We start from the raw sequence: 57,671 nt of genomic DNA, 5'->3' as shown, positions 1-57,671 counted from the left end.
CTCGGTCGTTTATCATCCGTTCCGATATTGAACCGTCCCACTCTTTCAGCCCTTCCTGCCACTTTTTTACACGATCACTTTCATATATCGAAAATTTTGTAAGCTGCATGCATTCACGTTCCCCTCTTTTATACGTAAACCTATACTATCATAAAGAAAAAGAGAGTTCCTTTTTAAACTGGAACTCTCTTTTTATATTAGTTAAATTATGCTGCTGCCTCTTCCTCTGTGTGATGCTTCTCTTTTCTGGCATTGATATAAAACATTATCAATGAAAGAGTGATGAAGATTGCTGCAAAGATTCCAAGTACGCCAGCCTGATGCCATACATAGCCGAAATCATCACCAATGGAAATGATTTCACGGAAACCGCGAATTGCATAGGTCATAGGCAGGTACGGATTAATTGCCTGGAAGAATTCCGGTACAAGTGCTTTAGGGAATGTACCTGCACTGCCGCCAATTTGAAGCAGCAGAATAATAAAGGCTAAATACTGTCCTACTTTTCCTAACCCTGTTGTTAAGAACAAGATAAGTGTAAAGAACGTCACACCTGTAATCATGGTAAAGATATAGAAGTGCCAAATGCTTGTTACGTTTAAATGCAAGCCCCATAGAAGAGCTGTAACAGCAATCGCTGCCTGCAGCATACCTACAATAGTGATGACACTAAACTTACTTAAGAACCACGAAATGCCTGATGTCGGTCGAATTGATGGCTCTTTCATTGGATATACCGCTGAAAACATTAACGTTCCCGCAAACAAGCCAATACATAAGATGTATGGAGCTAATCCGACACCGTACTTCTCTACGTTGTTTTGTTTATCTGATTTTAAATCCGTTGGATTTGAAAACATGCTATATGTTTTATCATCTGCTTTAACATCTTTTGCATCTTTTGCACCATCTGCTAAAGATGAATGAAGCTCGCTTGTTCCATCTGATAATTTAGATGAACCATCATATAGTTTGGACGAACCATTTGTTAACTCTTTAGAACCATTTGCTAATTTGGTTGCCCCGTTTTCTAGCTGTGTTAAACCATTTGCTAGCGCTGCGCTTCCTTGTTCAGACTTTTTAAGTCCATTCACAAGTTGCTGCTGACCGTCAGCAAGCTTTCCTGCTCCTGTATGAGCATCAGCTATACCGCTGTTTAGCTCTGCAAATTTGCTGTTGAACTGCTTTTCTCCGTCTGCTAGTTTAACAGCACCATTATATACTTTCGTTTGTCCATCGTACAGCTGACTTTGTCCATCAGCAATTTTATTAATAGCGCTTTGAATATCTTCTCCACCTTTAGAAAGCTTTTGAAGCGCTGCTGATAATTCTTGCACTTTATCTACTTTTGCTTTTAGCTGCTCTGCTTTTTGCTGCTGTTCATCCATAAACTGCTGAGACGTCAGCTTTTTAATTCCTGCAATCAGCGTTTGTTTTTGCTCATCAGGAATGGACTCATTGCTGTTAATGCTGTCAATGAGAGCTTGCTGCTGCTGTTCAAGCTCTGCTTTTTTTGAATCGACCTGCTGTTTAATCTGGGTAATTTCCTGTTCCGCTTGATTAATTTGCTGCGTAACGCTGCTCACTTCAGCGTCCACTTGATTTAAGCCGCTTGTGAACTGCGGAAGCTTTCCTTGAAGTGTCTGCGTTCCATCATTAAGCTGTTTGGTTGCACTTTGTAACTTTGACAATCCATCTCGAACACCAACAGCTCCAGTTTCTAATTGACTAGAAGCGCTATATAATTGACTGCTTCCACTCTCTAGCTTCCCTAAACCGCTGTTTAGGTTGCCTAAGTTTTCATTAATTGTGTCCGCACCGTTTAGGAGCTTAGCAGCACCTGCATTTAAATCTGTTGCTCCTTTTCGTGCATCCGTTAATCCGTTTGCCAATTTAGCTGTACCGTCTTCGAATGTAACCGTGCTGTCTGCTAGTTTCTTCATGTTATCTCGCAGCGTTTTCGAGCCGTTTTCGAGCTCTCCTGCACCGTCACTTGCTTTTTGAAGGCCGTCCGCTACTTGCTTAAAGCTGTCAAATACCGTTTCAGCATACTGCTTTGTGACTGCTTCTTTAATTTGATCATTGATTTTAGCCACTGCATTTGAGCTAATTTGAGCGCCTGAATAGTTCTTTCCGGCATTTGTATGATAGATAAATTTCATTTTTTTAGGGTCTTTATCCATTAATGTTGTTGCATTTTTGGAGAAATTCTTTGGAATTTCTAACACTAAATAATAGTCCTCATTTTTTAAGCCTTCTAACGCTTTTTCCTTGTTCGTAAATTTCCAGTCAAATTTATCATTTTTCTTTAAATCATCAACAAAATCACGACCGACATTCAATTTCTTTCCATCTAACGTAGCACCTTTATCTTCATTTACCACTGCAACTGGAATTTGATCTGTTTTTCCATATGGATCCCAGTAAGCAGATAAAAAGATGACATTATAAAGTAATGGAACAAATAACAATCCGCAAATCACAACAATAGTCATTGGTTTGGAAAAGATTTTTTTCCATTCTCCTTTAATCATATTCATGTTTTTCAGCCTCCAATAATCCTTACTTCCGCCTGACTGTTTGACCAAAAAACATTTTCGGTCATTAAGTTCTGATTAATGTTACCATATTCACAAGAACAAGGTCAATCGTTATTCTGTAATTAAAAGCTGATTTTAGCAGAAAGTTTAAACTCAGCTTTTTTAAGATAACGTTCATGCTATAGGCTTAAATCATTAACTTCATCCGCATCGTTTTTAACAAATGTCCATTAAATTCATCGTCAAATTCATCTACCAGCTGAAAACCTTTGGAGTGATAAAATGCACGGCCTATTCCGTTTTCCCTTTCTACATTAATGTAAACGATTTTTAATTCCTTCGAGCGCTTCATTCCTTTTTCCAGCAATTTTGAACCGATTCCTTTTCCTTGATAGGCAGGCAGTATATAGATAGATCCTAGTTCTATTTCCCCTTTATTTTGCAGTAAGAAAAAGTTAGCGTATCCTACGATTTTCTCATCAATAGTTGCTACATAAATGAACGAATTACGCAGGCGCCACAGCAGCCTTTTATTGGAGTATGCTTCTGAAAGAAACTGATTCTGAACGCTTCTAGGAATAATTCCTTCATATGTATCATACCAGCTCATCTTTGCGACGTATTGAACAGACGTAATATCTTCTTTTCTCATTTTGCGAATGATTACCTCCACTCACATCCCTCCTGACAATTTGCTGCTAAAATCGTACATAATTTCACCTGAAAAATATAGTTATAAATATATATTTTTAACTGTAACGCTCTAGAAGCATTGATTGATTTTAGAACCTTATGTATAATCGAGATAGATGCAAATTGAAAATGATTATCATTAACAGGAGTGCTGAATGATGAATTTAACTACCGTGAGTATTGGCGACAAAGTAAAAGTTAAAAACATTGAATTTTTAGATAGATCATTAGAACGCCGCCTTCTTTCTTTTGGAGTAAAAAAAGGCTGCGAACTATGCATGAAGCAAAAAACCATCTTAGGAGGACCTTGTATTATTGAATGCCAAGGTCAAATGATTAGCATCCGAAAACGAGATGCGGCTAAAATTGAGGTTGAGACAGCATGAGTACAATTGCACTTTTAGGAAATCCAAACACAGGAAAAACTTCTTTATTCAATATATTAACAGATTCCTATGAATACGTAGGAAACTGGAGTGGTGTAACCGTTGAAAAGAAAGTTGGGTCTATTAAAAAGCAAAACAGCCAGCTGGTTGATTTGCCTGGCGTGTATGATTTTACTCCTCTTTCTTCAGATGAAGCAGTGGTAACTAACTTTTTGTTAACCGGAGAATTTAACAGTATGCTGAATATTGTAGACGCTTCTCAGTTTGAAAGAAGCATGCATCTCACTATTCAAGCATTGGAATATGGAAAACCATTAGTAATCGGCTTAAATATGATTGATGTAGCGGAAAAACGCGGATTGACTTTTCATTTGGAGAAGCTTAGCAAATCATTACATATTCCGGTTTCTGCAATTATTGCCCGCAATGGAAAAGGAATTAATGAGCTTCTCTCCACTTTGAAGCAAGATTTAAAAGCCCCTTCATTTCAATTAAATTACGGGGAAACCGCTGAACAAGCAATTCATATGATTCAAACAAAAGCGGATGTCAGCAGATGGATTGCCATTCAATTTTTAGCGGAAAATAGCGTAATCGAATCAACATTAAAAGAAAAAGCGAGTTACTTAGAGCTGCTTGAGCTTCGAAAAGCGGCTGCACAAAAATTAACCAAGCCGCTTAGCGAGCATTTCTTCGACGTGCGTACAGCATTTATTGAGCGCATTTCCAGCGAGTGTATCGTAAAGGGCAGCGAAACACCTCTAACCTTCACAGATCGAATCGATCGAATTGTGACGCACAAGTGGCTCGGTCTCCCTATTTTTCTTGGCTTAATGTATTTGATTTTTAATATTACGTTTACTTGGATTGGCGTTCCTCTTTCTGATAAACTGGACGTTTTTTTTGGCGGAACGCTCAGTAAAGGCGCTGATTCTCTTCTAAATGCAGCTGGTGCCGCTCCATTTATTCATGATTTAATTGTTGACGGCATCATCGCAGGTGTAGGCGGTGTACTAGTATTTGTACCACAAATTTTTGTCCTGTTCTTTTTCATTTCACTGCTTGAAGATTCAGGATACATGGCTCGAATTGCTGTAGTAATGGATCGTATCATGGAATTTTTCGGTTTGAACGGAAAAGCATTTATTCCGATGATTATTAGCTTTGGATGTAACGTACCGGGGATCATGGCCGCGCGTACAATTGAACAGCGAAAAGAGCGCCTTATGACCATTTTAGTAAATCCATTTATGAGCTGCTCAGCACGTCTTCCTGTATACGCTTTGTTTGTAGGTGCGTTTTTTGTGCAAAACGGAGCAGCTGTGGTGTTTTCTATGTACTTGCTTGGCATTATTTTAGCACTTGTTGTAACGAAAATTTTATCAGTAACGCTTCTTAAAGACGAACAATCAACTTTTATTGTTGAACTTCCTCCTTACCGCGTACCTCAAGCCAAGACTCTTTGGAGAAGCACGTGGGAAAAAGGCCGAAATTTCGTCCGAAAAGCTGGTACGGTTATTTTAGCTGGCTCTGTATTTATCTGGCTATCATCTTACGCTGGCCCTGGCGGTTTTGGAGTAGATATGGAAAATAGCTTTATGGCTATTATTGGAGGTGCTATCGCTCCTCTATTCATCCCTTTAGGTTTTGCGACATGGCAAGCTGTAGCATCACTGATTACAGGCTTCCTAGCGAAAGAAGTGGTTGTTTCGACTATGAGCATCATTTATAAAGTACAAGAAGGGCAGCTTGGCGACACAATGAAGACATTCTTTACACCGCTAACAGCCTATACGTTTATGGTGTTTGTTCTTCTTTATGTTCCGTGCCTAGCAACTGTCGCTGTTATTCGACGAGAAACCGGCTCATTAAAATGGACAGCATTTGCTGTAGCCTACCCTTTGGTTGTCGCTTATCTCGTAGCTTTGCTTGTACACACTATTGGAAAAGTACTTGGTTTTTCTTAAAAGGAGTGAATAATATTGATTATTAACATTTTAATTGGGGTTTTGATATTTGGATATGCCCTTTATCATATGACAAAATTCTTCCGCAAAAGTACTCAGGGAAAATGTGCAAGCTGCGCACAGCAATCTTCTTGTGCAACGGATGATTGCTGTATTGAGTGGGATAAAACGATTCAAGAGGCTCAAAATCAATCATCTTAATACATTAAAAAAGCATCCTGATAGATGGGATGCTTTTTTAATGTTACGCAACTAGTTTTAAAATGAGATGAGAAAGGACTTCCTTTTCCTCTTCACTGCTGACTTTCCATAACTCATGAAGGACTTTTTCTTCTCGGTTTCGAGGTTCCTCATTTTTGGCTAAATAGCTAGCCACTTTTTTTGTAGCGGCCGTTAATTGTTCCTCACTTAACCCGAGCTTTTTACCGACATGAACTTTTTGACTTAAATAATCAGTAAACGTATCAAAGTTCTGCAAAATTGCTTCTTTTTTCTCCGTCCCTAAATTATCTGCCGTTTCTTCAATTTTATTCATGTCTTTTGTAGTTCCTTCATTCATTTGACTCACAGTTAACATCTCCCTTTTAGTGAATAGACTGGTATGTTCTTTCACGCTCAGCTTCTGGTTTTTCGTCTGGCGTCATCTTTTCCTTACTTATTTCAGAAGTTGCATCTTTCACTTTTTCACCAATTTGCTGTAAATCACTTTTAGCATCTTCTACCGTGGATTTTGCATCATGCGTAACGCTTTTCACATCTTCTGCTTGCTTAAAGAAATCTTCATTTACACGCTCGTACAAATGTTTGGCATCATTGATTGCATCTTTTAAAAGATTCGATGCGTTTTTCATTTGCTGCACCATTTTTTCTTTTGTTTCTTGAGGGTTTTCTTTTACTTGATTAATCATGTTTGTAGAAGAGTCCTTTAACGTAACAGCTCTTCTTTTAACAGACGAACGAGTTTTGCTATCGAGTAATGTTATACATCCACCCACAACTGCTCCGACAACAACACCTTTTACCAGCTTGCTGCTGCGGCTTTTTCCGTTGCCAACAGCAGTAGGGCTATTAGCTGTCTGTGGATTGTTATTGATTCCTATATCGTTGTTAATGCCTGCGCTGTTGCTTACAGCAGGGTTTTGTAATTCAGATCGACTTCTTTCCATTTTTACTGCCTCCTTTAGCATTGTTATTGAGTGATTTCCCATCTTTTTTTATCTTTAAACAATTGAACACAAAAAACATGACTAAAGGCCACCTTTTAGCTCCTACTAGTCAAGAATAACTATGTAATAAAAAAGCTCCCCTTTTTTTACGGAAAAGCGCAAGCCGGATTTTTGTAAAAGGATTGTCAGCACCGGTATAATAAGAAGTACTTTAAAAGAAATCTTATACTATTGGTCATAGGGGTGAAGCAATTGAGCCAGCTTAATAAGGAATTTAACTGTGAAAAAGAATTGACGCTTGCTATTATCGGTGGAAAATGGAAGATGCTGATACTATGGCACTTAGGACGTGAAGGAACAAAACGGTTCGGGGAATTAAAATCGCTTATTCCTGATATTACGCCGCGCATGCTGGTTAATCAGCTGCGGGAACTGGAAGAAGATCTGATTGTTAATCGTAAAGTCTATCCTGTCGTACCACCTAAAGTCGAATACTCACTTACGAAAGAAGGAGAAAGTTTAATGCCTATTTTGACAGCTATGTACGATTGGGGTAAAAATTACCGTGATACAGTGCTCGCTAATCAAGAACAAAAGGCGGAAACGTTAATTAAATGATTGAAACTACTCCTTCTGTTCCATAGTTTTTATTTTTTATGCGGATGATGTTACTCAACATCATCCGCATTTTTAATGAAAATTAAGCGGTTACAAGACTGATATGTCCATTAGTATACTGCTGTATACTATCATTTTCCACACTATTTGCGGGAAAAGTGCGTACTTTTAAGAACCTCAAACTGCGGGTACAATAACTACACCAGCTGCTTTTTACGTAAAAAAGCACAAAAGGTATCTATAGATTTCTCTAAGGAGTGGAGTAGAATGGAATTACAATTAGCATTAGATCTTGTTAATATCGCTCAAGCAAAAGAGGTAGTAAAAGAAGTTGAAGAACATATTGATATCGTAGAAATCGGTACGCCCGTTGTAATCAATGAAGGGCTTCGCGCCGTTAAAGAAATTAAAGAAGCATTTCCTAACTTAAAAGTATTAGCTGACCTAAAAATTATGGATGCAGCTGGCTATGAAGTACAGCAAGCTTCTCAAGCTGGAGCAGACATCATTACCATCTTAGGTGTTGCTGAAGATATGTCAATTAAAGGTGCAGTTGAAGAAGCCAAAAAACAAGGTAAAAAAATTCTAGTCGATATGATTGGGGTAAAAGATATTAAAGGACGCGCAAAAGAGCTAGACGAATTTGGCGTTGACTATATCTGTGTACACACAGGATACGATCTTCAAGCAGTTGGTCAAAACTCTTTTGAAGATTTAGTAACAATCAAAAGCGTTGTAAAAAATGCAAAAACAGCCGTTGCTGGCGGCATTAAATTAGAATCTTTACCTGAAGTAGTAAAAGCACAGCCTGATCTTGTTATTGTTGGTGGAGGAATCACGAGCCAAGATGATAAAAAATCAGTTGCTTCTCAAATGAAAGAGCTTATTACAAATTAAGGAGCTTTCTATGCAGACGAGCGAACATTTAAAAACAGTTATGAATGAGCTTTTACAAACAACAGCTCTAATCGCTGATGATGAAGCTGAGCAGCTTGTAAATGGCATCATCTCATCTAAAAAAGTGTTTGTTACAGGAGCAGGCCGTTCAGGTCTTATGGGCAAGTCTTTTGCTATGCGTATGATGCATATGGGCATTGATTCTTATGTCATTGGAGAAACCGTGACTTCTACTTTCACAAAGGATGATTTATTAATCATCGGATCAGGTTCTGGCGAGACAAAGAGCTTGATTCCTATCGCTCAAAAAGCAAAAGAACTTGGAGGAAAAGTTGGAGTAGTCACAATTTCTCCCGATTCCACGCTTGGCAAGCTGGCTGACTTTATCGTGAAGCTGCCTGGTGCTCCGAAGGATCAAGAACAAAGTAGTTATCAAACAGTGCAGCCTATGGCGTCACTGTTTGAACAAACGCTTCTTCTCTTTTACGATGCGCTGATTCTTCGCTTCATGGAGAAGAAAGAACTTGATACCCATACAATGTACGGAAAGCACGCAAATTTAGAATAAAAAAAGGTCTTGCTCTAGGCAAGACCTTTTTTGTTTTGAAACTTTTTATTTCACCGAATATTTATTTATCGCATAACTAAATGTACTTTATCATTAACTTTTTTTAAAAGCCTTATTCGAATTTTGTTGCATCTCTATAAAAGGGCTGCTCTGCAACTTTAATCGAGTCTGTTGGGCATCCTTCCTACGCTTCCATCATCTCATCTTGCCGATCTTCAGGAACTTCTTTTGTTCCTTCATTGTTATCTAGCACTGCATAAGCAAGACCTTCTGAATCATAATCATAAAGACCTAGTGCGCTCTCTCCACATGCTCCGCAAGCAATACATGTTTCCTTATCTACTATTGTAAAAGCCATAAAAAAACCTCCTTTACCTTTTCACTTTCTCTTTCAGAAAGTTACGTTCAGTATAAGAAGGTTTTTTAAAATTCGTCTTAAATTATTTACTTGGATTCTCTGATATTCTCAAACATTTCATCTACATTTGGCTTTTTCTTAATTAATCCTGACTCTTTTAACCAGTCCACATTTGACTGCCATGATTCTTTCGTTTGACTGCCAAATCCATGTTCAGACTTCATTTTCGGAAGTAAAATATTTAAACTTTTTGTTTCCACGTCTTTTTCAAGAGGAAAGTTTGATTTATCTTGGTTATCTAATAGAATTTGAAGTGATTCTTTTGGATGCTTCTCTGTGTACTCATATCCTTTTGTCGCAGCACGCCAAAACGCTTTAATCGTATCAGAATCTTTTGCCCACGTTTGATCCCCAGTAACTGCCACTAGCTCATAGTAAGATGGTACGCCGTAATCCGAAGGATCAATGTCAACCGTTTTATATCCTTTTTTCTGAAGCAATGGTACTTCATGGTTAATATATGCACCTATTACGGCATCTACTTTTTTGCTAATCAGCGATGAATTTAACTCAAATCCTACGTCTACTAGTTTTACTTTATTCGGATCTCCTCCATCGCTTTTCACCATTTTCTTTAGAACAGATTCACTTAATGGTGTTCCGCTGTAGCCTACTACTTTTCCTTCTAAATCTTTAGGACGCTTAATACCGCTATCTTTCAGCGCCACAACTCGGTTCAACGGAGACCTTACGATTGCTCCTACCGACTTTACCGGCACATCTTCATTTGCTCGTGCCATTGCTACATCAGGCTGATAATAAAGGCCGAGCGTAACTTTCCCCGCAGCTGCTAAATTAAGCGAGTCTGTTGGATTAGCAGGAAACTGTACTTTTACATTCAGCCCTTCTTTTTTGAAATATCCTTTTTCTTGTGCAGCGTAAATGAAGCTGTGCACTGCATTTGGGTACCAATCAAGCATAATTGTAACGTCTTTTAATTTTTTACTGTCACCAGCTTTATTTTCCTTGTCCTGGCCGCAAGCAGCGAGCATCAAAACAAGCATCAGGCTTAAGCCAATTACAAACCATTTTTTCATTCTGTTTTCCTCCACTTTAATGAACGTTTTTCGAAACCTACTACAATAATAAAGAATAAAATACCAAGCGCGGATAAAATCACAATTGGTGCAAATACACCAGCTGCATCAAACTGCGTCATCATGCGACGACTGAAATATCCTAAGCCTGCTTGTGCACCTAACCATTCCCCAATAGCCGCACCTATTATACTAAAGGTAACCGCTACTTTGAGCCCTGAATAAAAATGAGGCAGTGCAGAAGGAATGTTCAGCTTAAAAAATATATCTTTTTTTGTTGCTCCCATCGTTAACATGAGTTCTTTTAACTCTTTGTTTGTGGAACGAAGCCCGTCAAACGTGCTAACGGTAATGGGAAAAAACGTAATTAATACGGTCACAATCACTTTGCTCCAAATGGAGTAGCCAAACCACAGCACAAATACAGGAGCAATGGCAATGGTCGGGATCATTTGTGACGCAATAATAAGCGGATAGAAAGCACGCTCAATAAGCGGGCTCCAATTCATCCACACGGCCAGCATAACTCCCAGCACCACGGATATAATCAGCCCAATTACGACAATAGATAGCGTAGCTGGTAAATGCTTAAACAATAAATCCATTCGCAGCTCCCAAAGCTTCGTTAAAATACCGGTGGGCGTTGGTAAAATAAATGGATAGTTTACAACGCGTGCTCCAATTTCCCAAGCAGCCAGCAAAATGACGACTAAAATAACTGAAGCCCCGTATTTTTTCATGTGTTCACCTTCGATCTAAGCTGTTCAATTAAATAATCTTTCACGTCAAGCACACGCTGTTGATTCAAATCTTTTTGCGTTCGAGGTCTGCTAAGCGGCACTTGAATCTCTTCAAGATGACTTACCGGCTTGTCTGAAAAGATAAAAATACGATCTGATAAAAAAAGCGCTTCGTTTACGTCATGAGTGATAAATAAGATGGTGTGCTTACGCTTTTGCCATTGTTCAAGCAGCCATTCCTGCATCGATAAACGCGTAATGGCATCAAGCGCACTAAAAGGCTCATCTAAAAGCAGCACGTTAGAACCGCTTAATACCGTTCGCAGAAAAGAAACACGCTGCTTCATCCCTCCAGATAAATCACTTGGAAAACGATCTTCATACCCTTTTAAACCAAACTCTTCGAGCAGCTGAGATACTTGCTTATGAGCACTTGCTTTTGACACATTGTGAAGCTCAAGCGGCAGCGCTGCATTGTCTAAAATCGTGCGCCACGGAAGAAGCAAATCTTGCTGCGGCATGTAGCCCACTTTTCCAAGCCGCTTTTCATAAGACTGTCCATTAATCACGATATCGCCTTCACTCTGCTGTTCAAGACCTGTAATGAGACGAAACAACGTACTTTTCCCAGAACCGCTCGCTCCAACGATACTGACAAACTCGCCTTCTTTCACGTCTAAGTTTAATGATGTTAAAATCGGTTGATCACCGTTTTTGTACGTAAAACTGACGTTTTGAAAAGATAACACAGACTTATTCATGAATTGGCCACATCGCTTCGTTATAAGCCATATCCCAGAACATATACTCAAAACGCGTTGTATTTAAGAAAATTTCTTCGAGCTTTTCTAACTCCGCTTCTGATTTGTCTTCAGTAAGTGAGTCGAATAAATTAATGCACCATGTTGCTAGTTCTCCAAATTCTTCTGAGCTGTACATTTCAATCCACTCTCGATAAAACTCATTTTCAGCTCCAGGCTTTTCACTGAGTTCTTTTCCTATTTCCCAATAGCTCCACATACAAGGCAAAAGAGCCGCCACTAATTCAGCTAATGTTCCGCTTTGACCAACGTGCAGCATATAGTGTGTGTATGCAAGCGTTGTAGGAGATGGCTGCGCTTTTTCTAATTCTTTTTCGCTGATTTCAAATTTCTTGGCATACTCACGGTGCAGGCTCATTTCTTCGTTTAATGTAGAATCCAAAAGTGCAGCAAATTTCCCCATCGTTTGAAGATCGGTAGCTTTCATGGCTCCAATCGCAAATAATTTGGCATAATCAATTAGGTAAAGGTAATCTTGAATCATGTAAAAGCGAAACTTCTCCTTTTCAAGCGTTCCGTCTCCCATTCCCTGTACAAAGGGATGATTATGATTTTGACGCCAAATAGGCTGCAGCTTTTCGTATAATCGTTCACTAAATTTCATGATGATCACTCCTTATGCGTATGCAGCCACGTATAAATGAACTGCACCATCACTTTTGTATATTGAACAAGCTGATTTATATCTAATTGTTCGTTCACAGCATGTGCATTTGCTAAATTTCCCGGACCGTAAATAGCGGCCGGAATCCCCGCATCAGCTAGCCATCCCCCATCTGTTACGCTAGTTGACACATCAATTGGAGGTTTTTTCCCTTCTATTTGTTCATGAGTATTTGCAAGCAGCTGTACTCCAGCATGATTTTCATCAATTTCTAATGAGGGGAAGATTTCTCCTCTGTCTTCAATCATTGACGTGCCTCCCCATTCAAAGGTTGGCAGATTATCTTTTAACCATGGATCTGCTTTTGCAATAGCTAAAATGTATTCTTCCACTTCTTTTGATACTTGATCGTATGATTCATTAGGATAATAGTGAACGGTGACCCACAGCCTGCATTCATCTGCAATAAAAGCAGCATGTCTTCCACCTTCGATCACTGCTGGATTAATCGTGTTTGTCCCTGGCAAAAACCCTGGATAGCTCTTTGTAACAGCCCAGTGGCGCTCCAATTCTTGCAGCCCTCCGATCACTTTTGCCATCTTCTCAATAGCACTCGCAGCTAACAGCCCTCCTCCAGCATGAATCATACTTCGGCGTGTACCGTCATGATAGGTTTTACTGCTTTTTATCGTAATCCAGCCCGTGATCACTCCGCCTTGACCTTGAATATGTAAATCACTCGTATCGGCAACAAGCGCAAAGTCAGCTGTATATCCTTTCTGACAGCATTGCAGCGTACCTGCCTCTCCCACTTCTTCTCCTACAACGGATTCAAAAATCAAGTCTCCCGGCAGTTCGATTTCTGCTTCTGTTAAAAGCTGAACTGCAAATAATGCTCCTGCCAAGCCGCCTTTCATATCAGCAACTCCGCGTCCGATTATCATGTTGTCTTTTACCACAGCTTCAAATGGATTTGTCTCCCACTTTTCATTTTCTTGTACCTCAGCTACATCCATATGCCCGTTAATAATTAAACTTTGATAGTCAGCTGATTTTTTTCCTTTTAACGTGCCCACTACAATAGGATCGTTGCAATATAAATCCCACATATCGATGGAAAAACCGCAGTTTTTAAGAAAATCCGCTACGTAGCGCTGCGCTTCATGAGAATTTCGTGCAGGAGGCGCTGGCGTTTTATATGAAACAAGCGTTTTTACTAACTGGATTAGCTCCCCTTTGCGATCCTCTACCTGTTTGACAAGCAAATCAATTGTTTCTTCCATGTATGACACCTTCCTTTACGCATAAAAAAACACTTCTTTCGCAGGAAAGAAGTGTTTTTGTTTATATACAAAAAATTATTATAACGAGTTCGTAAGGAAATACCATACAAAACATCCATTACAATACCTCTTTCCTACGCTAGTATTACCTAGTTCAGGTCATAAGGGTTAAGACTTCTCGTCTCTCTCAGCTTAGAAAGCACCCCTAGTGGCGTTGTATCTCTATAAAATTAAACGATTATCATATGTTTACCTGTAATAGTTTTATCATAGTAAAGCGTTTTATTCAATAGAAAGGTTCATGATTTAGCAATGAAAATAGTTTCCTTTTTAGTAAAATAAAAAGCACACACCTTTTTTCAGTAGTATGTGCTCTTTACTTTTATAAGCTTACTAGTTAGCTATCGGCTTCTTTAAAAATACACCGTTTTTCCATTCAGACAGGAATAAGCTCAAGTTTTTGCCTCGGTTTCACTAACGAAAGCAGCTCATGATCTTCTTCTATCACATACCCAATCACGTTCACATTCGCATTTGCAGGCAAATTCGTTTTAGCTATTTGAACCTCTCCTCTGTAACGTCCGTAGCCATCATTGTCCATTGTAATTGCTCCGATTCTGCGCTCGACTGTATGAAATGGCGGCACTGGTTTTACAGATCGAGTATCAACTAAACGCAGAGCGTCTCTTGATACATCTGGACGCACGCTGTACGTTCCCTCTATATGAGGTGAACGAATGCGCAGCGGAATAATGCTGCTTTCTTGATATTGAACTAAACGCTTTAATAAACTTGAACCGACGCATGAATCTCCAATATAAACCTCCGCTACTCCGCAGCCGTATAAATCCACTGCAGAGGTAAAAGGGCATCTATTACGGTCTTTTTCTCTAGTAGGAAGACCTTGATAAATAGGGCCTCTCTTTTCGCCTTCCCCAGGAATATAAGCGCAGACTGGGATACGAAGTTCATTAAATAAATCTGTCTGCTTTTGAAAAAATGTTTCTTCAAGCCCTGTTTCAGGTCGAGGATAAAAATTATGCCATGCAAGCAGCTGATGATGATGAAGACCTGCACATAAGAGTGCTTCAATTTCTTGTGTGGATAACGTACTTGCATTAACAGCAATATAAAATTCATTCGCAAGCGAAAGAGTTTCTGCTGTGCTAAACCCATCGTCTAGTCTAATACCAGATACGCCAAGTGAAGATAGCGACATAAGGCTTTCAATACCTAAATGAACCGGCGTATGCTTGGATACGTCTGCATACACGCTTATTCCACAATCTCTAGCCACATGAAGCAGTTCTTTTGCCCGTTCAGCCAAATCTCCTTTTTCCTCTGGAATGTGAAGCGAAGTGAATGCATGTGTGACGCCGCACTCACTTGCTTCTATTAATCTTTTTTTAGCATCACTATCATTTAAATAAAACGAAATGCCAATCATTCAAACTCTCTCGCCATTTCATCGTTGAATCCAAAGAAATACGTACAAACAAAGCCGGCTGCGTAAGCAACAACTAACCCGAGTAAATAAAGAAGAATTTGATGCGCATGAACTAAAAACGTAAGCGGCAAACCTGAGACTCCCACTGCTACAGTCGCAATATGAAAGTGCGCCTGAAACGCTCCGCCGATTCCAGCTCCAATACAAGCGGTTAAAAAGGGGCGTCCTAAAGGAAGTGTGACTCCAAAAATAAGCGGCTCTCCAATTCCAAGCAGCCCTGAAGGAAGAGCGCCTCCAATTGCTCGCTTTAAACGCTTTTTCTTTGTTTTGATATAGATAGCAAAAGCTGCACCGACCTGACCGGCTCCGCCCATTGCTAGTATAGGAAGAAGCGGATCATCTCCAATTGAATTGATAAGCTCTAAATGAACAGGAGTAAGACCTTGATGCAGTCCTGTAATGACGAGCGGTAAAAATGTTGCTCCTAAAATAAAGCCTGCTACAACTCCTCCAACCTCTAAAACTCCTAAAAGGCCTTTTGTGATTCCGTCTGAAATCAAGCCGCCGATTGGCATGAATACTACATACGTAATAATGCCTGTAATTAACACCGTAACGGTTGGTGTAATAATAATATCCAGTGACTGAGGGACAAATTTACGCACTCGTTTTTCCACTACGGCCATAAAGATTGCTGCAAGCAACACGCCAATTAAGCCACCCCGACCCGGCAAAAGTGCTTCACCAAAAAGTTTAATATCAGCTACGGCAGGATTAATGACTAAAATACCTGCTAAGCCCCCTAAAGCCGGCGAACCACCAAATTCTTTTGCCGCATTAATACCTACTAAAATACCAAGATAAGCAAATAAGCCGCTTCCGATAACGGTTAAAAGAATAGCAATCTGTGAATCTGCAGGAAGCCACTTCGCTTGAACTGCTGCTTTTGTCACTCCGGTGATAAGTCCAGATGCTACAAGAGCAGGTATTAACGGAATAAAAATACTTGCAATTCGGCGAAGCAAGAGCTTAAACGGAGTTGCATTTTTTTCTTTCAGCTCCGATTTCCGCTGAGCCGCACGATTTTCTAAATTAATACCGCCAGATTCATCAATTAACTTTCCAAACTCCTCTGTTACTTTGTTTACTTTTCCAGGACCAATAATGATTTGCAGCGTTTCTTCTTCCACTAATCCGAGTACGCCTTCAAGCTTTCGTATATCTGCCTTTTTTACAATTGAATCATCTTTTACAGTCACGCGCAGCCGCGTCATACAATGCGTATACGCTTCAATATTTGATGCTCCCCCAAGCATCTCCAAAATAACCTTTGCTAATTGATGATTATCTAAAGACATGTTAATCCCCCTTTGTATTTTCCTCTTAGATGGATACGGTACTGAGGAAACAGACCACAAAATCCCCTTTTTGTAATCGCTTTCTTTTTTTATTTCTTAGTTTTCAAAAACTGAATAGCATCCCTTGTTTTATCAATATACTCAATCGTTTGGTCATACTGCTGCGCTGCAATACTTAAAAATAGTATATCAATCACATAAAGCTGGGCTAAACGAGACGATGTAGCTGCGCTTCGAAACGGCGCTTCTTGAGAATAAGACGTATACAAACAGATATCTGCTAAAGACGAAACGGTAGACTGTCCGTATTTGGTTAAGCTAATCGTCTTTACTCCGCGATTTTTAGCTAAAGATAAGACGTTGCTTACTTCAGGAGTCTCTCCTGAAAAAGAGATGCCCACAACTACATCGTCTTTACTTGCATTTGCGATGAGTGTAGCTGCTAAATGGCTATCTGCAAAAGCCGTGGCATTTTTATTAATTCGAAGAAATTTTTGCTGCGCATCCATAGCAATAATATGTGAAGCACCGATTCCAAAAAAATGAATGTTTTTAGCTTCAATCAGCGCTAAAACAGCCCGCTCTGCTTCTTTATAATTCACAAGCTCGGCCGTATCACTTAGACTTTGAATGCTGTTGCTTGCCGTTTTTTTGACAATAGATTGAATCGTTTCATTTGTTTCAATATCCCGGTATCCTTGCTCCGTATCTCTAGCTAAATCACCGGCTACTCTTACCTTTAATTCTTGAAACCCGCTAACTCCGATAGATTTACACAAACGAATAACAGCAGCACTGCTCGCATTCGCTAGTCTACCTAATTCTCCAGCCGTACTGTTTACCACAGTATGCGGGTTGTTTAAAATATATTCAGCAATTTTCCTCTCCGAATCAGGAAGCTTAGCCACCGTGTTTTTAATCATTGTTAATCCGCCTGTTGACATCGTTTCTCTCCTTTATACGTAATGTTCAATCGCTTTTCTCACATAACCGCCCGCATTATTCAGCAACATCTTCGCGGTGTCATAATTTTCATTTGTTTTGATCATAACCACTGCTGTTTTTACCTCATTATTTGCTTCTTCAAGCGTTTGACTTGCTTGCTCATAAGAAACACCTGTAATTTTACAAATAATACCTATCGCCCGTTCTTTAAGCTTTTCATTACTCACACGAACATCTATCATTAAGTTTTCATACGCTTTTCCTACTTTGATCATAGCCGCGGTAGAAATCATGTTGAGAATCATTTTATGAGCGCTTGCTGCTTTTAACCTTGTAGAACCTGTTAGCACTTCCGGACCTACTACCACCTCGATACTATGGTCCGCTTCTTTTCCAATAAGAGAATGACCATTGCAAGACAGCGCCACCGTTTTAGCTTTTACAGATTTTGCATATCTTAATGCACCAATCACATAAGGAGTGCGTCCGCTTGCAGCAATTCCAATGACTGTGTCTCGTTCATTCAAATAAATTTTTTGTAAATCTGCTGCTCCCAATTCTTCTTTATCTTCAGCACCTTCAACTGCTTTAACAAATGCTTTTTCTCCTCCAGCCATCAATCCCTGTACCTGATCGGGATTGGTACTGAAAGTAGGCGGGCATTCAACAGCATCCAATACTCCCAGCCTTCCGCTTGTTCCCGCTCCGACATAAATAAGCCGGCCTTCCTTTTGAAACGATTCACTTACAAATTCAACTGCCACCGCTACGTCTGGAAGTACTTTTTGTACAGCCAGCGCCACTTTTTGATCTTCTTTATTCATTATGTTTAGAATTTCTTTTGTACTAGCTGTATCGATCTTTGTTGTCTGCTCATTTTGAGACTCCGTTGTTAATAACGTAAGCTGTTCATTCATCTTTTTTGGCTCCTTTTTCATCTTGTAGTGACTTTATGGTTATTATAGTTCGATTGAAATATAATTTCAATTATTTATTTTTATGTTTGAAATTATATTTTAAATGAGACATAAAAAAAGATTTCAGGCATATATCCGAAATCTTTTTTTGTCTATCTATGATTGCTGAGCAAATGTTAACAGATACTCATCTTGCATTAAAACTTCGTAATCTTTTTCACCATTTCTTACGACGTGTACAGGGACTGTTTTTGCTGGAAGTAATTCAACTGGCTCACGATAGCGTTTTGCTACTCCGTTAATAAGTTCGTTGACTAACTGCTCGTTACTCAGCTCACCCGCCTGGTATTTTTCCGCAAGTGGTGTCATGACTTCCGCTAATACACTTGCATCGTTAAATCCTTGAATTTCGACTTGTACGACGTACGCATCATCTTCATCACTATACGCTGCATCTTTAATTTTATATTTTGTAGATGAAAGAGCTTGTAGAAAAGCGCTGCTTACTTCGTTTAACTGCTCATCGGTTATGTTTGAGCTCAATGATGATAAAGCACCTTTAAAATTCGTTTCAAAAAACTCTACAAACGAACTCTTTTGGAACTCCCCTTTTTCTTCTACCTGTTTCTTATCTTGCTGATTCGGATGTTTAGCAACAAATTGATCTGTATTTTGATAAACAGTTGCTTGAATTAAAGCGTCCACGTATTGTCCCGCTTCCTTGGCATAGGCAGCTTGCTTTTCTTTACTTGGCGTTTCAGTGCCGCTATCTTTAGAAGCAGCAGCGGCTTTCGCTTCCACTTTTGGTTTTGTTACATTGTCTAATTGGTTATATGTATACGTATACGTTTGCTTAGACTTTGAGTTTTCTGTTTTTCCGTCTACTTTAACTGAATACGACTGATTTTTTACTACTTTCTTTATTTGCTTCGTTTCTTTATCAATTGTCACAACAAGCGAAAAATCTTTTCCTTTAATTTGGTCAAGGTCTACAGCAGTATCGCTGCCTTGATTTGTTATTTTATAATAAGCTTTAGCATCACCTGCTATAATTTTTTGCTTTTTGTCCTTGCCTCCGTTAAATGTTAATACATACTCTTTGTCTTTTTCGGTGACGTCAAATTCATTTGGAAGGTTTTTATCATATTTTTGATAGTAGCGTATTGGATTTTGTTGAAGCTCCATAGCGTTATTAATTAAAGCCGCAACGTACTTTTTTTCTTCTCCCTGTACTTTTGTGCTTTCTTCTCCAGCCACAGCTAACGTTTCATCACCATCATGATACATCTTCAATTCTTCGCCGTTCATTTTTGTGTTAATGTAACCTGCTTTACTTTTAAAATCAAACTCTTGTACTCCATTTACTTGGTAATCAGAGGCTCCTTCTTCTTTTCCAGTGACCTTCACTTGAACATTTTTCACCTTTTCTTGCGCTTCTTTCACGTCACCCGTTAATTCCTCTGAAGACGGCATCCCACATGCCGAAAGCAATAGAGCGAATGATAGTGCTAAGCTGGTATTCATTATTTTTTTCATATAAGAAACTCCTTTTTAAATATTTTTCCAAAAATAAGAATCTATGTACTTAGTAAATACACAATTTTACCATTTATAAAACCCAACTTTACTAAATTACCATATTTACATTTAAATGGTAACTAACAAAAGAAGGAAATTGCACAATAAAAAAGTCACGAATCCGTGACTTTTTTAACAACCTTCATAACTTATTTTTGTTAACGTTTTCATTTTAATCTCTAATAATTCCATTACTTGTCCCTATCAGTACTTCTTTACCTTGTTGATTTCGATATACTGATTTAATTTTCACTTTTTGAAAACCATCTGCTTTTTCTACTTCAGTTAATATGCATTCACAGGTAACTGTATCTCCTGCAAAAACTGGACGAAGAAATTCACTCACCATTTCTCTTGCAATGTAGTTTAAGTCTCCTCCTATTTTTGTTCCAATACTAGCAGTCATAAGTCCATGTACCATTAGCCGCCCTTTTTCGTCACGTTCTATATGATGTTTGCCCCGGTCTCCAGTCATCTCCGCAAACTGCATGATTTCTTCCTCTTGAAACGTTCTTTGCCACGTAAATGTATCTCCTGCTTTACATTCCATCTTATCCATCCCCTTAAGATTATGAATTTACTTTTTAACTATATCACAAAAATGAACATTCATTCATTTTATGTATCAAAAAAATAGCAGAATAAATATATCCTGCTATTTTTGACAAGTAGGACAGTAATAAAGCCTTCTAGAAGCAGCCTGCACTTTTAAGATAGGCGTGCCGTCAATTCGGCAAGTTTCTCCTTCACGGTTAAAAACCCAGTGGCGGTATGCAGAGCGCTTTTGCCCTTTCTTTTTTAACGTTTCAGCAAGCTTTACATTATTTGTAATGCCATCTGTTTCATAGGACTGTTTGACAAGAGAAATGGTTGCGTCAGCTGCCTTTTTAAGTTGTTCTTCCGTGCAGTCTACGGGACGAGCTGCAGGGTTAATTCCTGCTACAAATAGGATTTCACTGCGCAAGTAATTTCCAATCCCAGCTATAAAGCTTTGGTCTAACAGCAGCGACGCCCATTTTCTACGGTAAAATGGTTTAGAATAAAAACGATTTAAAAGCTCACCTGCCGTTACTTCTTCACTTAAGATATCAGGACCAACTCTTGATACAAAAGGATGAGCTGGAACTTCTTCATCACGCAATACTTCAATATCAGAAGCGCTATAAAGTAGGGCTGATTTTTTTTCATTATGAATCGCAAGGCGTAGCTGTCTGTTTGTAGATGGATAATTGTAAGATGAACGAACATACCATTTTCCATAAAGCTGATTATGTGAGTAGATGGTATAGCCGTTGTCAAAACGAATAAGCATAGCCTTTCCTTTTGTATCTACTCTTTTAATGCGAGCTCCTGTTAATACTTCTTCATAGTGCTGCAAAGATGGAAAAGCAAACCATATCTCGCTGACGGGAAGACCGATAATCGCTTTTTCCACTTCATCAGCTGCTCGTCTAATTTCTGGACCTTCTGGCATATAATGAAACTCCTTTCTTGCCTGACTTTCTTCATTTATTATTTCCGTTTTATTTCTGCTTTGCAAGAAAGAAGCGGTTGGGCTCTTCTTTTCCTAAAAGAACCTTTAAATTATGCATGACGGTTACTCTTATAGTAAAATGTTGATACCTTTTTTTACTTTCTATAGTGTTTATCTTACTTCCTTTGACTTATACTAGTTGATAACCTTTTAGAAACTTGTTAATTATCTATATATGAGGAGTTTATTATGAACAATCAATCATTTTCTCCACTATCAGCCGCCGAGATGGCTGTTATTTGGAAGCAATATATGAACGATAAAGCAATTTCTTGTATGCTCAAACATTTTCTGTGTCATGTAGACGATTTAGATATTCAAAAAGCGATTCAAGGTACACTGCATATCACAACAAAAAACAGTGATGCGCTCACTGCTATCTTTTTAAAAGAAAATATGCCAATTCCGCTTGGCTTTGGAGACGAAGACGTTGATGCTGAAGCACCAAAATTATTTTCGGATTCTTTTTATTTGCTTTATTTGAAGCATATTTCAAATGTCCTTCTGCTGTCAGCAACTACGGGTGTCGATGTTGCCGCAAGAAGTGATGTACGGTCTTTCTTTCGAAGCTTGCTGTTAAAAGCGGAAAAGCTTAACCAAACGATTACAGATTTGTTGTTAGAAAAACAAATCTTTATAGAGCTTCCTCCTATTCCTATTGCAGATGCGTCTGATATGAACGACAAAGAGCTTTTCTTAGGGAGCTATTTTGATGAAAAGCGGCCGTTAACCGTCATTGAAATTTCTCATATCGTGTCAAGCATACAGACAAACTTAATTGCAAAGGATTTAATTTTAGGGTTTGCTCAAATAGCTCCTTCTCAGGACATTCAAGCTTTTTTATTAAAGGGTAGAGAACTTGTGCAGCAGCATATTGAATCTCTGTCACAACCGCTAATGGTAGAAAACATACCTGTCACAATGAAGTGGGATTACGGAGTAGAAAAGTCTTCCGTTCCTCCATTTTCAGAAAAACTCATGATGTTTCACCTAGCTGCGATGATTACTGAAAATGTACGTGGATATGGGCTTGCGATGTCAACGAGCCCGCGTTTAGATCTCGCTTTAAACTATACAAACTTCACGACTGAAATTTTGGAATACGCCAAAGAAGTATCAAGAATAAGCATTGAACAAGGATGGCTAGAAGAGCCTCCGCATATTCCATTCCCAAAAATTCATTTGGAATAAAAATGAGATTGGGGCATAACGAAATGAACCCAATCTAAAGACGAGCAATGCGTTGGACTGCTTGTGACACCGCTGTTGATTTCCGTGCAAGGCTTGGCTTTCAGCGGGCGCCCGCTGAGCCTCCTCCTTGCTTCTCACCTGTTGCGCTTTTCCCGCAGGAGTCTTCGCCTTGCTCTACAAACAACAGCTAGAAGCACCTGCATATATGAAACCTACGTTCATTATGATTACAAAAAAACACGAACTATTCATCCATTTTTGATGGATAGTTCGTGTTTAACTTTAACTACACTACTTTTGTCACAGCCTCATTTTTTGGATTCTCTCCACAGTAAATAAAGAAAATACGGAGCGCCGATAATGCCAATGATTAATCCAGCCGGAATTTCAATCGGAGGAGCAATTCCTCTCCCGATTAAATCTGCTGCTAGTACAAACAAAGCGCCAAGCAAAGCGGCTGTAGGAATCAATTTTTTGTGTCTCGGTCCCACTAACCGTTTGGCCACATGAGGAATAATAAGTCCTACAAAGCCAATTGTGCCAACTACCGATACAACCGCAGCCGTCATTGCCACTGCGCTTGCCAGCAATACTAGACGAATTAACTCTACTCTAGCTCCTAGTCCTCGAGCCACTTCATCACCTAAATGAATTAAATCTAACCGGGCAGCTAACAGCCAAATCAGCGGTACTAATATAACGACCCAGGGAAGTAAACCAATTAATTGATCCCATGTTCTTCCCCATAAGCTGCCGCTCAGCCAAATCAGTGCCGCATTTACGTTTGGATTTGCTTTTGAAATTAACAAGTGAATACCGGATGAACAAAAAGCGCTCACTGCTACACCTATTAATGCAAATCGAATAGGTTCTACTCCTTTTTTATAAGCAAGCAAATAGACGATTACAAAGACAAGCGAGCCTCCTGCAAACGCAGCGACGGATAAAACAGATGGGCTTGCTAAAGGCAGTAAAATAGTGACTGCAACAGCTGCTAATCCTGATCCGCTTGATAGACCTAATGTATCTGGGCTAGCGAGTGGATTTCTCATAATGGACTGTACGACGACTCCGGACACAGCTAGGCCGACTCCCGTTAAAATAGCCAGCAAAATACGAGGCAGACGAAATTCTACTAAAATGGACGTCAAGTCAGGATCGCCAATACCAATAAAAGACGTAATAATGTCTAGAGGAGGTATGTTAATGTCTCCTAAGCTAAGGCTTATCACACTCAGCGCTATAATTAAGACAGAAAGAATGATAAACAGGCCGACAGACTTGAATCGAGATGGCTGCTTTTTTGTTTTATTGACCGTCTGCATATAACTCATGCCTTCCTTTCTGTTTTTTTACGTCTCGCTAAGTAAATAAAGTACGGCGTTCCGAGCAACGCTGTTACTGCACCTACAGGAGTCTCATACGGGTATGTAATAAATCGTGATAGTACGTCTGCTAACAGCAATAAAGATGCACCAAGCAGCGCGCTCATTGGCAAAACGCCCCGGTAATCTACACCTATTAAATAGCGTACCATATGAGGAACAACAAGCCCTACAAAGCCAATGGGACCGGCAATTGCCACCGAAACACCTGCTAATACAATCACAACAACTGCCGTGAACGCTCTAATAGCAAAGACGCGCTGCCCAAGTCCTCTAGCTACGTCATCTCCTAAAGACAATAAAGAAGACGCTCTTCCCAGACCAAACGCAATAAGCAGGCCCGCGATGCTAAAAGGAACCAATACATGAACATGTCCCCAATCTCGCCCAATAACTGAACCGGTGAGCCAGAACATAACGCCTTCTGTTTTGCTTTCATTAAAAATCAGCAGCGTTTGCGTGAGAGACATAAGCATACCTTGTATAGCAACACCTGTTAAAGCAAGCTTTACATCACTGTCGCCTCCTTTAATCAACGAACTCATCACATAAACAATAACAGCGGCAAATGCGCCTCCTAAAAATGCACCAAATACCCCGCCAATCATGCTTACACCAGGCACTAAAACCGTTAAAAATACCATTGCCGCTGATGCGCCTGCATTAATACCAAAAATACCAGGAGAAGCTAATGGATTTCTAGTTAATGCTTGCATCAACGCTCCTGCGACAGCCAAATTAGCGCCAACAAATGCCGTTACCAGTAAGCGAGGCAGACGGACAGTTTGAATAATAGACTGTTCTTTTGATCCGTCAAAATTTAGTATAGCTTGCTTAATCGTTCCAAAAGAAATATGTATAGAACCGATGGAAATAGATAAAAACATTGAAATCAGTAAAAGAATAATAACCGCAAGAAAAATAGCTATTATACGAAGCGGAGATTTGTTTCTTTTGGATAAGCCGTGAACAGCTTTCATAGTAGACTGCGCCTCCTTTCATTTGAAAGTTCATTAAAAAGAAAAAAACAATCCCGCTGGATTGTTCTTTTCTTCGTTATTATTTGCCTTCAAATAATAACTTTTCTGCTTCATCTGCAATACCATTTGCACCTTGTACACTTCGGCGAAGAGACCATTTAAATACATCAACTTCATACACTTGATTATTTTTAACCGCTTTTAGCTCTTTCCATAATGGCTGTTTTGCTAAAGGCGTATGACCTTTTTCATTTCGCATAACAATGAGTTTGTCCGGATCTGCTTTTACAAGCTGTTCCATTGTCATTTTTACACTGTACTCTTTTGTAGGATCTGTTAATGCATTTTTGAAGCCTAATTGCTCAAGAACACCCGTTGTAAAGAAATTTGAAGTTCTAGCATTAATATTACCATTTGCATCAGCGATAACAAGTACATTGCCCGGATTTTTTGGTGCTTTTTCTTTTAAATCCTTCATTTTTTGCTTATGCTCTTCTACCACTTTTTCAACTTTTGCTTTCTTGCCAACCGCTTCTCCTACTTTTAACTCTGTATTTAGTAAATCATCGTAATTAGCATTTAAGTTTTTCAACTCAATCGTTGGCGCAATTTTCGATAATTCTTTGTATACATTTTTATGACGTTCTGAATCGGCGATAATCAAATCGGGCTTCAGCAGTTTAATCGATTCCAAGCTTGGCTGCGCTCGCGTGCCAACTGATTTGTATCCTTTGATTTCTTTTAGTACATCTTTATCAATAAGCTGTTCTGCTTTATCATCATCAGCTACTCCTACAGGTTTGATACCAGCATCTAACAATGCATCAATAAAGCCTAACTCTAATACGACTACTCGCTTTGGATTCTCTTTTACCTTTGTCTCTCCAAGCTCATGCTTGACCACTCTTGTTTTTTCACTTTTTTCATCAGCTGAATTTTCCTTATTCGTGCTGCTGCAGCCGATAAGCATTCCGATTGCCAGCATTGTAATAAAAGCCAGCAGTCCTATTTTTTTCTTATTCAAATGTCATTCCTCCTGCTTGTATCTTTATGTAGATAATCGACTCTTGAAACTGATAATCGTTATCATTATATCAGTTTTATCTATTTAAACAAGCTGATTCGTTATTTTTTACTTAAAAAAATTATATCTATTCTATAAAAAAAGAAAGGACGCAGCAGGAGCGTCCTTTCTTTTTAATCTTCAATACAAAGATACTGAATCACTTCTTTTAAACTTTTCTCTTTCATCGATTCGATGTGTAAGTGATATCTTTCGAATGACAGATGTTTAGTTAACGGATTTGGTACAATCACACAGCGCAAGCCTGCTGCCATAGCAGCTTTCGCTCCATTAGAAGAATCTTCAAATGCTAAAGCTTCAGAGGGCTCTACTCCTAGCTTTTCAATTGCATTTCGGTAAAGAGCCGGATCTGGCTTCACTTTTTCTACATCATCGCGCGTTTGAATGACTTCAAAATAGTGCAGTAAATCTAGCTCTTTTAAAAATGCTGTTACCCAGTCTCGATATGAGCTGCTTGCTAAACCAATTTTTAATCCAAGTTCTTTTGCTTCTGCCAAGTACTCCGCTACACCTTCTCGGGCTACTAATGATTTCATTTTTTCTTGATGACGTCTTAACGATTCTTGAGCTAGTTCCTCTTTTGTGAACTCATTGTTAAACTGCTGAAGCAAGTAATCGTAAAGTGCCGTAGCATCCGTTCCCACATAAGAAGCAAACGTTGCAATCGGTAGATCTACTCCCCTGTCTTCTAACATTTCGCGGTATACCTCATACCACACTGATTCTGTATCAATAATTAATCCATCAAAATCAAACACAACTGCCTTAATCATAATTTACCTACCTTTTTCTATCTTATCGTTCTTACATAGTAACACGTTCAAAATACGTAATCCATAAATGTGGCTTCCTTAATAAGATAGGCTTAAACAGGTAGTTTCTATCCTTACTTTTCTCCGACTTTCATCAAAGGTGACATTTCCTCTGTTTCCTTAAACTCAATGGAAGACAGCTGCCTTCTAAAACCTTTCGTTGCATACACTAAATAAACTAAACCGGCAATCGCCCAGCCGATACCAAGTAAAAAGGAATTGCGCTCCAAGTTAAGCCATAAAACGCCAATCGCTGCTGCTCCTAACAGTGGCATAACAATGTATGACCAAAATCCCTTAGCCGACCGGTGCTGCTTTTGATGAACAGCATAGTGCGCAATAACCGAAATATTAACAAAAGAAAACGCAATGAGTGCTCCAAAATTAATAAATGACGTAGCTGTTGCTAGACTGAAGAAAATGGCACTTGCTGATACAACTCCGACTAATACAATATTTCGCGAAGGGGTGCGCAGCTTAGGATGAACATAACCAAAAAATGACTGAGGTAAAATTCGATCGCGTCCCATTACGTATAATAAACGCGAAACGCTTGCATGCGATGACATGCCTGATGATAATGTTCCTGAAATTCCTCCAGCTAAAAAGACAATTTGAAACAGCGTACCGCTCACATACATAGCAATTTCAGGAGCCGCAGCGTCTGGATGCTTGAATCCTTCTAACGTCGGGAAAACCGCTTGAATAAAATAAGATGTCACAGTAAACATGACTCCTCCAATTAACGCCACTAAAAAAATAGCTTGCGGAATCGTTTTTTTAGGATTAGGCGTTTCTTCTGATAACATAGCCACTGCATCAAATCCTAAATAGGAAAAACACATAAGTGTAGCTCCTGCTATTAGTCCTGATGAGGTCATGTTCTGATTAAAGAAAGGCTTCATAGAAAAAAGAGTCCCTTCTCCCATTCCTCCTAGCAAGGCTTTGATTGAAACAGCAACAAACAATACTAAAATCGTCATTTGAAATACAACAAGAAATGTATTGAAATTGGCGGTGAAATTAACGCTTCGTAGATTTAGCAGCGTAACGATAATGACGAAGCTGACAACCCAAATCCACGATGGTACCGAAGGAAAAATAGATGATAAATAAATTTGAAAAATAAGTGCGTTAACCATCGGTAAAAAGAGATAATCCATTAGTGCAGACCAGCCAACTAAGAATCCTAAATGTGGATTGATTGTCTTTTGCGTATATGTATAAGCTGACCCTGCATTTGGAAACACTTGAATCATCTTTTTGTAGCTTACTGCCGTGAGAAGCATCCCGACAAGGGCTATGATATAAGACGTAGGAACGTGTCCATTCGTCATATCAGACGCAATCCCAAACGTATCAAACACTACCATCGGAGTCATATATCCGATCCCCATTAATACAATCTGCCATAATTTCAACGACCTTTTTAATGTTACTGTTTCATGTTTCATTTATCTTCCCCCTTCACTTTATTAAGAACATTCTGACAATTTAATCCATAAATGCATATGATTTAATTTCTTTATATAAAAATGAATGACTTTCATTCATTTTTATATAAAGGGTTGTTACGTTTACTATAGCAAATATATGATTTATTTCTTTAAGTTGGTAAGGGTTGCTAACAAACTATCTTTTTCTTTTATCATATTATGAAAGCGCTTTATTTTAAATAGCTATATGTTCCTAATCTCCTGCTATATCAACGCAGAAATACCCTCTGAATGAGAGGGATTTCTGCTTACAAGCCATTATTCAATCGTCGTATCCAATGACTTTCTTTTCGTTCTCACTGCAACTAAACTAGCAAAATCATGAATGATTGTAGCTGCAAGCAACGAGGTTATCTGAGTTGGATCATAAGAAGGCAGCACTTCCACCAGGTCAAATCCAACATAGTTAAATTCTGTCAGAGAACGGATCATTTGCAGCGTTTCTCTGCTGCTGAATCCGCCTACTTCAAGCGTTCCTGTTCCTGGTGCACAAGAAGGATCAACAAAATCAATATCAAACGTTAAAAAGCACGGCGTATCTCCAATCGCTGTCTTCATTTGCTCTAAAACCACTGAAAATCCTTGATGTTCAAGCTCCCCTGCCGTTACTACATGATAACCGAGGTCTTTGCTTTCTTGAACATCTCCCGGATGATTTAATGTTCCACGGATACCAATTTGAAAGACCTTCTTTGAATCTACTAGCCCTTCTTCATATGCGCGTATAAAAGGAGATCCGTGCCAATATTTTTCATCATAATACGTATCCCACGTATCTGTATGAGAATCAAAATGAATCATAGCCACTGGGCCATATCTTTTAGCAGCAGCACGAAGGCTTGCTAAGGTAATCGAATGATCTCCTCCAATTCCAATTGGAACAATTCCTCTATCCATAAGAGTGCCTACCGCTTCTTCCATTAATTCATAGCTTCTGTGAATATTATGCGGAATAACGGGCACATCACCAATATCGATAGCATTTGTATCATCGAATGGATATACATTGTGTACCGGGTGATAAGGAAACAGCGTCATGGAAGCTTGGCGAATTGCCTGAGGTGCAAAGCGCGCACCTACTCTGAAAGATGCTGCCGTATCAAACGGCATCCCTACTAGCCCTACTTTTGCATTTCCTCTTTCCGCTGGAAGCCTCATAAATGAACCTGTTGTACAAAATTCTGGTTTGACATCTGGGGACAATGGATATTTCATGATTTACTCCTCCGTTTCGATAATTTCAGTTAGTCGCTAGGCATTTGTACTACTAAAATCATCGAAAGCAATACGGGAATAAGAAACGTTTGACGATTCATATTCATTGCTCCTTGTTACATTTATTGGTTACTTAGCTCATTTAATACTTTTTCAAATGTAGAAATGACTTGATCTACTTCTTCCGCTGAAATAGTCAACGGTGGCTCAATACGAATTGTTTTAGAGTTTACAAGCGTCCCAGCTACTAGAATTCCTTCATCAAACATACCTTTAGAAAGCGCGTAGCCAATTTCATCTTGGTGAAATTCAATTCCAATCATTAAACCTTGCCCTCTGATTTCAAGTACTTTATCTCCATGTTTTTCAGCAGCTTTCTTTAAACCAGCAAGGAAGTATTCCCCTAGCTCTTTCGCGCGGTTTGGCAGCTGTTCTTCAATCAACACGTTAATAGTTGCAATAGCCGCTGCGCAGGCAAGCGGGTTGCCTCCAAACGTTGTTGTGTGCATAAACGGATTATCAAAGAAGCTTGAAAACACTTTTTCTTTTGCTACAACCGCGCCAGCAGGCATAACTCCTCCTCCAAACGCTTTAGCAAGACATAAAATATCAGGTACAACACCGTATAGTTCTGATGCAAACATTTCACCGGTACGTCCCATGCCTGTTTGAACTTCATCAAAAATTAAGATAGCGTCGTACTCATCACATAGTGCACGCACTTCTTTTAAATAATTTTCAGGAGGAAGAATAATGCCGCCTTCTCCTTGAATTGGTTCTAATAAAACAGCTGCCACATCTTCCCCTACAAGCGCGCACGTTTCAAATGTTTTGCGCATCATGTCAATATCACCAAACGGCACGTGACGGAAACCTGGAATTAACGGCAGAAATGGTTTACGGAACATTCCTTTTGCCGTACCTGATAAAGAACCTAGACTTTTTCCATGAAAAGAACGTGTTGTGGAAATAAACGTTGTTCGATCACTATACATTTTCGCTAATTTTAAAGCGGCTTCTACACTTTCTGTTCCGCTGTTTGTGAAAAAGGAATACTTCAAATCCCCCGGTGTAATATCTGCTAAAATTTTCGCAAGCATCGCACGAAGTGGATCTAATAAGTCTTGGCTATGGAGCGCTTGACGCTGAAGCTGATCTTGAACAGCCTTGACTACTTTAGGATGACGGTGCCCCACGTTATAAATTCCAAATCCGCCCAAACAATCAATGTATTTCTTGCCGTTTACATCCGTAAAACAAGAGCCTTCATCTGACCATTCAACAGCTGCGAACTGCGTATCTACCGTTACTGTTTTGCGATATTCTAAAAAGCCCGGGTTGACATGCTCACGAAATCCGTCTACTGTTTCTTTCGTAATCCACTGCGCTTCTTCAGCTGACACTTCGCTTTTTTCAATAAGCCCCAATACTTTGTTGATATATTCGTTTACTTCACCATATGCTTTGTTTACCTCTTGATTTTTCGTCACTGTATTCATTTTAATATCGCTCCTTCTCTACTTTTTAATTTTTAAACCAGCCGATTGGCTCTACTTGTAAATTAATATTAATTTGTTTTACTTCTTGAAATTCTTCCAATCCAAACGTGCCCAGCCCTCGACCAATCCCGCTCTGCTTATATCCGCCCCAAGGCGCTTCGTTAAATGTAAAATGATACGTGTTTACCCAAGTGATGCCCGCACGCAGCTTTTTAATCACTCGAAGAGCTTTTGCGCCGTCGGTTGTAAACACACTGCCTGCCAAACCATATTCCGTATCATTTGCAAGCTTAATAGCTTCTTTTTCGTCTTTAAACGTTTGAATAACAACAACGGGTCCAAAGATTTCATCTTGCACAATTTTCATATTTGACGTAACGTTGCTAAAAACCGTAGGTTCTACAAAGAATCCTTTTTCCAATCCACTGCTGGTGATTCGATTGCCTCCGCATACAAGGTGAGCGCCTTCTTGCTTTCCAATTTCGATGTACTTTAATACTTTTTTCATATGTTCTTCACTTACAAGAGGGCCCATTTCAATCTCTTGTTTCATTCCATTTCCTACTTTAATTTTTTGAGCACGCTCTGCAAAACGTTCAATAAATTTCTCAGCGATGCTTTCTTCTACTAAAATACGAGAACCTGCAGCGCAAATTTGGCCGCTACCTGCAAAAATTCCAAATAAGGCATAATCTACAGCTGTTTCAAAATCAGCGTCAGCAAATATAATGTTCGGTGACTTTCCTCCAAGTTCTAAAGAGACTTTCGTTACATTCTCTGCTGCTTCACGCATAATGTGTTTTCCTGTTACCGTTCCACCTGTAAAGGAAATCTTATCAACACGCTTATCTTGAATAAGCGTATTTCCTACAGTATCTCCGGCTCCCATAACAAGGTTTGCTACTCCTTTTGGCAATCCTACGCTTTCTAAAATCTCAAAAAGTTTTGTAGGAGTAACCGGTGTCACTTCAGAAGGTTTAAATACAATCGTATTTCCTGCAGCTAAAGCAGGTGCAATTTTCCACACGCTCATCAACAGCGGATAATTCCAAGGTACAATCAGCCCGCACACCCCAATTGGTTCTTTTATAACCATTGCTTGCATAGGTGCAGGAACACTGTACGTTTGACCGTCTGGCTTTGTAATTAATCCAGCGTAATATCTAAAACAAGCAGCTGCGTCTTCCACATCAGCCTCAGCTTCGCGATAGGGCTTTCCGTTGTCCATTGTTTCGAGCGCTGCTAATTCCTCTTTCGCTTCCTCAAGCTTATCGGCAATTTTAAATAAGATAGCTGCTCTTTCAGATGCAGAAATCTCAGACCAAATTCCGCTGTCAAAGGCTTCCCGTGCAGCTGTAATCGCTGTTTTCATATCTTCCGCGCTGCCTTCTGCAGCATATCCAATTACTTCACCTGTTGCTGGGTTAACAGTAGGACGCTGCTTCTCTGCTTTTCTCCACTCTCCGTTTATATACATATTTAAAGTTAACGTTTTAACGGCTGTACGATCCATAAGATACCTCCTTGTTAAATAACGACTGATTGTCAGTCATTTTAATAGAAAAAACTTATATTTCTGATAATTTATTGTATATTTTGAATGAATGTCAGTCATTTTGATAGGTGTAATATCAGCAGTGCTAATATTACACGAAAGGCACAAGAGAACGCTTTAAGAATTGAAAAAGTTCTTCCTTTGATTGTTCAAGTGTGACATCTTGCTCTCGCCCGATATAAAAAAGTTCAGCAGCGTTTTCAATCAAGTTGATCATCGTTTTAGCTGTCCATTTAACGTTAAGCTGTTTGATGACTTCTTCTTTTTTCACAGCCTCATTTAATACCTCTTCAAACCAGTTGTAATAAGGTAAATAAATAGCTTCCCATGTTTCTAATGAATAGTCAAAAGCGAGCCCCGAATAGCATAAAACAAGAACATCTCTATATTCATCCGTTGTTTTATAAGTTTCGTCAATCATTACCTCTAATGTACTTAAAAAATTTGTTGCTGTTTTAGCTCTTTCTTTGATTTTGTCAAGCGATAAAGAAAGTAAGTTCTCTGCAATAGCAGGAACAAGGGCATTTTTAGATCTGAAATAAAGATAAAAAGTTCCTTGAGCTACACCTGCACGCTTCACAATGTCTGAAATTGACGTTTTATCAAGCCCCTTTTCAGATATAACTTCAATCGCCGCCTGTAAGATTTTATCGTATTTTTCACTTGTGCTTGTAACCAACTTTTTCCCTCCACCTATAAAATGAATGACTTTCATTCATTTTACTATAAGCAACGCAAATTATGCAAGATAAATTTTTCTGAATCTTTAAATTTAATTAAAAAATCGGCCGTGTGCCGGCTTCAAAAATATTTTTTTATTTTATCATTTTACCCTCGCTCTTTTTATATGTCTCAGTGTTATTTCTCTTCTTTTGACAATCCAAAATAAATGCTGATATAACGCTCTTTAAGCAACTATTCTTCTGAAAAAGTATCTTTATTAGAAAGATACTTTTCTGCGTTTATTTATAAAGCTTTATCGCCTAATTATCCTTCACTTAAAGTTGACGGAGTAAAAAAAAGAGTGGTAACATGTAAAACTGATTCTACAGTCACTTATTTCATCCATTTATTTCCCATATTTTCTCTTAACTACGATGTACATTTTTAGCTAAAAATAACTTTATAACGCCGAAAAATCACCCACTCTATTTCACATTTTATATTTTCTATGTTTACCACCTAAAAAAACCGGGTATACACTTCGTTGTGTTTAGCATCCGTTCTACATATCAGTCAGATTGATTTAAAACTTTATAAAGGAGTTACACTGCATGAAGAAACTATTGTTAATCAGCATGATTTGTTTTCTTCTAGTTATTACTTCAGCTTGCGGCAACGGTAACGGGACATTTAAAGATAAAAAAACCATTACCATCGGCATGAATAACTATACCGAAAACATCGCCTACACGTACGTGTGGAAACACATTTTAGAAGATCGAGGCTACAAGGTTAGAACTGTTTTCTTAGAGAAAGCTGGTGTTTGGGTAGGAACAGCTAATGACGATATTGATATTTCATTTGCACCATGGCTACCTACAACAGATGCGCCTTTTTACAAAAAATATAAAGATCAAGTGAACATCGAAGACCCTTGGCTTAAAAACGCGCGCTTAGGATTCGCAGTTCCCGCCTATATGAAAGATGTGAACACAACGGAAGACCTTGCTAAGGTTGCTTCTGATGTCGATAACAAAGTAATTGGAATTGACCCAGGCTCCAGTATTAATGGATTAGCCGAACAGGCGTTAAAAGATTATAACCTTAAAAGCTATACGCTTGTAAAATCGTCTGAGGCAGCTATGCTCAGTGAACTGCGCAAAGCCTATGATGCCAAAAAAACAATTGTTGTTACTATGTGGAATCCTCACTGGGCTTTTGCAGACTTTGATATCAAATACTTAAAAGATCCTAAAAATTCGTTTGGAGACCCTGACAACATTTACACAATGACAAGCAAGGAATTTAAAAAGACAAATCCTCAAGTCATAAAATGGATGAATAATGCACAGATGAATGATAAATTAATCAGTCCTCTTCTGTCACAAGTTGAAAAATCTTCGAATCCTGAAGAAGCAGCGCAAGAATGGGTAAACAAGCATAAAAAGCTAATCGACAGTTGGACAAAAGAGTAATGAACGTAAATGAAAACAACAATTGAGGTGGACATATGGAACACGTAAAATTAAAAGTACAGAATATAACCAAAGTGTTTGGTAAGAATCCGTCAAAAGCGATTGATTTACTCCAAAAAGGAAAAACAAAAAAAGAAATTCTAGAAGAAACAGGAATGACAATCGGGGTTAATCAAGCAAACTTCGAAATTAAATCCGGTGAAATCTTCGTTATTATGGGCCTGTCTGGAAGTGGTAAATCCACTTTAGTTCGTATGTTTAATCGCCTTGTTGAACCAACATCTGGATCTCTTATTTTAGACGGTGACGATGTAGTAAAAATGAACAAAGAGGAACTTCGCGACATGCGCCGAAAAAAAATGAGCATGGTTTTTCAAAACTTTGCCCTATTCCCTCACCGTACGGTTCTTGATAACACAGAATACGGATTAGAAGTTCAAGGTACACCAAAAGCCGAGCGTGAAAAGAAAGCAAAAGAAGCGCTTGAATTAGTAGGTTTGAAAGGGTACGAAAATCAATACCCTGGTGAACTGAGCGGCGGTATGCAGCAGCGCGTCGGACTGGCCCGAGCACTTGCCAATGATCCTGATATTTTATTAATGGATGAAGCATTCAGTGCACTAGATCCGCTTATTCGTAAAGACATGCAAGATTTCTTACTGGAGCTTCAAGAAAAAATGGAGCGAACAATCATTTTTATTACCCATGATCTTGATGAAGCTCTTCGAATCGGAGATCGCATCGTTTTAATGAAAGACGGCAGTGTTGTTCAGGTAGGAACACCTGAAGAAATTATGACAAACCCTGCCAATGATTATGTTGAGCGCTTTGTGGAAGACGTTAATGTAGCTAAAGTATACACAGCTGAAAGCGTGATGAACCGTGCCGAATCTATTACCGTAGATCGAGGTCCGCGCGTGGCTCTTAAAATCATGCAAGAAGCTGGTTATTCAAGCATCTACGTCGTAGACAAGAAAAAAACTCTTTTAGGAGTTGTAACTGCAGATGATATTAGCCGTGCCATTAAACAAGATAAACTGACAGCAGACGTATTAGATACGGATATTCCAACTGTTACAACAGATACGCTACTAGAAAACTTGTACGACAAAATGGTTATCAGCCGCTTTCCGCTACCGGTTGTAGATGAAAACCATCGTCTGCGCGGCATCATTAAAAAAGAACGAGTGATTGAAGCACTCGCCGGTACTGATAGTAATGAGGTGAACGTAAATGAATAGTATTCCTAAAATTCCCGTTGGCAATTGGATTGACCATTTTGTCACGTTTTTAAATGATAATATCAAAGGTTTTTTTGATGTTATTTCAGCTATTGTCGATGGTATTGTAAGTTTTATTGTACTAGTGTTAACTTTTCCACCAGCATTAATTTTAATCTTAATTGTCGGAATCATTGCTTGGTTTTCAAGTAAAAAATGGTCATTTACTATTTTATCGATGATTGGCCTGTTATTTATTCTTAATCTTGGCTACTGGCAAGAAACCATGGACACACTAGCCCTCGTTTTAACAAGCGTACTGATTTCGATTATAGTAGGAATTCCGCTTGGCATTTGGGCATCTCAAAGCGAAAAGACGGCTCGAATTATTACGCCAATCTTAGACTTTATGCAAACAATGCCCGCATTTGTTTATTTGATTCCAGCACTTTTCTTTTTTGGGATCGGTGTGGTGCCAGGTGTTATCTCGTCTGTTATCTTTGCAATGCCTCCGACGATTCGCTTAACGAACCTAGGTATTCGCGAGGTACCCGCTGACTTAGTAGAAGCAGCAAATGCCTACGGTTCAACAACAAAACAAAAATTATTTAAAGTACAGCTTCCATTAGCTACAAAAACCATTATGGCCGGAATTAACCAAAGCATCATGCTATCTCTTTCAATGGTTGTTATTGCCTCTCTTGTAGGTGCTCCGGGACTTGGTGCGGAAGTATACCGTGCAGTTTCTCGACTTGAAGTCGGCACGGGCTTTGAAGCTGGAATTTCAATCGTTATTTTAGCGATTATTTTAGATCGTATTACGCAATATTTTGGAAATCGTTCAAACCAACGAGCATAAGTAAAAAAAGAAGCCAACTCCGGTGAGTTGGCTTCTTTTTATTTATTTTTGTAACACGCTACAAAGATTGCTTCCCCTTGAAACGATTCAATTCTTTGTTGATTCGTTTTGATGTCAAAAAACTGCTTAAATCCGCTTGGTATATTCAGCATATATTGGGTAAGCTCACGCTTTGTCTCTTCCGGAACATTCATCATCCCGCACCAGTCATCAAATAAAAAACGCTTTGGAAAAGTTGTCAGCACTTCTGTACGGAACCCTTGCATTTCCAGCATAGAAAGCCACTCTGTTTTTTTATAAGCACGATAATGGCTTGGATCTCTTGTCTTTTCAACTCGATTATAAAACTCGTCATAAGCATTCACTTCCGGTGCTACATTATCAATGAGCAAGAACTGTCCGCCTGGCTTTAACACTCGGTATACCTCTTTGATGAACTGTTTAATATTAGGAAAATGGTGCGGTGCAATTCTGCACGTTACCGTATCAAACTGGTCATCTTGAAATGGCATTTCTTCAGCATCTCCTTGAACAAACGATACATTTTCATGACCATTTTCTTTAATAAAGCCTTCAGCACTTTGCAGCATTTGAGGAGTTAAGTCAAAAGCCGTTACTTCTTGAAAGACAGGTGCTAGCTTATTTGCCACGTGTCCTCCTCCTGTTGCTACATCAAGCAGCTTTCCTCCTCTATTTTCTTCAGCAATTTCCGCTAAAACAGCTAAATCTTTGCCTTTCGCATGACCTTTACTTTTGACGTACTTTCCAGCATTCCCCCCGAACTGACTGACCACTATTTCTTTATTACTCATCTATTCTCCCCCCATTTTCCTCTTTAAAACTCTCTATTACTTTGCCTAGTGCATTCACATATTTATTATGAAACGTGTGAATGTATTCTTTTTCTTTCTCCCCATTGATGAAACATGCGAAACAGCGGAGGAAGAAGCAGCCAAATGGTTAAAATTCGAAGCACTTGGACGGCTACTACCAACGTCGAATCGGCTTGCAGTACAATTGATGTAGTCGCCATTTCTGCAATGCCTCCAGGAGCAAACGCTAAAATAGACGTAATAAGCCCGATTCCAGTTATTTTGGAGACGAATAGTGCACAAACAAACATAGCAGCAATTAAGCCGATTGTATTAATAAGCGCAACAACTATAATTTTTTTTACGCCGATAAACATTTCTTTATGAAAGCGTGAACCAATGCTTGACGCGATAAAAATTTGCGATAAAATCATCACAGAATGAGGCCAGTATGCTTGAAGATTATAGCCCGCGTACGATGAAGCAGCTGTTTGAACAATCGCAACAGTAAGCATTCCCCCTACTAACCAAGGAGCAGGAAATTTTAGTTTTTTTCCTATATAATAGCCTACTACTGCTGTAACGATTAAAACGCCTGTCCATAGCAGTGATTCCCACCCAAAAATGCTTGGAGTAGCTGCCACTGCATGCCGACCTGTATTACTTCCCCAATAGACCACAAATAAAGGAACAGCAAGCACAACTAAAAACACGCGCATTGTTTGAATGATGCTTACAACTGCCGTATTGGCCCCTACCTCTTCAGCCATGCCTGGCATTGCGCTCATTCCTCCAGGAGTCGTGCCGAAAAAGCTTGTTAATAAGTCTGTGGAACTGAACTTCCATAGCAAATAACCGGATAATAGAGAAAAAACAACGGACAGCAAAAGCATGATCGTAATGGTGGACCAGTGAGATTGAAACGTAGTTAATACAGACAAGTTAATCTTTTGACCTAATTCAATCCCTAAAATACACTGTCCTGCGTACAGCCAATATTTTGGAATACCTTTTTTGCTTGTTTGAGATAAAAAACGCGGCTTTCGGAAAGCTAGAATAGCAGCTAAAATGAGGGTCCCAAGCATCCAGGCAATGGATAAACCTGTTAACGATAAAAGAAATCCTCCCACGCTTGTTAATAAAATAAAAAATATAGACTGTAAAAAAATAATTCTTGCGTTCATATCTACTTCCTTCCTTCTACAAGGCTTTTCTTTCTTACACCGAACATTCCTCTTCTTAACTATAGTATAATTTTAGAGATAATTAAAATATCGAAATTTTATTATAAACCATTCATTTTTTTTATTCCTGGAGGGATAGTATGGACGATCGAGATTGGCTTATTCTACAAGTGTTGTATCGAGAAAAAAACATTACAAAAGCAGCCAAGGAGCTGTTTATCTCTCAGCCTGCGCTTACGCATAGACTGCAGCAGATGGAAAAGGAATTTCATGTTCAGATCGTGAACAGAGGACGCCGCGGAGTTCAGTTTACACCGCAGGGAGAATATTTAGTGAAGTGCGCAGAAGAAATGCTGCTCACGCTTCAAAAAATAAAAGAAAATGTGTTAAACATGGATGATCAATTAACCGGTACTTTGCGTCTAGGAGTGTCTAACTTTTTCACTGACTACAAGCTCCCTGGACTATTGCGGTTATTTAAAGAGCGATTTCCTGACGTTGAATTCAAAGTCACGACCGGATGGAGCAGCGACATGGCCCACTTACTTTATAAGCACGATGTTCATATTGCGTTTGTAAAAGGTGATTATAACTGGCAAGATCAGAAAGAGCTGCTTTTTAAAGAAACGATTTGCATTGCGTCTGCACAGCCTGTTGACATAAACAACCTTCCCAATATACCTCGAATTGACTATCACCAAGATCGTTTTTTAAAAACATCTGTTGATAACTGGTGGGCTGAAAATTACTCTCAGCCTCCCCTTGTCAGTATTGAAGTGGATAAAGCAGAAACATGCAAAAAGATGGTTGTAAACGGACTCGGTTATGCGATTTTGCCGAGTATGCTGCTTGATGACGCAGCAGAGATTTACAGATACACGTTAAAAACAAAAGACCAGCAGCCTTTAACGCGCAGTACATGGATGTTTTATCATGAGGATTCATTAAAAATTAACATCGTAAAAGCTTTTATTGAGTTCATTCAAAACTTGGATTTAAAAGATGTACACTGATAGAAAGAGGTTGACACAAACGTAGTTTAGCCGAAATGAAAAAATGAACCATTAATCAAAATGTTTGATTAGTGGTTCATTTTTTGTTGTAGCAAACATAGGTTTCATCTGTTTCGTTCCTTCTAGCAGTTGATTGTAGGGCAAGACGAAGACTCCTGCGGGAAAAGCGGGACAGGTGAGACCCCGCAGGAGCGTAAGCGACGAGGAGACTCATCGCGCGCCCGCGGAAAGCGAAGTCTTGCACGGAAATCAACTGCGGTGTCTAAAGCAGTTCAGCTCATATATCCCATTTGTTCATCTTTAGATTAGATTCATTTCGTCATGTCTCAACCTTTTCTTTATCATGTCTACTCGTCATTTGTTCCGCCCATTAAGTCAGAATACAGCTTGCTTTGCTGTTCAAGAAAGACTTTAGCCCCGCTGCTATTTTTATAAAAAGAGGTTAAATCGTTATCTTTAAGCAGCTGTTCCCATTCTTTTGTATGAACCATTTCATACACTGTCTTATTCCAATATGCTACCTGCTCTTTGGTCATATTAGGCGGTCCCATTAGGCCTCTCCAATGGCTAAATGTTACGTCAATTCCCGCTTCTTTCCACGTTGGGATCTCTTTTAACTCTTCTAGCCTGCTGGGAGAAGAAACGGCGAGTATTCTTACCTGCCCTTGTTCATACTGCTTTTTTACTTCTGATAAGGACATAGGTGCTACATCTAGCTGATGATGAACGAGCGCATCGATCACTTTATGACTGCTGTTGTAAACGAAGAACTCAAGCTTGGAAGAGTCTACGCCTGCCTTTTTATTCAGCTGCATGAACGATAAATGATCGTCGTTTCCTAAGCGAGGTGATATTCCTACTTTCATGCTGAATTCACTTTGATTTAACGTGCGTATGAGCTGTTTTAAATTATATATAGGAGAGTTAGCAGGAACTACGATGACCTCCCATTCAGATGTTAAAATAGCGAGCGGAGTAAAGTCTTTATAGGTTAATTGACTTTGCCCTAGCAAATTATTTGTAATCAGCAAACTGGAATTTCCGGAAACAATATTCCCTTCTTTTCTCTGTTTAATATATTTCCATCCTTCTTCACCTTGCCCACCTATTTTATTACTAACAGAAACGGGTACCTTCACAATCTTCTTTTCCGTTAGCACTTGTTGAATGGCTCTTACTGTTGCATCTGCTCCTCCGCCTTTTGCACCGGCTGCCACAATTTCAATTTCCCCCATATCAATACGGTCTTTTTTAGAGGGAGAAGAACAGCTAACAAGCAATACACTTATAAACACTATCATGAGCTTTTTGATCATATATACCATCCTTCAAGGCTAATGCTACGCTAAATAGTACTTACGTTCCGGCCGTCCAATAATCCCATAATCATATTCAACGTGACATTCACCAGTTGATACTAGATACTCTAAATATCGTCTAGCTGTCGTTCTAGATACTCCCATGTGTTGTCCCATCTCTTCGATCGTAATTCCTTTGATGCTTTTTAAAATGTCTTTTGACTTTTGTAATGTGATACCATCAATACCTGAAGGAAGAGATTTATCCGCTTTTGGCTTTGTTCTGACATGTCCAAAGTACGCATCAATAAATGATTGATCAACTTCTTCATGCGTACTAAACAGTTCCTTTTTCTCTTGATACTGTTTAATAGCATTAATGAAGGATTCCATCATAACCGGCTTAATCAAATAATTAACGACGCCGTTTCTCAAGCAGATTTCTACAATGTTTTTTTCTGTTGCAGCCGTTACCACGATAACGTCAACTTGTGGAAACTGCGCTCTGATTTTCGGCAGTAAATCTGTTCCCATTTCATCTGGCATATAGATGTCTAAAAGAAGTAAATCAACTTTCTTCTCCTTTAGCATTTCAAGCGTCTCTTTTGCATTCAACGCTTTACCTACAACTTCTACACCATCTACTTCTAATAAAAATCGCTCTTGAACTTGAGCAATTCGAAAATCGTCTTCTGCAATTGCCACTCGTAACATTTCGACTCTCCCCTTACTTCTCATGATTCAGTTTTTTGGAAGGTAAACTGAAAAAATGGCTCCTCCTTCTGGCTGATTATACACTTCAATAGATCCTCCAAGTTCATCTACCATTTTCTTTATATTTGCCAGTCCGTATCCTCTGTCTGTACCTTTGGTTGAAAAACCTTTTGTGAAAATTTGATTTAGTACTTCTTCTGATATACCAGGTCCGTTATCCATCACTTCAATAATTAAATCATGACCAATATCGGTAATAAAAAACGACACTTCTTTTTCAGACTGCTGACTCACCGCTTCAAATGCATTATCAATTAAGTTCCCAATAATGATAATGAGATGAGAAATTTCAATATGTTTTGGGAGCGTATCGAGTGTACTCTCCGAATCAACCGAAAAGTGAATTTTCTTTTCAGATGCTTTTCCAATCTTCCCAAGCAATATTGCTTGAACTTTAGAATCTAATATCTGATCAAATAGAATACGATTTTGTGTTTGGTGTACGGCTGATTCTTTTTGAATAAACTCAAATGCATCTTTGTACTGCCCTAACTGCAGCAAACCCGACAAAACATACAGCTTATTCGTAAACTCATGCGTTTGAGCTCGTAAATCCTCTGAATACTTTCGTACTTCTGAAATCGTATTGATTAAGCTTTTTAATTCTGTCTTATCACGAAAACTAGCGACCACTCCTACAATTCGCTGATGTTCAATAATGGGTGTTAAGTTTAAGATAAACGTTTTTTCATTCAAAAAAATCTCTTGGTCGCTTCGGGCTATTCCTGTATCTAGCACTTCAATCATATTCGTATAAGGAAATACTTCAATGATATGATGATGTAAATATTCCATCTGTAGTCCGAGCATATTTTTAGCTGATGTATTCATCATCGTAATAAAGCCTTGATGATCAATAGCAATAATTCCTTCTTTTATCGACAGTAAAATCGCATTTCGTTCACGGTATAAAGAAGCGATTTCATGGGGCTCAAGACCGAGAGTATCTTTTTTAATACTTTTAGCTAAAAAAATACCCCCGATCATACCAAGCAATAAAACCGCTAGTGAAAATAGGATAATTTGCTGAATACGCGTAATGAGCTGAGCATGAACATGAGACTTTAAAAACTCAACCGTCACCACTCCCACGACCTCCGTATACTTTCCGTGACTGATGACAATAGGCGCTTTCCCCATAATTGCAGGACCTGTGGTTCCCTCTCCGTCAAGCGTATAATATCCGCCAAACAGCAGTGCTCTATCGTTAACCGCCTCTTTGTTTTTCTTTCCTATCCATTTTTGATTAGAATGAGAATAGATGAGTTGCTCACGGTTTTGAACCACAATACTTGCTGCTCCGATTTGTTCCCTCACTTGCTCGGCAAGCGGCTGAATATAGCGACTCGGCTGTTTTTTTTGAAAAGCAGCTTTGACTTCCGGCATAAATGATATTGATTTGGCTGCTTGAAGAGCCAGCTGCTCAGCTTGCCTTTTAGATTCTACAAACTGCATGTAAGAGAAAATACTCGCTAAAAGAACAATAACAGTTATGATTAATGCTGCGGATAAACCTACGATTTTTGTTTGCAGCGATACTTGAAACCATTTTTTCATTTCATCGCACCTTTAGCCTTTACCTTATAGTTCTATTCTTCTTCTATTTTATCAAAATTTTTTGTATATCCGCTCCTTATTCCAAAAGCTTTTTAGACAAAAAAACTTATCAATCCCAAAATCGGAATTGATAAGTTTTTAGGTTCATGATCTTTACAGCGTAATAACTCCTGTAATAATAGCTACTAAAAGCATCACCATCGCTGTTCCAATCGTCCACTTTAAAGTAAAGCGCTGGAATTCACCAAGTTCGACTTTTGCCATACCGACCAATAGATACGTAGAAGCAACTAAAGGACTTAGTAAGTGAACAGGTTGACCAATCAATGAAGCGCGGCCAATTTCTGCAGCATCAATACCGTATGCTGAAGCTGCTTGAGCAATAATTGGTAAAATCCCATAGTAGTAAGCATCATTTGACATAAAGAACGTAAATGGCATACTTGTGATGGCTGTAATCACAGACATGTAAGGCCCTAAAGCATCTGGAATTAATCCTACTAAACTATTACCCATTGCATCTACCATTTTTGTACCTGATAAAATGCCTGTGAATACGCCTGCTGCGAATACAAGAGATACAACAGCAAGTACATTACCAGCATGTGCTGTGATACGCTCTTTTTGAACTTCTAAATTTGGATAGTTAATCATGATAGCGATTGCAAATCCAATCATAAATAGAATTTGAAGTGGCATAACTGCTGTGATAAGTCCTACTAATAATAGAGCTGTTAAAGCAAAGTTTACCCATAAAAGCTTCGGACGCTTGTACTCGATTCCTTCAGCAGCGGCTGCTTCCGCAAAAGCTACTTGAGCATTTGTGACGTCCTGAATATCAATAACACCTAAGCGCTGACGCTCTTTTTTTCCAAAATAGTAAGCTGTGAATAATAACCAAACAGCTCCACCAATCATGGCTGGAATCATTGGTGTAAACACCTGTGAAGCATCTAACTTCAGTGCGCTCATCACACGAGCAGTAGGTCCTCCCCAAGGTGTTAAGTTCATAACTCCACTGCCCATAATAGCGATACAGGCTAAAATCATCGGCTTCATGTTTAGCTTTTTATAAAGCGGAAGCATCGCTGAGAGCGTAATCATATATGTTGTTGTTCCGTCTCCGTCTAATGAGATAATAAGAACTAAAATAGCTGTACCAATTGTGATTTTTAGTGGATCACCTTTTACGATTTTTAAAATTCTTCCTACAACTGGATCAAACAAACCAGCATCAATCATAATCCCAAAATATAAAATAGCAAACATTAACATAACGCCTGTAGGTGCTAATTCTTTTACACCATTTAAAGCCATTTCTCCAATATCACTTGTGAATCCCCCTATGATTGCAAACAATACTGGAATAACCATTAAAGCAATAAGCGGCGTTAATCGTTTTGTCATAATCAAAAACATAAATGTACAAACCATCAAAAACCCAAGAATAGCTAACATTATTACCCCTCCTATTTTTGAATCCGCTTTCATAACAGTGGAAGCGATTCGTTTGTATGTATGACCCGCATATGTATGCCAGTTCGTCTATACGATTACAACATCGCTTGTTCACTATTAAGTTGTACCTTAAAACTTTAAAATTTTCTGTTTTTTCTTAAAATAATCATAATTTACAGGAGGGTATAGTGTAAATAATTCGTACTATAAAAACTTTTAAAACTTTATGGGTAATTAAATCCTTTTTGTTCATTGGAAGGATAAAAGAAAGGAAGAGGAAAAAGATAGGAAAATGAAAAACGGAGAGAGAGGAACTATTCCCTTGAATTATTCAATTTGAACTCTAAGAGAATAAGCTCCAGGATGAGGAGTTTTATTCCATTGAGTAAGAGATTCCTCTAAAAATGGAATGTTCTTCAACTTCTTTGTTTGGAACTTTTCTATTTTTGAATATTTCTCTAAAGCATACGTATTAGCAAACATTTCCTGCGTTCTATTTCCTTCCTTTAAAAGCGTTCCATTTGTCATACGATCCACATGATGGCCTAATTCATGCAGAATGATAAAAGCAAATTGATGAGGCTTTTTATTTTTTGTTGTATCGATAAAGACAATAGGACATTCCGTTACTGTATATTTAATATAGTCAATTTCAAACTGAAGTTTGCGCTTCTCTTTTGGAAGATTATCATTAAACTGGCCATAGTACACGCCTAGCACATCTTTTCCTTGCACCTTTACACTGCCTAAGCAATACACGCCTTTTAGCCCCTCCCAGTCTTTTTCGTCTGTTACATTAGCAATTTCCTGCAGGGCGGCTTTTTGCTTCGCACTCATGACTCCGTGAAACGTTACGCCATAAATTTGGATTTTTTCACTACGCTTAAACATCTTCTTGCCTCCTTTGCTAAATTCCTTCTACAACATATTATTTATTAATAAGTATATTCATTCACAATACTTGGTTAAAAACATGAAGTTAATGTCAAGATTCCCGTTTTAATGTTTTTTAACCCTGCTTATATGCTGCTTCGTTTATTTTCTATTTTTACTATATTACATATATAGCCATTAATAAAATATCATTTTTTTATGATTTATCATTACTTTTTTTTATTTCTATTTTTGTTTATCGATAATCTGAAGCCTGCGTATCATTTTTAAATTTAAAACCATTGCTATATAAAGAAAAGGATAGCAAAAAAACGAGTATAGCGTCTTCCATTCGTTATAATAAAACACTTCTGTTTGGGCAGAAATGTATTCAAACAGTGTTGTAAGAATTACCCACACTGTAATATATAAAGCTTTTTTAGCCAAACTCTTACTCCCGGGATAAAAATTTAAAAATACACTATTCGTCGCAGGATAAATAAAAATAAAGACTAAAAGATATTCAAAATCTACTCCTTTTGTAAAGAAGCCATAAAGATCATATTTAACATCAAGATATATATCTGCTACCGATCCTAAAAACATAACAAACAAAGAGGTTGTGTACATTTCTATCCAGCTGATACGTTTTGGCATGACTAGTACACTCAAAATAGAAATCACCGTTGTAAGAATTAAGAGCACCATGCTGAGGACCTCGTTTTCTATAGGAGATAGAAACAGCTTTCCCATTGGATATTAAATTCATTCTGAAGGCTAAAAAATTAAGACTTCGTAAAAAAAGAGATTGAGGCATAACGAAATCAAGCCAATCTAAATACGAACTGAGATAAATGATTTGGACTCCTTGGTACGCCGCTGTTGATTTCCGTTCAAAACTTCACTTACCCTTCTGCGGGGTCTCAGCCACTCCACTTTCCCCGCCGGAGTCTTCGCCTTGCCCTCTAATCAATAGCTAGAAGCAAATATATAATCTACGTTCACCATCACAATAAAAAATCCGAACGAGTTGGATTCTCTATCAAGAATCTCGATTCATCGTTCGGATCTTCCTTCAACTAAACTACTTTTATTTCAGCTTCTTTTTGTTAACGAAAGGAAATGATGCAAGAACCAAGCTCTTGCTGTCCCCATTTAAGTGAAAGCTCATCATGATGAGTAAGCGGACCTACTCCCTCAGGTGTCCCTGTAAAAATAAGATCTCCTTTATCAAGACCAAAATGTTTTCCTGTAAAATCAATAATCGTTTGTAAGTCAAAAATCAAATCTTTAATATTCCCCAGCTGCACGCGTTCATTGTTTTTCACTAACGAAAAGTCTTTCTTCTTAGATGCTTCTACTCCTTCAAATGGAATAAAGTTTCCGACGACCGCTGAATGTTTGAACCCTTTTGCAAGCAGCCAAGGGTGCTTTTTTTGTTTTAATTCGCTCTGCACGTCTCGAAGAGTCAAGTCTAATCCAATCGTCATCTCGTCAACGAGTTCATCCACCGTTATGCCTTCTTTGTAAGATTGTCCAATATGAAGAATCAGTTCAGTTTCGAAGTGCACCTCTCCTTGGTCGCTAGGAAGAGTGAGTGATTGTCCATCTGCTTCAACGAGAGCGTGAGTAGGTTTGGAAAATAAAAAAGGTGATGTTGGAATATCATTATGTAATTCTTTTGCATGCAGCGCGTAGTTTCGGCCTACACAATAAATATTTTTAATATCTTTCACTTTCATCATCCCTTCTTTCGTTCAAATAAAGATTTTTTAACTTGTATTCTTTTATTTTACAAGAAAAAAAGAGTGGGACATAATAAAATGAATCTAATCTAAAGACGGAACATGGGGATAAATGAGCTGAACTGCTTGTGACACCTCTGTTGATTTCCGTGCAACAGCTAGAAGGACCTGCCCACACGAAGCCTACGTTCACCATGACCATAAAAAAACACAAACGATCTATTTTTGATAGATCGTTCGTGTTTAACGTTAGCGAAACAACTTTTCTCACATTCTCTTTCTTTCAATCCGTTATTTTCTAGCCCATTTTGTAATGCCTTTGATATCATCTGGAGTTGTACGACAGCACCCTCCGATTAACTGAGCACCTGCTTCATACCAGCTGTGAGCGCTGCAGCCATACGTTTCGCCAGCAGATGTCCCGTTCCATGTTTTAGATTCAGCATCATAATGCTCCCCTGAATTTGGATACACAATGACTGGCTTATCCGTTTGAGATTTAATTTCTTTAATAAGTGAAGAAATATATTGAGGCGGCGTACAGTTAACTCCAAGAGCCGCTACTTGCTCATAAGAATCCAGATAGCGTGCACACTCCGAGATTAATGTTCCGCTGCTAATGTGCAGGTCATCTTTTGCGCTGAACGTAATCCATGCGTACGCTCCTTCAAACTCTTGTAGCAGCCTCGCAATGGCTCTTGCTTCCATTACATTAGGAATAGTTTCACAAGCTAATACGTCCGCTCCTGCTTCAACTAATGCTTTCATACGAGGACGATGAAATTCCATTAACTCTTCTTCTGTTACGTCATACTGTCCAGTATATTCCGATCCGTTTGCTAAAAATGCTCCGTAAGGCCCTACCGAAGCGGCGACAATTGGTTTGGGACGATTAAGACGATTCTCTTCTTGCTGCCAAAATTCATCTCTTGCTTCAGCCGCAATTTTTACAGATGCTTGAATTAACTCGCGAGCCTCTGCTTCACTCAAACCACGTTCAGCAAAACCTTCAAATGTGCTTTGATAACTTGCTGTAATTGCACAGTCAGCTCCCGCTGCAAAGTAGTCTTGATGCACTCTCTTAATCAGTTCCGGCTGCTCCATCAGCACTTTTGCAGACCATAAGCTGTCGTTTAAATCACAGCCATATCTTTCAAGTTCAGTTGCCATTGCACCATCTAGTACAATCACAGGGAATGTATGTAAAATTTGTTGGATAGGATTCATTGTTTAATCTAGGGTTGTCCACTAGCAGTTAGCTTCGATTACCCTATCCTCCTTTCAGATAATTTAAAATATATGCAAAAAAGTCTAAAGGACTAGGCAACTTTTGTCAAGAAACCGAAAAAACAAGCATGGATTTATAACCAAGCTTTTTTTAACCGCCTTATTCCTTCTTCTATTTCTTCTCTCCTCAAACTTCCGAAGCCTAACAAAATATGAGGCTTTTGTTTAGGTACTTCCGTAAGCCAATAACGAGAGGTACCGTAGACCGAGACATCTTGCTTTCGAGCTGCGTTAATTAATTGCTGTTCGTTCATATCGTTGTGCACGCGTACAAGTATATGCAAACCTGCCAATTCACCTGATATCGTAATGTTTTCGTTAAACTCTTTCTGTAAAGCTGCTAAAAGAGTACTGTGTTTCAGTTGATAAGCAGTTCTCACTCTTCTTAAATGCTTATTCCACTCTCCATTTTTCATTATCAGCCCGAGCGTCTGTTGATGGAGAGTTGGAACAGCTTGCGCGTATAAAGAGAAACGTTCATGATATGTTTTTAGAAGAACTTCAGGTAACACAAGGTAACTGATCCTTAAAGAAGGCATAAAAGATTTTGAAAATGTACCTGTATAAATGACGCGACCATTCGAATCCAAGCTTTGCAATGAAGGAATGGGACTCCCTTTATAACGAAACTCTCCGTCATAATCGTCCTCGATAATAAACCCATTGCAGTCATTCGCCCATTCAAGAAGCTCTATTCTTCTTGAAACAGGCATGATCATTCCGTATGGAAACTGATGAGACGGTGTGACATAAACAGCTCGTGCTTGGCTATCATAAAGCTCTTGAATGTTTATGCCTTTGCTGTTAAGCGACACGGACTTTAATGAGAGTCCATGCTGTTTAAATACAAAGCTAGCCCCGTCATAGCAAGGATTTTCAAAGGCAATATCTCTGATGCTTTTCTTTAACATCTGCGCTAATAAACTGAGTGATTGCTGCGTACCTGCTCCAATAATAATTTGATGTTTTGAACAAACCACTCCTCTTGACTGATAAAGGTACGTCGCAATTTCTTCACGCAGTGATTCTTCTCCTTGACTTTCTTGGTACGTGAACAGCGCTTCTCTATAAGTTTGAAGACTTTCATTGTATCGTTTTTTCCACTCATTCAAGGGAAACAAACGGCTATCAACTTTTCCATACCGAAAATCATAGGTACACGACTTTGTTTCTGAGTGAGGGTGTGAAAATACAGTCGGCTTTTTATCTGTTTGCAGTAAATCAAACCGTGTATTCGTTACGTACAGTCCACTTTTGGGCCTGCTTTCTACATACCCTTCAGCTAAAAGCTGCTGATAGGCCATATCTACAGTATTTCGACTTACGTTTAAGTAATCAGCAAGAGACCGGATAGAAGGCAGTTTGTCATTCACTTCTACCCTGCTGGATACAATTTCTTTTTTTATATATTCATATAGCTGGTGATACAAAGGTATATCATCCTTGCGGTTTAATAAAGGTGTGAACTTCACGCTAGCTCCTTTCATCTGTCCCTATTTTATTTTTCAAATCTGGCTCTTTTAGAGGAGATACATTTCTTTTACTATAAGTGTAGGTCATCTGATTAAAAAGGAGAAGATTTAATGACTACTATTACAATTCGTCAAGCTAATGCTGATGACATGGAAGCACTTATTTCATTAATGAACGAATACATTGTTGATTTTTACAAGCGCCCTCAGCCTACCAAAAAGCAGCTGAGAAATTTGATTAATCACTTGTTTCACCATCCGGATGCTGGCGTTCAGTTTATCGCGACTCAAAATGACGAGGCAGTAGGTTTTTCAACGCTTTATTTTACATTTAGCACCACGCGTGTGAAGCCTGTAGCGATTTTAAATGACTTGTACGTTATAGAAAAAGCAAGAGGACAAAAAATTGGGGAAAAGTTATTTTCGATTAGTCACCAGTATACGAAAGAACATCAGTATGCAGCTATGTCTTGGGAAACGGCTTATGATAATACAAGAGCCCAAACGCTGTACAGAAAAATGGGCGGAAATGTAACGAACGATGAATGGATTCACTACGACATTTCAAACGATATTTTATAATATTCTTCCATCCATAAAGTTTTAACACGTTCTTAACACTCCTTTCATAAATGTGTTTTATGATGAATACGACAAATAAATCAGTTTCTGTATGTATTTGTCACATTCTCTGTTAAAGTTTTCACAAAGTGTTCAAACTTTAAGTGAAAACGCTTTCTATTTTTGTGTATAATAAAAATATGCAAATGAAAATGAATGTTACAGCTCGTTAATCATACACATTTTAAATATGGAAGGAGTTTTGAAAATGATTTTAAAAGCATTAAGAAAAAACGGGGCCGTTACAATTAACTATTATAAAAACGGTTTGCTTCAAACGTTTAAAGGAAAAGTACAGCGCCTAGATTTAACAGACCAAACGCTTTCATTAAAAGATGAACAGCAAAATACTTTCTCTATTCGCTTATCGGGAATTAAAGAAATTTATTAATGAATAGTTTACAGTAAAAAAGAACATGATGCTCATTCTGCTTTGCAGAAGTCATCATGTTCTTTTGATTTTAGCTTTATTTAGCTGATGTTTCTGTTTCTTCTTTCCCGTACATATATTTAGAAGGGTCGACTGTTTGGAAATCCTTCAGCTTGTGGAAACGAAGTAAGTCTCCATAAAGCACTTGATCAGATAACTCCAGTTCTTTCGCTACCTTCTGTTTATAAGCTTTCATTTGATTATTTTCTTTAAGCGCTTGGCCCGTCTTAGAATCATAATACGTTCCATCCACTAATGTATACTTCGGAGATACGTAGTTGCCATTACGGAATGCCACTACATCATCATGATTTTCAGAAAATAAATCTGTACCAAATTGGATAAATTCTTTGCTGTCAATCCCTACTAAATGAAGAAGAGTTGGCACAACGTCAATTTCTCCACCGTACGTATGATTAACTCCGCCTTTTACTCCAGGAACGTGAATGAATAGAGGTACACGCTGCAGCTGAGCATTTTCATAAGGCGTAATTTCTTTTCCCATTACTTTTTCCATTGCCGCATTATGATTTTCAGAAATACCGTAGTGATCTCCATAAATCATAATCACAGAATTATCATAAAGCCCAGAAGCTTTCAGTTCTTGGAAGAAAGATTGCAATGATTCGTCTAAATAACGAGCCGTTTGGAAATAGCGGTCAACTGTTGCATCGCCCGTGTTAGCCGGCTGGATGCTTGCCTCATTGTTTCCAAGTAAAAATGGAAAATGATTTGTTAACGTAATTAAATGCGCATAGAACGGCTGTGGTAAAGACTGCAGCATTGGAACAGATTCTTTAAAGAACGGTTTGTCTTTTAAGCCATAATTAATTTTATTTTCACCCGTCATATTGTAATAACTTGCATCAAAGAACTTATCCACACCGAACTGCTTGTAAATTTCGTTACGGTTCCAAAACGTCTTATAGTCTCCGTGAAGCACAGCGCTCGTATAGCCAGCTTTTTGATCTAAAATAGCTGGTGCTGCCTGATACGTATTGCTTCCTTTCAGTACAAAGGCAGAACCTTGAGGAAGGCCGTATAGAGAGTTGTCCATCATCAGCTCAGCATCTGATGTTTTTCCTTGTCCTGTTTGATGAAAGAAGTTATCAAAATACGTAAAGTCATTTCCATGGGCCAATGAATTTAAGAAAGGTGTCACTTCCTGGCCATTTAATTTGTAATCAATTAAAAAAGACTGAAATGATTCCAAATGAATTTTAATAATATTTTTCCCTTTAGCTTTTCCAAAATAAACGGAATTAGGCTCCGCATAGTGACTGTTTTTAAAATTAACGACGTTTGTTAAATCATTGCTGCTTGCAAAAGCTCGCTGTTTAGAGTTTTGAGCAGTTTGAACACCGTCATACATCGTATAATTATATGCCCCTAAATACTTTACTAAATAATTGCGGTCAAAAGTTCGAGATAGAAGCTGCGGGCGATCAATTTCTGCTAATGTTAAGTTGACAGAAAAGACCATGAATCCTAAAGAAAGAATGGTTACAGCATTCTTAACCGATACTTTTTCATTATGCCAGTCAATTTTTTTACTAAAAAAGAAGAAAAAATAAATAATAAAATCAACAAAATAAAAAACATCATGCGCTTTTAATAAATCCATAATGCTTCCGCCCATACTTCCTGCATTACTTGTTTGCAATAGTGTAGGAAGCGTTACAAAATCGTTAAAAAAACGATAATAGAGAATGTTGCTGTATAACAGCAGCGTCATAATGAAACTGCCTGCAAGAATCCAAGCTCCTGCTTTCTTTCCTTTAAAAAATAAGCCGATTCCTAAAAAAATCAGCACTGAACTCACAGGGTTTATGAACAGCAGCATTTGCTGCATTACGCCGCTTACGCCTAAGTTAAATTCAGTTTTATAAGCCACGTACGACTTTATCCACATTAAAACAGCGGCTAATATGAAATAGTGCAGCGGCTTAGAAACGATTAGCTTCATTTTGATTTTCCTTTCTCGATTAGTTTATGAGTAGATTCACAAAGAACATATAGAAAACCTTTATCATTATACTCATAGAAAATGAAAATTAAATGAAATCCTAGCCTTCACAACTATAGATAGATTCTTTAAATTCATATACTAGTTTACCTAATACCCATAAATAAATAAACTAAAATCACCTTTTTTATCATAAAACCTCTTATCCCCTCATATACTGTATTCTGTTGCAACACCCTTACTGCAAACTTGTGCATTTTTTCACAATTTATCTACAAACTATTCTCATCTTGCTGTATAATAATAATTCTGCCTTGAGCATTCTCCAAATTCTTATGTTTAAGCCACAGCTTTCTTTTCATAACAGATGCACACATGAAAGGAGATGAATAAATGATTTTAAAAGCGTTAAAGAAAAACAAACATGTAACCGTGAATTATTACGAAAATGGCCTGCTTCAAACCTTCAAAGGAAAAATCCAAAATTTAAACCTAACCGACCAAACCCTCTCCCTACGAGATGAAAAACAAAATATTTTTTCCATTCGTTTGTCTGGCATTAAAGAAATTTATTAACAAAAAAGATCCTGAAGAATTCTTCTAGGATCTTTTTTGTATTTTTTATCCATTGATTATTGAAAAATCATCCAATTGATGTTAAATTAACTTTACATAATGTTAAATCAACTTAACAAATTTATTAAAAAGGCAGCGGGTGATCATATTGACTCTTATTAATCACGTAAAAGAGCTTAGAGCTAAACATGGATATACGCAAGGAGATTTAGCTGAAAAAGTTGGAGCCACTCGCCAAACCATTGCAGCTATTGAAAAGGGAAATTACGTTCCTTCCCTACTACTTGGTTTAACAATTTGTGATGTCTTTCAATTAAAAATGGAAGATGTTTTTAGACTTCAAAAGGAGGAGAAAGATATTGAGTAATGTTATTAAATCTTATTTATTGAATGTAGTGTCTCTGTTATGCGTAGGTTGGTTTTTATACGATTTTTTAAGCCTAAATATTCAATTTAGTGAAGTTATGACCCACCCTGAACCCCCTTGGGAAATTACTATGTCTATAGGCTCTTTTGCTTCTTTAATTGTTCTTTTAATCGTCTCATTTTTTTACTACCGCGCGCGTAAAAAGACAAAGAACGTTTCGCCTTTATTATTTCCTTTTGAATTTGCAGAAGAAGATGAACGTGAAAAGATGATAACAGCAGAAGCTTGTAAAAAAGCCTTTGTTTTCCTCCTATTTTCTATTCCTATAGGTGCTATATTAATAGCTTTTTATCCGCTGTTACCTAATTCTTTTAGCTTCTATCCCATTGCCGTTCTTTTGCTTCTTTCTCTTGTACAGTTAACGGTTTATTACGTATCAATTAGTAAGATTTATCGGTGATTAAAAAAGGGTTGTTCTTTTTAGAACAACCCTTTTTTAATCTAATAATTCACTTAATTCCCCCACAAAAATAATCCGACCTACATCTATTTCACTATTTTTTCATTTTCTCTGTCTATATTGAACTATAACAATTGAACGATGTATGTTACCTTCCACTGCAGTTTTTCTTCAGTGTTCAGTTGCAAAATATGAAAGATAAAAGGAGCATATCAATGGCAGCTAATAAATGGACAAAATGGATGGTTGGTTTATCGAGCGTTGCTGCATTTACCACTTTTATAGGACTTTCTCAAAAATATGATCAAACAAATTCAACAACTACAGCACTAAATAACGATACATCAGCCGATAATTCATCTCAAACTCAAACGGAAGATGAGACGGACCTATTTCCAGATTCAGGATCTGACTCCAATACGGACAATGGAACTAACGGACAAGATCAATGGTCAAATGACAGTTCTAGTGAACAAAGTGATCAATGGTCAGACGATGACTCAAGTAGCCAGCAAGATCAGTGGTCTAATGATGATTCCGGAAATAGTCAGGATAATTGGGGCAATAGCGATGATTCTTCTATGCAATCAAGACCTTCTTAAGGATGTGATGTAATGAGCTACTCATTTAAAGCAATGAATACCGAATTTAATGTATACCAGCTTGAAACACATGTCAGCCAAAAAGTGGAAAGCTGGTGTTATCTTGTAGAAGAAACCCTAAGCCGCTTTCTTCCAACAAGCGAACTTTCACAGCTTAATTCGCTGAACGGAAGATTATTTTTACCGTCAAAAATGTTGTATGAAGCTGTAAAAACAGCCTCTTACTATTACAATGAGACAAACGGAATTTTCAACCCATTTCTGTATCATTCTATTCAAACTCTAGGATATGACCAAAGTTTTGAACAACTGCCTAGCAATCAGCTTCCTCAAGAAGTAGCAGCTTTTGATACTATTAACCCTATTATGATTCACAAAGGAATGAGAAGTATTCAGGTTGCTTCTAATGTCGGTCTGGATTTAGGCGGAATCGCAAAAGGTTGGAGCATTCAGCAAATGGCGAATCAATTAAAGAAAAAAGGAACTTCACTTGGGGCAATCGATGGAGGCGGTGATATTGTAACATGGGGGCCTGCTAGTAAGCACTGGTCTATTGCGCTCTCTCATCCATTTGATTTATCAAAAAATCTTAGGAGTATTAAAGTAAAGAGCAACAGTGGCATTGCCACAAGCAGTGTGGGCAAGCGATTGTGGAAAGTAAACGGACACACTCACCATCATATTATTGACGGCAGAATCAGCAAGCCTAGTTCATCAGAGCTTCTGCAAGCAACGGTCGTTTCAGAAGACTTGACCGTTTCTGAAGTCTATGCAAAATGCATACTTATTCTCGGATGGGACGCCGGATTAAGGTTAGCTAAAATACATCACCCTTCTTTAGAGGTCATTGCGGTTACAAAAGAAGGCAAGGTGTTAATCGAAAAAAATGTGAAAGGTCAGGTATACCATTATGGCTACTCTCCTCGCGCAATTTAGTGCCCACTTTCCCGTTTGGAATACCATTCGGGCAGCCGGCTTAACTTCTTATTTATTAATGTTTGTATCGGTTGCCGCTGGCATTTCTCACAGCTTTTCATTTTTTAAACCAAAACGAAAAAAACAGCTTTTGCTGGTTCATCAATCATCAGGGTGGTTCGGGTTATTATTTGGTATGATTCACGGACTTGTTTTATCATTTGATCAATCTATTCATTTTTCACTTTCTGACATTTTAATTCCGTTCACTTCCGATTACAAACCAATTAGCACAGGTCTTGGTACTATTTCACTCTACATTTTATTCGTACTGATCCTCACATCCGATTTTATAAAACAGCTGGGGAGAAAAACATGGAAAGCCATTCATTTTCTTGCTTTCCCAGGCTACTTGCTTGCACTGTATCACGGCATTACTTCTGGAACAGATACACAGCAGCCGCTTATTCTTGGGATGTACAGCATCACTGGCTGCATCGTTTTGATTTTGCTTTTTTTACTAATTCAACACCAGTCAGCTCCTAAGAACCAAAAAAAAGCTCAGGAAAACTAAAAAACGCACTCTATGATAGAGTGCGTTTTTTCTTATCCGCGTCCTGCTTGGAATGATGGGTACTGTGTCATACCGCCGTCAGCAAAGAGCGTAATCCCTGTTACATAACTTGCCTCTGAAGAAGCTAACCATGCAGCAACCGCTGCAATTTCTTCGGGCTCTCCGATGTATCCCATTGGAATCATGCTTTCTACATCTGCACGCTGCTCAGGATCAGCAAATTTCTCAGCGTTAATCGGTGTATTAATCGCTCCCGGCCCAATGTTATTTACACGAATACCTTTTGGAGCGTATTCTAATGCAAGTGTTTCGGTCATGAGCTTCATTCCGCCTTTGCTTGCTGCGTAATGAACAAATAACGGCCAAGGAATTTTCTCGTGAACACTCGACATGTTAATAACTGTTCCCTTAATATCATTTTCTACAAAATATTTAATCGCTTCACGGCTGCCTAAAAAAGCTCCCGTTAAGTTCGTATCAATGACTTTATTCCAATCGCTTAAAGACATTTCATGAGATGAAACCGGATTTTCTAACCCTGCGTTGTTAATCATAACGTCTAGCTTTCCAAACTCTTTAATAGCAGATTGAACTAAATTGATAACGTCAGACTCAACTGTTACATCACCTTTGACAGCAATTGCCTCTCCGCCAACTTTTTTAATTTCTTCTAAAACGCTGTTAGCTTCCTCTTCTTTCGAACGATAGTTCACAACTACCTTGGCTTTTTCTGTCG

The 57,671-nt window shown here is 38.5% G+C and carries 59 protein-coding genes, 1 pseudogene and 1 riboswitch (2 of these 61 running past the window's edge); of the genes and pseudogenes, 20 read left to right on the top strand and 40 right to left on the bottom strand.

The features are described 5' to 3' along the window. The 3 genes from AC2YJL_RS19775 to AC2YJL_RS19765 all read right to left on the bottom strand — a co-directional run. A protein-coding gene (locus AC2YJL_RS19775) for a class I SAM-dependent methyltransferase (protein WP_230931862.1) crosses the window boundary here: on the bottom strand, nt 1–109 show its 5' end (the start). 743 nt of this gene lie to the left of the window's left edge; the window shows 109 of its 852 coding nt (coding positions 1–109); its start codon is at nt 107–109; the stop codon falls past the left edge of the window. A gap of 97 nt (nt 110–206) precedes the next feature. Further along, nucleotides 207–2,540, bottom strand: coding sequence for a YhgE/Pip domain-containing protein (locus AC2YJL_RS19770; RefSeq protein WP_230931861.1), 2,334 nt, complete (start codon nt 2,538–2,540; stop codon nt 207–209). A gap of 187 nt (nt 2,541–2,727) precedes the next feature. Beyond that, nucleotides 2,728–3,213 (bottom strand): GNAT family N-acetyltransferase, encoded by a 486-nt coding sequence (locus AC2YJL_RS19765; protein WP_195695251.1) that lies wholly within the window; start codon nt 3,211–3,213, stop codon nt 2,728–2,730. Nucleotides 3,214–3,388: 175 nt separating this feature from the next. Between AC2YJL_RS19765 and AC2YJL_RS19760 the strand changes: the two genes are divergently transcribed. Genes AC2YJL_RS19760 through AC2YJL_RS19750 form a run of 3 tightly spaced genes read left to right on the top strand, consistent with a single transcriptional unit; the run spans nt 3,389 to nt 5,787 of the window. Continuing rightward, complete coding sequence (locus AC2YJL_RS19760; RefSeq protein ID WP_013055605.1) at nt 3,389–3,619, top strand: FeoA family protein; 231 nt, start codon at nt 3,389–3,391, stop codon at nt 3,617–3,619. After that, nucleotides 3,616–5,586 carry a ferrous iron transport protein B gene (feoB, locus tag AC2YJL_RS19755; protein ID WP_251567242.1) on the top strand — a complete coding sequence of 657 codons (1,971 nt, stop codon included), beginning with the start codon at nt 3,616–3,618 and terminating at the stop codon, nt 5,584–5,586. The genes AC2YJL_RS19760 and feoB overlap by 4 nt, the downstream gene beginning before the upstream one ends. 15 nt (nt 5,587–5,601) lie before the next feature. Next, entirely contained in the window at nt 5,602–5,787 is a 186-nt protein-coding gene (locus tag AC2YJL_RS19750; RefSeq protein WP_251567239.1) for a FeoB-associated Cys-rich membrane protein, read from the top strand. 43 nt (nt 5,788–5,830) lie between these two features. Here AC2YJL_RS19750 and AC2YJL_RS19745 read toward each other — a convergent pair whose 3' ends face one another. Then, nucleotides 5,831–6,154, bottom strand: coding sequence for a DUF3243 domain-containing protein (locus AC2YJL_RS19745; protein WP_013055602.1), 324 nt, complete (start codon nt 6,152–6,154; stop codon nt 5,831–5,833). 16 nt (nt 6,155–6,170) lie between these two features. Beyond that, complete coding sequence (locus tag AC2YJL_RS19740; protein WP_230931858.1) at nt 6,171–6,752, bottom strand: hypothetical protein; 582 nt, start codon at nt 6,750–6,752, stop codon at nt 6,171–6,173. A gap of 252 nt (nt 6,753–7,004) precedes the next feature. Between AC2YJL_RS19740 and hxlR the strand changes: the two genes are divergently transcribed. From hxlR to hxlB, 3 genes are all read left to right on the top strand, one after another. Next, nucleotides 7,005–7,370: a transcriptional activator HxlR gene (gene hxlR, locus AC2YJL_RS19735; RefSeq protein ID WP_028407618.1), complete on the top strand. Its 366-nt coding sequence runs from the start codon at nt 7,005–7,007 to the stop codon at nt 7,368–7,370. A 267-nt stretch (nt 7,371–7,637) separates the two neighbouring features. Then, on the top strand, nt 7,638–8,267 hold the full coding sequence (gene hxlA, locus AC2YJL_RS19730; protein WP_028407617.1) for a 3-hexulose-6-phosphate synthase: 630 nt from the start codon (nt 7,638–7,640) through the stop codon (nt 8,265–8,267). 10 nt (nt 8,268–8,277) lie between these two features. After that, entirely contained in the window at nt 8,278–8,835 is a 558-nt protein-coding gene (gene hxlB, locus AC2YJL_RS19725; protein ID WP_195695254.1) for a 6-phospho-3-hexuloisomerase, read from the top strand. 112 nt (nt 8,836–8,947) lie between these two features. Here the strand turns inward: hxlB and AC2YJL_RS19720 are convergent. The 13 genes and pseudogenes from AC2YJL_RS19720 to nei form a co-directional block, all read right to left on the bottom strand. Then, nucleotides 8,948–9,193: pseudogene (locus tag AC2YJL_RS19720) on the bottom strand (ferredoxin). An 86-nt stretch (nt 9,194–9,279) separates the two neighbouring features. Then, the gene (locus AC2YJL_RS19715) at nt 9,280–10,290 is read right to left on the bottom strand and encodes an ABC transporter substrate-binding protein (RefSeq protein ID WP_230931857.1); all 1,011 of its coding nucleotides are present in this window, start codon (nt 10,288–10,290) and stop codon (nt 9,280–9,282) included. Then, a complete protein-coding gene (locus AC2YJL_RS19710) occupies nt 10,287–11,030 on the bottom strand; it encodes an ABC transporter permease (protein ID WP_230931856.1) in 744 nt (247 codons plus the stop codon). Before AC2YJL_RS19710 ends, AC2YJL_RS19715 begins: the two co-directional genes overlap by 4 nt. Then, entirely contained in the window at nt 11,027–11,791 is a 765-nt protein-coding gene (locus AC2YJL_RS19705) for an ABC transporter ATP-binding protein (protein ID WP_230931855.1), read from the bottom strand. The genes AC2YJL_RS19710 and AC2YJL_RS19705 overlap by 4 nt, the downstream gene beginning before the upstream one ends. Further along, entirely contained in the window at nt 11,784–12,455 is a 672-nt protein-coding gene (gene tenA, locus AC2YJL_RS19700; RefSeq protein WP_230931854.1) for a thiaminase II, read from the bottom strand. The genes AC2YJL_RS19705 and tenA overlap by 8 nt, the downstream gene beginning before the upstream one ends. Before the next feature lie 5 nt (nt 12,456–12,460). After that, the gene (locus AC2YJL_RS19695; RefSeq protein ID WP_251567237.1) at nt 12,461–13,738 is read right to left on the bottom strand and encodes an acetylornithine deacetylase; all 1,278 of its coding nucleotides are present in this window, start codon (nt 13,736–13,738) and stop codon (nt 12,461–12,463) included. A gap of 114 nt (nt 13,739–13,852) precedes the next feature. Next, a riboswitch (TPP riboswitch) is annotated at nt 13,853–13,955 on the bottom strand. A 219-nt stretch (nt 13,956–14,174) separates the two neighbouring features. Then, on the bottom strand, nt 14,175–15,185 hold the full coding sequence (locus AC2YJL_RS19690; protein WP_251567235.1) for a MupG family TIM beta-alpha barrel fold protein: 1,011 nt from the start codon (nt 15,183–15,185) through the stop codon (nt 14,175–14,177). Next, a complete protein-coding gene (locus AC2YJL_RS19685) occupies nt 15,182–16,543 on the bottom strand; it encodes a PTS transporter subunit EIIC (RefSeq protein WP_251567233.1) in 1,362 nt (453 codons plus the stop codon). The genes AC2YJL_RS19690 and AC2YJL_RS19685 overlap by 4 nt, the downstream gene beginning before the upstream one ends. Before the next feature lie 89 nt (nt 16,544–16,632). Further along, nucleotides 16,633–17,487: a MurR/RpiR family transcriptional regulator gene (locus tag AC2YJL_RS19680; protein WP_251567231.1), complete on the bottom strand. Its 855-nt coding sequence runs from the start codon at nt 17,485–17,487 to the stop codon at nt 16,633–16,635. A gap of 12 nt (nt 17,488–17,499) precedes the next feature. Beyond that, nucleotides 17,500–18,405 (bottom strand): N-acetylmuramic acid 6-phosphate etherase, encoded by a 906-nt coding sequence (gene murQ, locus AC2YJL_RS19675; RefSeq protein WP_251567230.1) that lies wholly within the window; start codon nt 18,403–18,405, stop codon nt 17,500–17,502. Between the two features lie 156 nt (nt 18,406–18,561). Beyond that, a complete protein-coding gene (locus AC2YJL_RS19670) occupies nt 18,562–19,941 on the bottom strand; it encodes a DUF6612 family protein (protein WP_230931850.1) in 1,380 nt (459 codons plus the stop codon). 214 nt (nt 19,942–20,155) lie between these two features. After that, complete coding sequence (locus tag AC2YJL_RS19665) at nt 20,156–20,533, bottom strand: FAS1-like dehydratase domain-containing protein (protein ID WP_013055587.1); 378 nt, start codon at nt 20,531–20,533, stop codon at nt 20,156–20,158. A gap of 105 nt (nt 20,534–20,638) precedes the next feature. Further along, nucleotides 20,639–21,457 carry an endonuclease VIII gene (gene nei, locus AC2YJL_RS19660; RefSeq protein ID WP_251567228.1) on the bottom strand — a complete coding sequence of 273 codons (819 nt, stop codon included), beginning with the start codon at nt 21,455–21,457 and terminating at the stop codon, nt 20,639–20,641. A 249-nt stretch (nt 21,458–21,706) separates the two neighbouring features. Here nei and AC2YJL_RS19655 point away from each other — a divergent pair, with 249 nt between their 5' ends. Next, complete coding sequence (locus AC2YJL_RS19655) at nt 21,707–22,708, top strand: DUF3231 family protein (protein WP_071276682.1); 1,002 nt, start codon at nt 21,707–21,709, stop codon at nt 22,706–22,708. Nucleotides 22,709–23,016: 308 nt separating this feature from the next. Here the strand turns inward: AC2YJL_RS19655 and AC2YJL_RS19650 are convergent, their stop codons facing one another. The 9 genes from AC2YJL_RS19650 to AC2YJL_RS19610 all read right to left on the bottom strand — a co-directional run bounded on the left by AC2YJL_RS19650 (nt 23,017) and on the right by AC2YJL_RS19610 (nt 33,413). Further along, nucleotides 23,017–24,033, bottom strand: a complete 1,017-nt coding sequence (locus AC2YJL_RS19650; RefSeq protein ID WP_013081899.1) for a FecCD family ABC transporter permease — start codon at nt 24,031–24,033, stop codon at nt 23,017–23,019. Nucleotides 24,034–24,038: 5 nt separating this feature from the next. Continuing rightward, nucleotides 24,039–25,073: a FecCD family ABC transporter permease gene (locus AC2YJL_RS19645; RefSeq protein WP_251567226.1), complete on the bottom strand. Its 1,035-nt coding sequence runs from the start codon at nt 25,071–25,073 to the stop codon at nt 24,039–24,041. 79 nt (nt 25,074–25,152) lie between these two features. Further along, nucleotides 25,153–26,097: an ABC transporter substrate-binding protein gene (locus AC2YJL_RS19640; protein WP_195695267.1), complete on the bottom strand. Its 945-nt coding sequence runs from the start codon at nt 26,095–26,097 to the stop codon at nt 25,153–25,155. Between the two features lie 173 nt (nt 26,098–26,270). After that, a complete protein-coding gene (locus AC2YJL_RS19635; RefSeq protein WP_014461428.1) occupies nt 26,271–26,930 on the bottom strand; it encodes an HAD family hydrolase in 660 nt (219 codons plus the stop codon). A 113-nt stretch (nt 26,931–27,043) separates the two neighbouring features. Further along, nucleotides 27,044–28,423 carry an APC family permease gene (locus tag AC2YJL_RS19630; protein ID WP_251567224.1) on the bottom strand — a complete coding sequence of 460 codons (1,380 nt, stop codon included), beginning with the start codon at nt 28,421–28,423 and terminating at the stop codon, nt 27,044–27,046. 300 nt (nt 28,424–28,723) lie between these two features. Then, entirely contained in the window at nt 28,724–29,680 is a 957-nt protein-coding gene (gene speB, locus AC2YJL_RS19625; RefSeq protein ID WP_251567222.1) for an agmatinase, read from the bottom strand. A gap of 122 nt (nt 29,681–29,802) precedes the next feature. Beyond that, nucleotides 29,803–31,179: a putrescine aminotransferase gene (locus AC2YJL_RS19620; RefSeq protein WP_230931845.1), complete on the bottom strand. Its 1,377-nt coding sequence runs from the start codon at nt 31,177–31,179 to the stop codon at nt 29,803–29,805. Between the two features lie 25 nt (nt 31,180–31,204). Then, nucleotides 31,205–32,692 (bottom strand): aldehyde dehydrogenase family protein, encoded by a 1,488-nt coding sequence (locus tag AC2YJL_RS19615; protein ID WP_251567220.1) that lies wholly within the window; start codon nt 32,690–32,692, stop codon nt 31,205–31,207. Between the two features lie 133 nt (nt 32,693–32,825). Continuing rightward, entirely contained in the window at nt 32,826–33,413 is a 588-nt protein-coding gene (locus AC2YJL_RS19610) for a TetR/AcrR family transcriptional regulator (protein WP_082178459.1), read from the bottom strand. Between the two features lie 595 nt (nt 33,414–34,008). Between AC2YJL_RS19610 and AC2YJL_RS19605 the strand changes: the two genes are divergently transcribed. Genes AC2YJL_RS19605 through AC2YJL_RS19595 form a run of 3 tightly spaced genes read left to right on the top strand, consistent with a single transcriptional unit; the run spans nt 34,009 to nt 36,951 of the window. Further along, nucleotides 34,009–34,872: a glycine betaine ABC transporter substrate-binding protein gene (locus tag AC2YJL_RS19605; RefSeq protein WP_251567218.1), complete on the top strand. Its 864-nt coding sequence runs from the start codon at nt 34,009–34,011 to the stop codon at nt 34,870–34,872. Between the two features lie 35 nt (nt 34,873–34,907). Continuing rightward, nucleotides 34,908–36,113 (top strand): quaternary amine ABC transporter ATP-binding protein, encoded by a 1,206-nt coding sequence (locus AC2YJL_RS19600; protein ID WP_013081886.1) that lies wholly within the window; start codon nt 34,908–34,910, stop codon nt 36,111–36,113. Further along, nucleotides 36,106–36,951, top strand: coding sequence for an ABC transporter permease (locus AC2YJL_RS19595; protein WP_013081885.1), 846 nt, complete (start codon nt 36,106–36,108; stop codon nt 36,949–36,951). Before AC2YJL_RS19600 ends, AC2YJL_RS19595 begins: the two co-directional genes overlap by 8 nt. 38 nt (nt 36,952–36,989) lie before the next feature. On the opposite strand, the gene AC2YJL_RS19590 is transcribed toward AC2YJL_RS19595, so the two are convergent. Both AC2YJL_RS19590 and AC2YJL_RS19585 read right to left on the bottom strand, forming a co-directional pair. Beyond that, complete coding sequence (locus AC2YJL_RS19590; RefSeq protein ID WP_369361543.1) at nt 36,990–37,763, bottom strand: class I SAM-dependent methyltransferase; 774 nt, start codon at nt 37,761–37,763, stop codon at nt 36,990–36,992. A gap of 65 nt (nt 37,764–37,828) precedes the next feature. Then, complete coding sequence (locus tag AC2YJL_RS19585) at nt 37,829–38,947, bottom strand: AbrB family transcriptional regulator (protein WP_369361545.1); 1,119 nt, start codon at nt 38,945–38,947, stop codon at nt 37,829–37,831. A 140-nt stretch (nt 38,948–39,087) separates the two neighbouring features. On the opposite strand from AC2YJL_RS19585, the gene AC2YJL_RS19580 reads away from it, so the two are divergent. Next, complete coding sequence (locus tag AC2YJL_RS19580) at nt 39,088–39,960, top strand: LysR family transcriptional regulator (RefSeq protein ID WP_013055563.1); 873 nt, start codon at nt 39,088–39,090, stop codon at nt 39,958–39,960. Between the two features lie 129 nt (nt 39,961–40,089). Beyond that, nucleotides 40,090–40,269, top strand: a complete 180-nt coding sequence (locus AC2YJL_RS19575; protein ID WP_082178460.1) for a hypothetical protein — start codon at nt 40,090–40,092, stop codon at nt 40,267–40,269. A gap of 38 nt (nt 40,270–40,307) precedes the next feature. Here the strand turns inward: AC2YJL_RS19575 and AC2YJL_RS19570 are convergent, their stop codons facing one another. The 9 genes from AC2YJL_RS19570 to pdxR all read right to left on the bottom strand — a co-directional run bounded on the left by AC2YJL_RS19570 (nt 40,308) and on the right by pdxR (nt 50,424). Next, nucleotides 40,308–41,276 carry a tripartite tricarboxylate transporter substrate binding protein gene (locus AC2YJL_RS19570; RefSeq protein ID WP_369361546.1) on the bottom strand — a complete coding sequence of 323 codons (969 nt, stop codon included), beginning with the start codon at nt 41,274–41,276 and terminating at the stop codon, nt 40,308–40,310. Between the two features lie 24 nt (nt 41,277–41,300). Beyond that, nucleotides 41,301–41,972 carry a response regulator gene (locus AC2YJL_RS19565; protein ID WP_028412126.1) on the bottom strand — a complete coding sequence of 224 codons (672 nt, stop codon included), beginning with the start codon at nt 41,970–41,972 and terminating at the stop codon, nt 41,301–41,303. Between the two features lie 27 nt (nt 41,973–41,999). After that, nucleotides 42,000–43,589 (bottom strand): ATP-binding protein, encoded by a 1,590-nt coding sequence (locus tag AC2YJL_RS19560; protein WP_050689273.1) that lies wholly within the window; start codon nt 43,587–43,589, stop codon nt 42,000–42,002. Between the two features lie 153 nt (nt 43,590–43,742). Beyond that, entirely contained in the window at nt 43,743–45,047 is a 1,305-nt protein-coding gene (locus AC2YJL_RS19555) for a CitMHS family transporter (RefSeq protein WP_025749765.1), read from the bottom strand. A gap of 327 nt (nt 45,048–45,374) precedes the next feature. Beyond that, complete coding sequence (locus AC2YJL_RS19550) at nt 45,375–45,938, bottom strand: ImmA/IrrE family metallo-endopeptidase (protein ID WP_195695277.1); 564 nt, start codon at nt 45,936–45,938, stop codon at nt 45,375–45,377. 228 nt (nt 45,939–46,166) lie between these two features. After that, entirely contained in the window at nt 46,167–46,628 is a 462-nt protein-coding gene (locus AC2YJL_RS19545) for a CBO0543 family protein (RefSeq protein WP_195695278.1), read from the bottom strand. A gap of 401 nt (nt 46,629–47,029) precedes the next feature. Next, nucleotides 47,030–47,662, bottom strand: a complete 633-nt coding sequence (locus AC2YJL_RS19540; protein WP_369361611.1) for a fumarylacetoacetate hydrolase family protein — start codon at nt 47,660–47,662, stop codon at nt 47,030–47,032. Nucleotides 47,663–47,956: 294 nt separating this feature from the next. Further along, a complete protein-coding gene (gene mmuM, locus AC2YJL_RS19535; RefSeq protein WP_230931836.1) occupies nt 47,957–48,892 on the bottom strand; it encodes a homocysteine S-methyltransferase in 936 nt (311 codons plus the stop codon). 134 nt (nt 48,893–49,026) lie between these two features. Further along, a complete protein-coding gene (gene pdxR, locus AC2YJL_RS19530; protein ID WP_308201936.1) occupies nt 49,027–50,424 on the bottom strand; it encodes a MocR-like pyridoxine biosynthesis transcription factor PdxR in 1,398 nt (465 codons plus the stop codon). 111 nt (nt 50,425–50,535) lie between these two features. On the opposite strand from pdxR, the gene AC2YJL_RS19525 reads away from it, so the two are divergent. Continuing rightward, nucleotides 50,536–51,006 (top strand): GNAT family N-acetyltransferase, encoded by a 471-nt coding sequence (locus tag AC2YJL_RS19525; RefSeq protein ID WP_230931834.1) that lies wholly within the window; start codon nt 50,536–50,538, stop codon nt 51,004–51,006. Between the two features lie 229 nt (nt 51,007–51,235). Next, nucleotides 51,236–51,436, top strand: a complete 201-nt coding sequence (locus AC2YJL_RS19520; RefSeq protein ID WP_074893948.1) for a YolD-like family protein — start codon at nt 51,236–51,238, stop codon at nt 51,434–51,436. A 76-nt stretch (nt 51,437–51,512) separates the two neighbouring features. Here the strand turns inward: AC2YJL_RS19520 and ltaS are convergent, their stop codons facing one another. Continuing rightward, nucleotides 51,513–53,441: a lipoteichoic acid synthase gene (ltaS, locus tag AC2YJL_RS19515; protein WP_251567200.1), complete on the bottom strand. Its 1,929-nt coding sequence runs from the start codon at nt 53,439–53,441 to the stop codon at nt 51,513–51,515. Between the two features lie 393 nt (nt 53,442–53,834). On the opposite strand from ltaS, the gene AC2YJL_RS19510 reads away from it, so the two are divergent. The 6 genes from AC2YJL_RS19510 to AC2YJL_RS19485 all read left to right on the top strand — a co-directional run bounded on the left by AC2YJL_RS19510 (nt 53,835) and on the right by AC2YJL_RS19485 (nt 56,935). After that, a complete protein-coding gene (locus AC2YJL_RS19510; RefSeq protein WP_013081871.1) occupies nt 53,835–54,017 on the top strand; it encodes a YolD-like family protein in 183 nt (60 codons plus the stop codon). Between the two features lie 148 nt (nt 54,018–54,165). Further along, entirely contained in the window at nt 54,166–54,384 is a 219-nt protein-coding gene (locus AC2YJL_RS19505) for a helix-turn-helix transcriptional regulator (RefSeq protein ID WP_050689280.1), read from the top strand. Beyond that, nucleotides 54,377–54,844 (top strand): DUF2178 domain-containing protein, encoded by a 468-nt coding sequence (locus AC2YJL_RS19500; protein ID WP_230931832.1) that lies wholly within the window; start codon nt 54,377–54,379, stop codon nt 54,842–54,844. Before AC2YJL_RS19505 ends, AC2YJL_RS19500 begins: the two co-directional genes overlap by 8 nt. Nucleotides 54,845–55,059: 215 nt before the next feature. Continuing rightward, a complete protein-coding gene (locus tag AC2YJL_RS19495) occupies nt 55,060–55,446 on the top strand; it encodes a hypothetical protein (RefSeq protein ID WP_195697118.1) in 387 nt (128 codons plus the stop codon). 12 nt (nt 55,447–55,458) lie between these two features. Then, complete coding sequence (locus AC2YJL_RS19490; RefSeq protein ID WP_251567194.1) at nt 55,459–56,382, top strand: FAD:protein FMN transferase; 924 nt, start codon at nt 55,459–55,461, stop codon at nt 56,380–56,382. Beyond that, on the top strand, nt 56,357–56,935 hold the full coding sequence (locus AC2YJL_RS19485; RefSeq protein ID WP_195695285.1) for a ferric reductase-like transmembrane domain-containing protein: 579 nt from the start codon (nt 56,357–56,359) through the stop codon (nt 56,933–56,935). Before AC2YJL_RS19490 ends, AC2YJL_RS19485 begins: the two co-directional genes overlap by 26 nt. Nucleotides 56,936–56,967: 32 nt before the next feature. Here AC2YJL_RS19485 and gdh read toward each other — a convergent pair whose 3' ends face one another. Continuing rightward, a protein-coding gene (gdh, locus tag AC2YJL_RS19480) for a glucose 1-dehydrogenase (protein ID WP_195695286.1) crosses the window boundary here: on the bottom strand, nt 56,968–57,671 show its 3' portion. It continues 82 nt past the right edge of the window; only the last 704 of its 786 coding nucleotides appear in the window; its start codon lies off the right edge, out of view; it ends in the stop codon at nt 56,968–56,970.

Source organism: Priestia sp. SRI_019 (genome assembly GCF_057586255.1).
The sequence above is the reverse complement of the archived record's forward strand: the minus strand, read 5'-3'. Positions and strand labels throughout refer to the sequence as shown.

What these genes read in the sequence shown, in the direction of transcription:
- AC2YJL_RS19770 (WP_230931861.1), bottom strand. Translation starts at nt 2,540, where the DNA reads ATGAATATGATTAAAGGAGAATGGAAAAAAATCTTTTCCAAACCAATG.
- AC2YJL_RS19760 (WP_013055605.1), top strand. Translation starts at nt 3,389, where the DNA reads ATGATGAATTTAACTACCGTGAGTATTGGCGACAAAGTAAAAGTTAAA.
- feoB (WP_251567242.1), top strand. Translation starts at nt 3,616, where the DNA reads ATGAGTACAATTGCACTTTTAGGAAATCCAAACACAGGAAAAACTTCT.
- AC2YJL_RS19740 (WP_230931858.1), bottom strand. Translation starts at nt 6,752, where the DNA reads ATGGAAAGAAGTCGATCTGAATTACAAAACCCTGCTGTAAGCAACAGC.
- hxlA (WP_028407617.1), top strand. Translation starts at nt 7,638, where the DNA reads ATGGAATTACAATTAGCATTAGATCTTGTTAATATCGCTCAAGCAAAA.
- hxlB (WP_195695254.1), top strand. Translation starts at nt 8,278, where the DNA reads ATGCAGACGAGCGAACATTTAAAAACAGTTATGAATGAGCTTTTACAA.
- AC2YJL_RS19715 (WP_230931857.1), bottom strand. Translation starts at nt 10,290, where the DNA reads ATGAAAAAATGGTTTGTAATTGGCTTAAGCCTGATGCTTGTTTTGATG.
- AC2YJL_RS19710 (WP_230931856.1), bottom strand. Translation starts at nt 11,030, where the DNA reads ATGAAAAAATACGGGGCTTCAGTTATTTTAGTCGTCATTTTGCTGGCT.
- AC2YJL_RS19705 (WP_230931855.1), bottom strand. Translation starts at nt 11,791, where the DNA reads ATGAATAAGTCTGTGTTATCTTTTCAAAACGTCAGTTTTACGTACAAA.
- tenA (WP_230931854.1), bottom strand. Translation starts at nt 12,455, where the DNA reads ATGAAATTTAGTGAACGATTATACGAAAAGCTGCAGCCTATTTGGCGT.
- AC2YJL_RS19695 (WP_251567237.1), bottom strand. Translation starts at nt 13,738, where the DNA reads ATGGAAGAAACAATTGATTTGCTTGTCAAACAGGTAGAGGATCGCAAA.
- AC2YJL_RS19690 (WP_251567235.1), bottom strand. Translation starts at nt 15,185, where the DNA reads ATGATTGGCATTTCGTTTTATTTAAATGATAGTGATGCTAAAAAAAGA.
- AC2YJL_RS19685 (WP_251567233.1), bottom strand. Translation starts at nt 16,543, where the DNA reads ATGTCTTTAGATAATCATCAATTAGCAAAGGTTATTTTGGAGATGCTT.
- AC2YJL_RS19680 (WP_251567231.1), bottom strand. Translation starts at nt 17,487, where the DNA reads ATGTCAACAGGCGGATTAACAATGATTAAAAACACGGTGGCTAAGCTT.
- murQ (WP_251567230.1), bottom strand. Translation starts at nt 18,405, where the DNA reads ATGAATGAACAGCTTACGTTATTAACAACGGAGTCTCAAAATGAGCAG.
- AC2YJL_RS19670 (WP_230931850.1), bottom strand. Translation starts at nt 19,941, where the DNA reads ATGAAAAAAATAATGAATACCAGCTTAGCACTATCATTCGCTCTATTG.
- AC2YJL_RS19665 (WP_013055587.1), bottom strand. Translation starts at nt 20,533, where the DNA reads ATGGAATGTAAAGCAGGAGATACATTTACGTGGCAAAGAACGTTTCAA.
- nei (WP_251567228.1), bottom strand. Translation starts at nt 21,457, where the DNA reads ATGCCAGAAGGTCCAGAAATTAGACGAGCAGCTGATGAAGTGGAAAAA.
- AC2YJL_RS19655 (WP_071276682.1), top strand. Translation starts at nt 21,707, where the DNA reads ATGAACAATCAATCATTTTCTCCACTATCAGCCGCCGAGATGGCTGTT.
- AC2YJL_RS19650 (WP_013081899.1), bottom strand. Translation starts at nt 24,033, where the DNA reads ATGCAGACGGTCAATAAAACAAAAAAGCAGCCATCTCGATTCAAGTCT.
- AC2YJL_RS19645 (WP_251567226.1), bottom strand. Translation starts at nt 25,073, where the DNA reads ATGAAAGCTGTTCACGGCTTATCCAAAAGAAACAAATCTCCGCTTCGT.
- AC2YJL_RS19635 (WP_014461428.1), bottom strand. Translation starts at nt 26,930, where the DNA reads ATGATTAAGGCAGTTGTGTTTGATTTTGATGGATTAATTATTGATACA.
- AC2YJL_RS19630 (WP_251567224.1), bottom strand. Translation starts at nt 28,423, where the DNA reads ATGAAACATGAAACAGTAACATTAAAAAGGTCGTTGAAATTATGGCAG.
- speB (WP_251567222.1), bottom strand. Translation starts at nt 29,680, where the DNA reads ATGAAATATCCATTGTCCCCAGATGTCAAACCAGAATTTTGTACAACA.
- AC2YJL_RS19620 (WP_230931845.1), bottom strand. Translation starts at nt 31,179, where the DNA reads ATGAATACAGTGACGAAAAATCAAGAGGTAAACAAAGCATATGGTGAA.
- AC2YJL_RS19615 (WP_251567220.1), bottom strand. Translation starts at nt 32,692, where the DNA reads ATGGATCGTACAGCCGTTAAAACGTTAACTTTAAATATGTATATAAAC.
- AC2YJL_RS19605 (WP_251567218.1), top strand. Translation starts at nt 34,009, where the DNA reads ATGAAGAAACTATTGTTAATCAGCATGATTTGTTTTCTTCTAGTTATT.
- AC2YJL_RS19600 (WP_013081886.1), top strand. Translation starts at nt 34,908, where the DNA reads ATGGAACACGTAAAATTAAAAGTACAGAATATAACCAAAGTGTTTGGT.
- AC2YJL_RS19595 (WP_013081885.1), top strand. Translation starts at nt 36,106, where the DNA reads ATGAATAGTATTCCTAAAATTCCCGTTGGCAATTGGATTGACCATTTT.
- AC2YJL_RS19590 (WP_369361543.1), bottom strand. Translation starts at nt 37,763, where the DNA reads ATGAGTAATAAAGAAATAGTGGTCAGTCAGTTCGGGGGGAATGCTGGA.
- AC2YJL_RS19585 (WP_369361545.1), bottom strand. Translation starts at nt 38,947, where the DNA reads ATGAACGCAAGAATTATTTTTTTACAGTCTATATTTTTTATTTTATTA.
- AC2YJL_RS19580 (WP_013055563.1), top strand. Translation starts at nt 39,088, where the DNA reads ATGGACGATCGAGATTGGCTTATTCTACAAGTGTTGTATCGAGAAAAA.
- AC2YJL_RS19570 (WP_369361546.1), bottom strand. Translation starts at nt 41,276, where the DNA reads ATGATCAAAAAGCTCATGATAGTGTTTATAAGTGTATTGCTTGTTAGC.
- AC2YJL_RS19565 (WP_028412126.1), bottom strand. Translation starts at nt 41,972, where the DNA reads ATGTTACGAGTGGCAATTGCAGAAGACGATTTTCGAATTGCTCAAGTT.
- AC2YJL_RS19560 (WP_050689273.1), bottom strand. Translation starts at nt 43,589, where the DNA reads ATGAAAAAATGGTTTCAAGTATCGCTGCAAACAAAAATCGTAGGTTTA.
- AC2YJL_RS19555 (WP_025749765.1), bottom strand. Translation starts at nt 45,047, where the DNA reads ATGTTAGCTATTCTTGGGTTTTTGATGGTTTGTACATTTATGTTTTTG.
- AC2YJL_RS19550 (WP_195695277.1), bottom strand. Translation starts at nt 45,938, where the DNA reads ATGTTTAAGCGTAGTGAAAAAATCCAAATTTATGGCGTAACGTTTCAC.
- AC2YJL_RS19545 (WP_195695278.1), bottom strand. Translation starts at nt 46,628, where the DNA reads ATGGTGCTCTTAATTCTTACAACGGTGATTTCTATTTTGAGTGTACTA.
- AC2YJL_RS19540 (WP_369361611.1), bottom strand. Translation starts at nt 47,662, where the DNA reads ATGAAAGTGAAAGATATTAAAAATATTTATTGTGTAGGCCGAAACTAC.
- mmuM (WP_230931836.1), bottom strand. Translation starts at nt 48,892, where the DNA reads ATGAATCCTATCCAACAAATTTTACATACATTCCCTGTGATTGTACTA.
- AC2YJL_RS19525 (WP_230931834.1), top strand. Translation starts at nt 50,536, where the DNA reads ATGACTACTATTACAATTCGTCAAGCTAATGCTGATGACATGGAAGCA.
- AC2YJL_RS19520 (WP_074893948.1), top strand. Translation starts at nt 51,236, where the DNA reads ATGGAAGGAGTTTTGAAAATGATTTTAAAAGCATTAAGAAAAAACGGG.
- ltaS (WP_251567200.1), bottom strand. Translation starts at nt 53,441, where the DNA reads ATGAAGCTAATCGTTTCTAAGCCGCTGCACTATTTCATATTAGCCGCT.
- AC2YJL_RS19510 (WP_013081871.1), top strand. Translation starts at nt 53,835, where the DNA reads ATGATTTTAAAAGCGTTAAAGAAAAACAAACATGTAACCGTGAATTAT.
- AC2YJL_RS19495 (WP_195697118.1), top strand. Translation starts at nt 55,060, where the DNA reads ATGGCAGCTAATAAATGGACAAAATGGATGGTTGGTTTATCGAGCGTT.
- AC2YJL_RS19490 (WP_251567194.1), top strand. Translation starts at nt 55,459, where the DNA reads ATGAGCTACTCATTTAAAGCAATGAATACCGAATTTAATGTATACCAG.
- AC2YJL_RS19485 (WP_195695285.1), top strand. Translation starts at nt 56,357, where the DNA reads ATGGCTACTCTCCTCGCGCAATTTAGTGCCCACTTTCCCGTTTGGAAT.